The organism is Aeromonas sp. FDAARGOS 1402, from assembly GCF_019046925.1.
GTDB classification, from domain to species: domain Bacteria; phylum Pseudomonadota; class Gammaproteobacteria; order Enterobacterales; family Aeromonadaceae; genus Aeromonas; species Aeromonas caviae.
The window spans coordinates 1880001-1935778 of record NZ_CP077201.1 but is presented as its reverse complement, the minus strand read 5'-3'; the positions used below and the strand labels follow the sequence as shown (position 1 = coordinate 1935778).

General features: G+C 63.3%; 50 protein-coding genes, 2 rRNA genes and 2 pseudogenes (1 of these 54 only partly in view). 26 read left to right on the top strand and 28 right to left on the bottom strand.

Annotation, left to right across the window (positions count from 1 at the left end):
- Positions 1 to 51 precede the first annotated feature (51 nt).
- Positions 52 to 2799, top strand: a complete 2748-nt coding sequence (locus tag I6L32_RS09245; RefSeq protein WP_216945144.1) for a collagenase — start codon at positions 52 to 54, stop codon at positions 2797 to 2799.
- Between the two features lie 156 nt (positions 2800 to 2955).
- On the top strand, positions 2956 to 3876 hold the full coding sequence (locus I6L32_RS09240; protein ID WP_216944985.1) for a vancomycin high temperature exclusion protein: 921 nt from the start codon (positions 2956 to 2958) through the stop codon (positions 3874 to 3876).
- Between the two features lie 48 nt (positions 3877 to 3924).
- Here I6L32_RS09240 and I6L32_RS09235 read toward each other — a convergent pair whose 3' ends face one another.
- The gene (locus I6L32_RS09235; RefSeq protein WP_182936360.1) at positions 3925 to 4539 is read right to left on the bottom strand and encodes a superoxide dismutase; all 615 of its coding nucleotides are present in this window, start codon (positions 4537 to 4539) and stop codon (positions 3925 to 3927) included.
- 23 nt (positions 4540 to 4562) lie between these two features.
- Positions 4563 to 4987: pseudogene (locus I6L32_RS09230) on the bottom strand (hypothetical protein).
- A 293-nt stretch (positions 4988 to 5280) separates the two neighbouring features.
- Between I6L32_RS09230 and I6L32_RS09225 the strand changes: the two are divergent.
- Both I6L32_RS09225 and I6L32_RS09220 read left to right on the top strand, forming a co-directional pair.
- The gene (locus tag I6L32_RS09225; protein WP_216944984.1) at positions 5281 to 6192 is read left to right on the top strand and encodes a triacylglycerol lipase; all 912 of its coding nucleotides are present in this window, start codon (positions 5281 to 5283) and stop codon (positions 6190 to 6192) included.
- Positions 6189 to 6929: a lipase secretion chaperone gene (locus I6L32_RS09220; protein WP_128313193.1), complete on the top strand. Its 741-nt coding sequence runs from the start codon at positions 6189 to 6191 to the stop codon at positions 6927 to 6929. Before I6L32_RS09225 ends, I6L32_RS09220 begins: the two co-directional genes overlap by 4 nt.
- 54 nt (positions 6930 to 6983) lie before the next feature.
- Here I6L32_RS09220 and I6L32_RS09215 read toward each other — a convergent pair whose 3' ends face one another.
- The 3 genes from I6L32_RS09215 to sgrR are packed head-to-tail and all read right to left on the bottom strand — an operon-like array spanning position 6984 to position 9913.
- Positions 6984 to 7697 carry a hypothetical protein gene (locus I6L32_RS09215; protein WP_010672732.1) on the bottom strand — a complete coding sequence of 238 codons (714 nt, stop codon included), beginning with the start codon at positions 7695 to 7697 and terminating at the stop codon, positions 6984 to 6986.
- A 30-nt stretch (positions 7698 to 7727) separates the two neighbouring features.
- Positions 7728 to 8123: a thioesterase family protein gene (locus I6L32_RS09210; RefSeq protein WP_052815623.1), complete on the bottom strand. Its 396-nt coding sequence runs from the start codon at positions 8121 to 8123 to the stop codon at positions 7728 to 7730.
- 35 nt (positions 8124 to 8158) lie between these two features.
- Complete coding sequence (gene sgrR, locus I6L32_RS09205; protein ID WP_216944983.1) at positions 8159 to 9913, bottom strand: HTH-type transcriptional regulator SgrR; 1755 nt, start codon at positions 9911 to 9913, stop codon at positions 8159 to 8161.
- A gap of 100 nt (positions 9914 to 10013) precedes the next feature.
- Between sgrR and I6L32_RS09200 the strand changes: the two genes are divergently transcribed.
- The 3 genes from I6L32_RS09200 to I6L32_RS09190 all read left to right on the top strand — a co-directional run bounded on the left by I6L32_RS09200 (position 10014) and on the right by I6L32_RS09190 (position 12336).
- Complete coding sequence (locus I6L32_RS09200; protein ID WP_080944165.1) at positions 10014 to 10190, top strand: hypothetical protein; 177 nt, start codon at positions 10014 to 10016, stop codon at positions 10188 to 10190.
- Positions 10191 to 10329: 139 nt separating this feature from the next.
- Positions 10330 to 11598: an O-acetylhomoserine aminocarboxypropyltransferase/cysteine synthase family protein gene (locus I6L32_RS09195; protein ID WP_045523063.1), complete on the top strand. Its 1269-nt coding sequence runs from the start codon at positions 10330 to 10332 to the stop codon at positions 11596 to 11598.
- A 108-nt stretch (positions 11599 to 11706) separates the two neighbouring features.
- Positions 11707 to 12336 carry a glutathione S-transferase family protein gene (locus I6L32_RS09190; protein ID WP_164882032.1) on the top strand — a complete coding sequence of 210 codons (630 nt, stop codon included), beginning with the start codon at positions 11707 to 11709 and terminating at the stop codon, positions 12334 to 12336.
- A 147-nt stretch (positions 12337 to 12483) separates the two neighbouring features.
- Here the strand turns inward: I6L32_RS09190 and I6L32_RS09185 are convergent, their stop codons facing one another.
- Positions 12484 to 13659 carry an iron-containing alcohol dehydrogenase gene (locus I6L32_RS09185; RefSeq protein ID WP_161646596.1) on the bottom strand — a complete coding sequence of 392 codons (1176 nt, stop codon included), beginning with the start codon at positions 13657 to 13659 and terminating at the stop codon, positions 12484 to 12486.
- 185 nt (positions 13660 to 13844) lie between these two features.
- On the opposite strand from I6L32_RS09185, the gene I6L32_RS09180 reads away from it, so the two are divergent.
- The gene (locus tag I6L32_RS09180) at positions 13845 to 14429 is read left to right on the top strand and encodes a hypothetical protein (RefSeq protein ID WP_216944982.1); all 585 of its coding nucleotides are present in this window, start codon (positions 13845 to 13847) and stop codon (positions 14427 to 14429) included.
- Between the two features lie 100 nt (positions 14430 to 14529).
- Here the strand turns inward: I6L32_RS09180 and I6L32_RS09175 are convergent, their stop codons facing one another.
- From I6L32_RS09175 to I6L32_RS09160, 4 genes are all read right to left on the bottom strand, one after another.
- Complete coding sequence (locus I6L32_RS09175; protein ID WP_216944981.1) at positions 14530 to 14955, bottom strand: hypothetical protein; 426 nt, start codon at positions 14953 to 14955, stop codon at positions 14530 to 14532.
- A gap of 225 nt (positions 14956 to 15180) precedes the next feature.
- Complete coding sequence (locus I6L32_RS09170) at positions 15181 to 15927, bottom strand: SDR family oxidoreductase (protein ID WP_103243819.1); 747 nt, start codon at positions 15925 to 15927, stop codon at positions 15181 to 15183.
- 42 nt (positions 15928 to 15969) lie between these two features.
- Positions 15970 to 16206, bottom strand: coding sequence for a DUF3624 domain-containing protein (locus tag I6L32_RS09165; RefSeq protein ID WP_039039791.1), 237 nt, complete (start codon positions 16204 to 16206; stop codon positions 15970 to 15972).
- Positions 16203 to 16676: a GNAT family N-acetyltransferase gene (locus I6L32_RS09160; RefSeq protein ID WP_042864525.1), complete on the bottom strand. Its 474-nt coding sequence runs from the start codon at positions 16674 to 16676 to the stop codon at positions 16203 to 16205. Before I6L32_RS09160 ends, I6L32_RS09165 begins: the two co-directional genes overlap by 4 nt.
- 187 nt (positions 16677 to 16863) lie before the next feature.
- On the opposite strand from I6L32_RS09160, the gene I6L32_RS09155 reads away from it, so the two are divergent.
- Both I6L32_RS09155 and I6L32_RS09150 read left to right on the top strand, forming a co-directional pair.
- Positions 16864 to 18306, top strand: a complete 1443-nt coding sequence (locus tag I6L32_RS09155) for a RimK family alpha-L-glutamate ligase (protein ID WP_010672720.1) — start codon at positions 16864 to 16866, stop codon at positions 18304 to 18306.
- Positions 18307 to 18330: 24 nt separating this feature from the next.
- Positions 18331 to 18861 carry an MgtC/SapB family protein gene (locus tag I6L32_RS09150; protein ID WP_216944980.1) on the top strand — a complete coding sequence of 177 codons (531 nt, stop codon included), beginning with the start codon at positions 18331 to 18333 and terminating at the stop codon, positions 18859 to 18861.
- Positions 18862 to 18916: 55 nt separating this feature from the next.
- Here I6L32_RS09150 and I6L32_RS09145 read toward each other — a convergent pair whose 3' ends face one another.
- Together I6L32_RS09145 and I6L32_RS09140 are read right to left on the bottom strand one after the other, a co-directional pair.
- Entirely contained in the window at positions 18917 to 20533 is a 1617-nt protein-coding gene (locus I6L32_RS09145) for an alpha-amylase family protein (protein ID WP_216944979.1), read from the bottom strand.
- Between the two features lie 117 nt (positions 20534 to 20650).
- Positions 20651 to 20929: a DUF2442 domain-containing protein gene (locus I6L32_RS09140; RefSeq protein WP_041214353.1), complete on the bottom strand. Its 279-nt coding sequence runs from the start codon at positions 20927 to 20929 to the stop codon at positions 20651 to 20653.
- 258 nt (positions 20930 to 21187) lie between these two features.
- Between I6L32_RS09140 and I6L32_RS09135 the strand changes: the two genes are divergently transcribed.
- Positions 21188 to 23152, top strand: coding sequence for an LTA synthase family protein (locus I6L32_RS09135; RefSeq protein ID WP_216944978.1), 1965 nt, complete (start codon positions 21188 to 21190; stop codon positions 23150 to 23152).
- A 55-nt stretch (positions 23153 to 23207) separates the two neighbouring features.
- Here I6L32_RS09135 and I6L32_RS09130 read toward each other — a convergent pair whose 3' ends face one another.
- Positions 23208 to 23678 carry an Lrp/AsnC family transcriptional regulator gene (locus I6L32_RS09130; protein ID WP_010672715.1) on the bottom strand — a complete coding sequence of 157 codons (471 nt, stop codon included), beginning with the start codon at positions 23676 to 23678 and terminating at the stop codon, positions 23208 to 23210.
- 149 nt (positions 23679 to 23827) lie between these two features.
- On the opposite strand from I6L32_RS09130, the gene I6L32_RS09125 reads away from it, so the two are divergent.
- On the top strand, positions 23828 to 24346 hold the full coding sequence (locus I6L32_RS09125) for a tyrosine-protein phosphatase (RefSeq protein ID WP_216944977.1): 519 nt from the start codon (positions 23828 to 23830) through the stop codon (positions 24344 to 24346).
- A gap of 6 nt (positions 24347 to 24352) precedes the next feature.
- Here the strand turns inward: I6L32_RS09125 and metA are convergent, their stop codons facing one another.
- Entirely contained in the window at positions 24353 to 25300 is a 948-nt protein-coding gene (metA, locus tag I6L32_RS09120; RefSeq protein ID WP_010672713.1) for a homoserine O-succinyltransferase, read from the bottom strand.
- 144 nt (positions 25301 to 25444) lie between these two features.
- On the opposite strand from metA, the gene I6L32_RS09115 reads away from it, so the two are divergent.
- Both I6L32_RS09115 and I6L32_RS09110 read left to right on the top strand, forming a co-directional pair.
- Positions 25445 to 26689, top strand: a complete 1245-nt coding sequence (locus I6L32_RS09115; protein ID WP_029313584.1) for an HD-GYP domain-containing protein — start codon at positions 25445 to 25447, stop codon at positions 26687 to 26689.
- A gap of 28 nt (positions 26690 to 26717) precedes the next feature.
- Entirely contained in the window at positions 26718 to 27893 is a 1176-nt protein-coding gene (locus I6L32_RS09110) for a CinA family nicotinamide mononucleotide deamidase-related protein (protein WP_216944976.1), read from the top strand.
- On the opposite strand, the gene I6L32_RS09105 is transcribed toward I6L32_RS09110, so the two are convergent.
- Complete coding sequence (locus I6L32_RS09105) at positions 27890 to 28405, bottom strand: metal-dependent hydrolase (RefSeq protein WP_010672710.1); 516 nt, start codon at positions 28403 to 28405, stop codon at positions 27890 to 27892. The genes I6L32_RS09110 and I6L32_RS09105 overlap by 4 nt on opposite strands.
- A gap of 394 nt (positions 28406 to 28799) precedes the next feature.
- On the opposite strand from I6L32_RS09105, the gene I6L32_RS09100 reads away from it, so the two are divergent.
- From I6L32_RS09100 to I6L32_RS09090, 3 genes are all read left to right on the top strand, one after another.
- On the top strand, positions 28800 to 30464 hold the full coding sequence (locus I6L32_RS09100) for a DUF342 domain-containing protein (protein ID WP_042864529.1): 1665 nt from the start codon (positions 28800 to 28802) through the stop codon (positions 30462 to 30464).
- Positions 30465 to 30577: 113 nt separating this feature from the next.
- Positions 30578 to 31387 (top strand): sugar-phosphatase, encoded by an 810-nt coding sequence (yidA, locus tag I6L32_RS09095; RefSeq protein WP_182956485.1) that lies wholly within the window; start codon positions 30578 to 30580, stop codon positions 31385 to 31387.
- Positions 31388 to 31750: 363 nt separating this feature from the next.
- Positions 31751 to 32521, top strand: coding sequence for a gamma-glutamyl-gamma-aminobutyrate hydrolase family protein (locus I6L32_RS09090; protein WP_216944975.1), 771 nt, complete (start codon positions 31751 to 31753; stop codon positions 32519 to 32521).
- A gap of 151 nt (positions 32522 to 32672) precedes the next feature.
- Here the strand turns inward: I6L32_RS09090 and I6L32_RS09085 are convergent, their stop codons facing one another.
- The 7 genes from I6L32_RS09085 to I6L32_RS09055 form a co-directional block, all read right to left on the bottom strand.
- Positions 32673 to 33077: a hypothetical protein gene (locus tag I6L32_RS09085; protein WP_010672705.1), complete on the bottom strand. Its 405-nt coding sequence runs from the start codon at positions 33075 to 33077 to the stop codon at positions 32673 to 32675.
- A gap of 71 nt (positions 33078 to 33148) precedes the next feature.
- A complete protein-coding gene (locus tag I6L32_RS09080) occupies positions 33149 to 33859 on the bottom strand; it encodes an HAD-IA family hydrolase (protein ID WP_043154052.1) in 711 nt (236 codons plus the stop codon).
- A 95-nt stretch (positions 33860 to 33954) separates the two neighbouring features.
- Positions 33955 to 34932, bottom strand: coding sequence for a tyrosine recombinase XerC (gene xerC, locus I6L32_RS09075; RefSeq protein ID WP_216944974.1), 978 nt, complete (start codon positions 34930 to 34932; stop codon positions 33955 to 33957).
- A complete protein-coding gene (locus I6L32_RS09070) occupies positions 34925 to 35605 on the bottom strand; it encodes a DUF484 family protein (RefSeq protein WP_010672702.1) in 681 nt (226 codons plus the stop codon). The genes xerC and I6L32_RS09070 overlap by 8 nt, the downstream gene beginning before the upstream one ends.
- A gap of 79 nt (positions 35606 to 35684) precedes the next feature.
- Positions 35685 to 36515, bottom strand: a complete 831-nt coding sequence (gene dapF / locus I6L32_RS09065) for a diaminopimelate epimerase (protein ID WP_029313578.1) — start codon at positions 36513 to 36515, stop codon at positions 35685 to 35687.
- 62 nt (positions 36516 to 36577) lie between these two features.
- Positions 36578 to 37828, bottom strand: coding sequence for a diaminopimelate decarboxylase (gene lysA, locus I6L32_RS09060; protein WP_039039806.1), 1251 nt, complete (start codon positions 37826 to 37828; stop codon positions 36578 to 36580).
- Positions 37829 to 37848: 20 nt separating this feature from the next.
- On the bottom strand, positions 37849 to 38049 hold the full coding sequence (locus I6L32_RS09055; RefSeq protein WP_010672699.1) for a lipoprotein: 201 nt from the start codon (positions 38047 to 38049) through the stop codon (positions 37849 to 37851).
- 73 nt (positions 38050 to 38122) lie between these two features.
- Here I6L32_RS09055 and cyaY point away from each other — a divergent pair, with 73 nt between their 5' ends.
- Both cyaY and I6L32_RS09045 read left to right on the top strand, forming a co-directional pair.
- Positions 38123 to 38437, top strand: a complete 315-nt coding sequence (cyaY, locus tag I6L32_RS09050) for an iron donor protein CyaY (protein ID WP_010672698.1) — start codon at positions 38123 to 38125, stop codon at positions 38435 to 38437.
- Entirely contained in the window at positions 38434 to 39087 is a 654-nt protein-coding gene (locus I6L32_RS09045) for an alpha/beta hydrolase (protein WP_216944973.1), read from the top strand. Before cyaY ends, I6L32_RS09045 begins: the two co-directional genes overlap by 4 nt.
- Positions 39088 to 39210: 123 nt before the next feature.
- On the opposite strand, the gene I6L32_RS09040 is transcribed toward I6L32_RS09045, so the two are convergent.
- Positions 39211 to 41745, bottom strand: coding sequence for a class I adenylate cyclase (locus I6L32_RS09040; protein ID WP_216944972.1), 2535 nt, complete (start codon positions 41743 to 41745; stop codon positions 39211 to 39213).
- 322 nt (positions 41746 to 42067) lie between these two features.
- On the opposite strand from I6L32_RS09040, the gene hemC reads away from it, so the two are divergent.
- The 6 genes and pseudogenes from hemC to I6L32_RS23090 all read left to right on the top strand — a co-directional run.
- Complete coding sequence (gene hemC, locus I6L32_RS09035; protein ID WP_041215809.1) at positions 42068 to 42997, top strand: hydroxymethylbilane synthase; 930 nt, start codon at positions 42068 to 42070, stop codon at positions 42995 to 42997.
- A gap of 46 nt (positions 42998 to 43043) precedes the next feature.
- Positions 43044 to 43778 (top strand): uroporphyrinogen-III synthase, encoded by a 735-nt coding sequence (locus tag I6L32_RS09030; protein WP_041214343.1) that lies wholly within the window; start codon positions 43044 to 43046, stop codon positions 43776 to 43778.
- Positions 43775 to 44851: a uroporphyrinogen-III C-methyltransferase gene (locus tag I6L32_RS09025; RefSeq protein WP_039039811.1), complete on the top strand. Its 1077-nt coding sequence runs from the start codon at positions 43775 to 43777 to the stop codon at positions 44849 to 44851. Before I6L32_RS09030 ends, I6L32_RS09025 begins: the two co-directional genes overlap by 4 nt.
- 10 nt (positions 44852 to 44861) lie before the next feature.
- Positions 44862 to 46025, top strand: a complete 1164-nt coding sequence (locus I6L32_RS09020; protein WP_010672692.1) for a heme biosynthesis HemY N-terminal domain-containing protein — start codon at positions 44862 to 44864, stop codon at positions 46023 to 46025.
- Positions 46026 to 46083: 58 nt separating this feature from the next.
- Positions 46084 to 46218, top strand: a complete 135-nt coding sequence (locus tag I6L32_RS23520; protein ID WP_010672691.1) for a hypothetical protein — start codon at positions 46084 to 46086, stop codon at positions 46216 to 46218.
- Positions 46200 to 46594, top strand: a pseudogene (locus I6L32_RS23090) (DDE-type integrase/transposase/recombinase); the annotation flags it as partial. The gene I6L32_RS23520 and the pseudogene I6L32_RS23090, both read left to right, overlap by 19 nt.
- 74 nt (positions 46595 to 46668) lie before the next feature.
- Here I6L32_RS23090 and pmbA read toward each other — a convergent pair.
- A complete protein-coding gene (pmbA, locus tag I6L32_RS09015; protein ID WP_216944971.1) occupies positions 46669 to 48012 on the bottom strand; it encodes a metalloprotease PmbA in 1344 nt (447 codons plus the stop codon).
- Between the two features lie 114 nt (positions 48013 to 48126).
- Between pmbA and yjgA the strand changes: the two genes are divergently transcribed.
- Complete coding sequence (yjgA, locus tag I6L32_RS09010; RefSeq protein ID WP_010672689.1) at positions 48127 to 48651, top strand: ribosome biogenesis factor YjgA; 525 nt, start codon at positions 48127 to 48129, stop codon at positions 48649 to 48651.
- 86 nt (positions 48652 to 48737) lie between these two features.
- On the opposite strand, the gene I6L32_RS09005 is transcribed toward yjgA, so the two are convergent.
- The 4 genes from I6L32_RS09005 to I6L32_RS08990 form a co-directional block, all read right to left on the bottom strand.
- The gene (locus I6L32_RS09005; protein WP_048208608.1) at positions 48738 to 51821 is read right to left on the bottom strand and encodes a transglycosylase domain-containing protein; all 3084 of its coding nucleotides are present in this window, start codon (positions 51819 to 51821) and stop codon (positions 48738 to 48740) included.
- 213 nt (positions 51822 to 52034) lie between these two features.
- Entirely contained in the window at positions 52035 to 52352 is a 318-nt protein-coding gene (gene tmaR / locus I6L32_RS09000; RefSeq protein WP_010672687.1) for a PTS system regulator TmaR, read from the bottom strand.
- A gap of 373 nt (positions 52353 to 52725) precedes the next feature.
- Positions 52726 to 52840: ribosomal RNA gene (gene rrf, locus I6L32_RS08995) — 5S ribosomal RNA — on the bottom strand.
- Between the two features lie 122 nt (positions 52841 to 52962).
- Positions 52963 to 55778: ribosomal RNA gene (locus tag I6L32_RS08990) — 23S ribosomal RNA — on the bottom strand; it runs 73 nt beyond the window's last position.

Below are 55778 nucleotides of genomic sequence, written 5' to 3'. Positions count from 1 at the left end.
CCCAATACCCTCTCTGGTCCCCACGCCTCTCCATCCACCAAAGGGATCATGATGAAGCACCTCTCTCCCCGGCTGCTGCTCCTGGCAGCCCCTAGCCTGCTCGCCACTTCGGCGCTGGCCAACTACTCCCCCTCCGACTGGCAACAGTATCAACTCAAAGGCGAATCCAGCCGTCAGCTGGGGGATCGTCTCACCGAAGTGACCTTTGAACTGAGCGCCCACAGCAGCGACGCCCCTTATCAGCAGTTGAGGGTGTATCGCCGCTTCGACTGGCGCGATGCCAACCTGGCCGCGCTGGCAGAGCAGCAGTGCGGCGAGCCGCAACTCAAGATCGAGCAGGGCTGGCAGATCCGCTACCTCAGCTGTGAAGAGGTGGTACCGGCCGGCAAGGCCGTCCCGGCCAGCAGCTATGACTATGGCTACGGCATGAAGCAGGGCCGCTGGGAGCCGCTGGCGGGCACCCCGACCGCGCCGCGTCAGGATCGTCTGCCGCTGGCTGAGCGGGTCATCCTGGGTCACAGCGAGCAGGAGCTGGATCGCTGCGAGCTCAACGCCGAAGGTCGTTGCGCCGAGCAGGCATGGCAGTACCAGCCGCAAAACTGGCAGCAATTGAAGGTGTTGGAAGAGACCCCCAATGAACGGGATGGCCGCCTCGAGCAGATCTTCTTCCGCCTGCAGCCCATCGCAGGCAGCCAGGCCGCCAAGCAGGTGAGCGAGCTGCACGTCTGGCGCCAGTACACCTGGTTGCTGGACGAGATCAAGGCCCAGCAGGAGTGCGATGAACCCCAGACCCGTCAGGAAGGGGACAAGACCATCAGCTACCGGGTGTGCCGTCAGACCCTGCCCGCCGGCAGCGAAGTGCAGGTGGTCTTGAAGGACACCGGCTATCAATACCCGGTGGGGGGCAGCGAATGGCAGACCCTGCCGGAAACAACCGAGTGGCAGGAGAGCCGGGTGCTCAACCGCCCCATCGTGCTGGCCAGCAAGGAAGAGCAGCTCGACTGTCGTCGTGCCGACGGTCGCGCCTGTTCCGAGCCGGATCTGCCGGGCACCGAGCTGCTGGACGCCGAAGCGGCCAAGATAGTGCAGGATGCCAGTGGCCAGCCCGCACCGGTCTGGCAGGAGAACTATGGTCACGATGACACCAAGCTGCTGGCCGTGTCGCGCGGCATCCAGAGCCTGCTGGCGGCCAATCAGCCGGCCCATCCGGCCATGAAGCTGCTGCTGGAATACGTGCGTGCCCACAACTACCACAACTACGGCAAGCACAAGGAAGACGGCCCGGCTGCCGCCGAGGCGCTGGCCGAGGCATTGACGGCGCTGGGCGCCCATCCGCTGCTCTTCCCGGAGCAGGCCAGCGACGAGGTAGGTGCCGTCATGGGTGCCTGGAGCATAGCCCTGCACGGTCAGTTCAAGAGCCCGGCAGTGCAGAGCCGCTTTGGCACCCTGCTCGGCGAGTTCAACCAGATGCTGGCCTACAGCACCCGCCATGCCAGCGAGATCAACGGCCAGCACGCCTGGGCGACCGGTCTGTTCGATCTGCTCAACTTCCTCGACTTCGCCAGCGACTACAGCGACCCCTTCGCCAACGACTTCCGAGCGCAGGATGGCGAGCTGCGCAAGCAGCTGCACGCCCTCGGCATGAGCGAACTCGCGTTGTGGCAAGGAAGGAATGGCGCCGATCTGTTCCTGCTCAACAACGTGCTGGATGCCTACACCCGCCTCTACCGGGTCGCCCGCCATATCCGCCCGGACGAGCTCGACGGCTACCGCAAGCTGCTGGATGACTCCGTCATCGCACTGGTTCGCCACCACGACCTGATCCCCGGCGGCCAGCAGAGTCAGGACCTGCTGGAAGACATGTCGCTGACCCTCTCCACCTACTACCTGACCTATACGGATCGCACCAGCGAAGCCTGCATCAGCGGTGACTTCGCCGGGCTCTGCACCCCTGTCCGGGTGGAGGACGTGCTGCCGTTCGAGCACACCTGCTCGCCGACCCTGCGCCTGCGGGCCCAGGATCTGACCATGAGCCAGGCCGAGGGGATCTGCCGTGAACTGGGTGCCGAAGAGCAGCAGTTCCACCAGCAGATGGAGACCGGCTGGCAGCCGGTGGCGGACGATCACAACGAGGCGCTGGAACTGGTGGTCTTCAACTCCTCCGCCGACTGGAAACGCTACGGCAGTGCCCTGTTCGGCGGCGTCTCCACCGACAACGGCGGTATCTACCTCGAAGGGGATCCGGCTCGCCCCGGTAACCAGGCCCGCTTCTTCGCCTACGAGGCGGAGTGGAAGCGCCCTGCATTCCAGGTGTGGAACCTGCGCCACGAGTACGTGCACTACCTGGACGGTCGCTTCAACCAGTACGGCAGCTTCGGCCACTACCCGCTCAACCGCACCACCTGGTGGTCGGAAGGGCTGGCGGAGTTCGTCGCCCACGGCCAGTGCTTCGCCCGCGGTCTGGACAACGTCGCCGGCCGTCCAGCCAGCGATCGTCCGACCCTGGCCGACATCCTGCACCTGGATTACGACAAGGGCGGCGAGATGGTCTACTCCTGGTCCTACACGGTGCACCGCTTCCTGAACGAGACCGGTCGCGGCGCCAGCTGGCTGGCCATGGCCCGGGCCCTGCGAGGCCCGGATCGAGAGCAGGCCATGAGTGCCTTCGAAGCCGAGCTGGACCAGCTGATTGCCAATGACAGCGAGGCCTACCAGCAGTGGCTCGGCCGCGAGCTGCTGCCCTGGTGGGAAGCCAACAAGGACTCCGACAAGTGCAAGGCCAACGACTCCTCCCACTGAGGACGAGACGGCGATGACAAGGGGCGGCCATGGCCGCCCCTTGTTTATGGCGCCGTTTGATAAGCCCGGGATCCTGGCGCGCGCTGCGACAACCTCTGCCCGAGTGAGCCCCTGCGCCGCCATCAAACCTGACGCGCCACAACAACTTGTAATAGAATGGCCCCCTGTCTTCTCTTACTTCAGACCCGAACCGCACCGCGCATGAAGAAGTTTGCCAAGATCCTGCTCGCCTGCCTCTGCCTGTTGCTGGCCTCCATCGCCGCCCTGCTTGGCTACAGCGAGTGGACCGTCTCGGACGCCCGTCACTACACCTACGACGACGTCAACGCGGTGCCCTACAACCGGGTCGCCCTGGTGCTCGGCACCTCCAAATACCTGATTGGCGGCAGCCCGAACCACTACTTCAAATACCGGATCAAGGCCGCCGCCGAGCTCTACAACAACGGCAAGGTGGACTACATCCTGGTCTCCGGCGACAACGCCACCGTGCAGTACAACGAACCGCGCCAGATGCGGCGGGCCCTGATCCAGGCCGGCATTCCGGCCAGCGCCATCTACAGCGACTACGCCGGCTTTCGGACCCTGGACTCCATCGTGCGGGCAAAGGAGGTGTTCGGTCAGGCCCACTTCACCGTGGTCTCCCAGGCCTTTCACAACGAGCGAGCCATCTTCATCGCCCGCCATTTCGGCATCGAGGCGGTCGGCTTCAACGCCGTGGATCCCAGCGCCTATCAGGGCATCAAGACCCGGGTGCGCGAGGTGTTTGCCCGCCTGATGGGGCTGCTCGACCTCTACGTGCTGGACAAGGGACCCAAGTTCCTCGGCGAGCCCATCGTCATCGGCGCTCCCGTTCCCTGCCAGGCGTTGAGCACCATAGGGGCTAGCCAACCCTGCCTGCCCATTGCACCGCCCCCTCATCAGCCGAAGGCCAAGCAGGCAACGGCCGTGAGCGCGGCAACAGCCACCAGTGCAGCGGCTGCAACCAGCGGTGCCGTGCCGAGCGAAGTCACGCCTGTGGATAATCCGGCTGCCGCCAGCGCGGCAACGCCAACCGGCAGCACACTGACCCCTCAATGAAAGAGACCCGCCAACAGGCGGGTCTCTTTCATCAGGTGAAATGGGTCGTCAGGCCAGCGCCGCCACATAACGCCGTGCCACCTCGTCCCAGTCGATCACGTTGTAAAACGCGGCTATGTAGTCGGGACGCTTGTTCTGATACTTGAGGTAGTAGGCATGCTCCCACACATCCAGCCCGAGTATGGGGGTGAGCCCCTCCATCAGGGGGCTGTCCTGGTTCGCGCTGCTCACCACCTGCAACTTGCCGCGCCCATCGACCACCAGCCAGGCCCAGCCGCTGCCAAAACGGCTCAGCGCCGCCTGGGTAAAGGCCTGCTTGAAGGCCTCCAGCCCACCCAGATCCCGCTCCATCGCTGTGGCCAGCTCGCCGCCCGGCTCGCCGCCGCCCTGTGGACTCATCACCTGCCAGAACAGGCTGTGGTTGGCGTGGCCGCCGCCGTGATTGCGCACCGCCCCCTGAACCTGGGCCGGCAGGCTGTCGATACGGGCAAGCAATGCCTCCAGCGGCAGGGTAGCCAGCTCCGGCAGATCGGCCAGGGCGGCATTGAGGTTGGTGACATAAGTCTGATGGTGACGGCTGTGATGGATCTCCATGGTCTTTGCATCGATATGGGGTTCCAGCGCGTCATAGGCGTAAGGAAGGGCTGGCAGGGTATGGCTCATGTTCATTGTCTCTCCTGTTGGGCTCAATGCAGTTGATGGGCAGAGCCGGTCTGACACAGACATTGACCCAGGCTGCGCTGGATGCCGTCGTGATGACCGTGTTTGCCCAGAAAGGCGAGCAGCTCGGTACGGGTGCTGCGGGCGTGGCGAACAGCCGCCTCCCGCAGGGCAGCGGAACTGGTGGGGACTGGCTGGTGGCCAGCAGGCAATCATGGATGTGACACAGCAGGTCGGCGGCCCTATCCGGCAGGGTCATGGCCACCAGCAGATCCGCCAGGTTGTGATGGGCCACCACCAGGGCCGCCACCGCTTCGTCGGCATCGTGCCAGTCGGCAAACTGCTGACGGGCAAGCCACAGCGCCTGCTGATAGCAGTCGAGCGCCCTGGCGTACTCCCCCGCATCGAAATGGCGGTTGCCACTCAGGGTCTGCGCCTTCCAGTGCGCCATGCTGCTGTCCGCTCCGGTGGTACCGACCCACCCCTTCACCCAGGTTCCCGTCATGACTCGATCACTCAAATGATAATAATTATTATTTAACTTATTTGATGCGCAGACACAAGGAATAGTTGGTGCCGCCTTTTTTGCCCATATGGGTAGGGTTTTTCTGCAATCCCCGGATTAGTGATCCCATCCACAGATACATTTGAGTTCAGCCACCATGCTGCCGGTACTGGCATGAGGCCGGTGGCTGCCCCGGTGACGACCAGAATGCAGCCGGTTTTTTCACAAGGACGGTGAAGATGAAAAGATGGCTATTGATGCTATTGTGCGCCCTGCCCATGCTGGGTCAGGGGGCCGGTTATACCCAGACCCGCTACCCCATAGTGCTGGTGCACGGTCTGTTCGGTTTCGACAAGCTGCTCGGAGTCGATTACTTCTACGGCATCCCCCAGGCCCTGACCCGGGATGGCGCCAAGGTCTACGTGGCCCAGGTCTCCGCCACCCAGAGCTCGGAGCTGCGCGGTGAACAGCTGCTCAAGCAGGTGCAGCAGGTGCTCGCCATCACGGGGGCGGAGAAGGTGAACCTCATCGGCCACTCTCACGGTGGCCCCACCATTCGCTACGTCGCTTCGGTCGCCCCCGAGCTGGTCGCCTCCGCCACCAGCGTGGGCGGGGTCAACCATGGCTCGGAGATCGCCGATCTGGTGCGCGCCAACGTAGCACCGGGCTCGGCAACCGAACGTCTGGCGGTAGCCGCCGCCTCGGCCCTGTCCGGGGTCATCTCGCTGCTCTCCGGGGGCAGCCAGCTGCCGCAGGATCCCCTCGCCGCCCTCGACGCCCTCACCAGCACCGGCGCCCAGCGCTTCAACCAGCGCTATCCGGAAGGGCTGCCCAGCCAGCATTGCGGCGAAGGGCCCATGCAGGCCGCCAACGGGGTCTACTACTTCTCCTGGAGCGGACGCGGCACCATGACCAACATCCTGGATCCGGTGGATCCGGCGCTGGCGCTGACCGGCAGCTTCTTCAAGGAGCCCAGTGACGGCCTGGTCGGGGTGTGCAGCAGCCACCTCGGCAAGGTGATCGGCACCCACTACCGCATGAACCATCTGGACGAGGTGAACCAGTCGTTCGGCATTCGCGACCTGTTCGAGACCGACCCGGTCAACCTCTATCGCCAGCACGCCAACCGCCTGCAGAGGCTGGGACTATGAACAGGGCATGGCTGATGGCTGCTCCGCTGGCGGCGGCCCTGCTGCTGGGGGGCTGGCAGTATTGGCCCTCCGCTGACGCAACCGCCCCTTCGCCGCAACATGCCGGGCCCGCTTCCCCTCTGGTCAGGCAGGCCGCACCGCCGTCGGATAAGTCCTCGCTGCAGGCCCGCCATGAAGCCTTTCTCGCGGCCGAGGGCAGCCTGACGGTGCCAGCGGATCCGGGCCTCGCCAGCTTGCAGAAGCTGTTCGACGAGCGCGAGCAGTTGCGCAGGCAACGTTTCACTCCGGCAGAGCAGGAGCAGCTGTTTGCCGAGGACAGGCTGATGGAGCAGTGGACCCTACGCCGCAAGGCGCTGGCGGAGTCCAGCGATACCGACAAGCCGCTGCTGGCGAGTGAGCTGGAGCTCTGGCTGGCGGAGCAGCCCCAGTGGTTTCGGGAGGCGGAGGCCAACAGCCGCCTGCTGGGCGATCTGCAGGCTCTGGAGCAACTCCCCGCAGCCGGGCGTGACGCCGCACTGCGCGAACAGTTGGGACCGGAGGCGGCAGACCGGTTGCTCCAGCTGGCAGAGAGCCAGCAGGGGTTCGAGCAGCAGCTGGCCAGCTATCTGGCCGAGATCAGGCCCCTGCCTGCCGAGGCCCGGGTCAGCCAGCAGCCAGAGATCCTGGCACGCTGGTTCGAGCCCGGTCAGTGGCGACGGGTGGAGGCCCTCACCCGGCTCACCCTGGGCGAGCAGTAACCGGCATGAAAAAGGGGCCCGCAAGTGGGCCCCCATTCTTTGACGCTGCCGCCCTTACTGCGGCTTGTTGGCACCCGGCAGCGGCTGCCAGGTGAGGCGAGTCACCCGGTTGCCCTGCACCTCGCAGGTGAGGCAGAGATCCTGCCACCCCTTCTCCTGGCGCAGGGAGACCTCTCCTTTGATGCCCTCTGCACTCCTCTTGAGTTTGGCCGGCTCGAAGGTCACCTTGTCACCTCCGGCGAGCGCCATCAGCTTGCCGTTGCAGAGCCACTGGGCGAGCTCGGCCCCCTTGAGCTTGACGCCCCCCTTGTCAGCCTTCTCCTCGGCGGTGCTCGGTGCAAACAACCCGCCCAGCTCGGCAGCCCGTCTGGTCAGCCAGGCTTCCCGCTGCTGCATGCTCATCTTGCTGACAAACTCCGCAGGCTGCCCCTTGTCGTCCAGCCATTGGGTCAGCTTGCCACTGTCATCGAAGGCGAACTGGGCGGCGGGCTCCTTCACCCCGAACAGCTTGCCGCCCTTGAAGTAGTAACGGCTCTCCCCTTCCTGTTTGCCCTGCTCGTTCAGGATGGGCACGGCGATGATGACGGGCGTGCCGTCGACCCAGGCCTTGATGTCAACGCCATCGTGGCTGAACAAGCGGGTATCGAGGGCGCTGTCGGCCCCCTTCTCCATCAGGGTGAACTGCTCGGCCAGGGAGGCGGCGAATGAAGGCAGGGAGCAGAGTCCCAGTCCCAAGCCGAGGCTCAGGGCGATCGCGGTTGTGCGCATAAGTGTCCTGTGGTGGGCCCGAAGGCCGGATTAACTCTCTACCAGCCAGGTCCTCAGTCCCTCCCGGTGAGCCTCGCTCAAAGGGATGGACTGCCGGGTCCGGTAGTCAAAATGGATCAGGGTCGTCTCGGCGGTCACCGCCAGCTCGCCGCCCTGCCAGGCTTCCTGCCAGAGCGTGAAGGAGCTGGTACCGATACGCCGCACGCCGGTCTTGATCGACACCATCTGGCCATAGAACAGCTCCCGTTTGAATTGCACCGTGTAGCCCGCGATGATCAGATGCCAGTCATGCACATCCAGCTCGGGCGAGAAGAGGCGAAACAGGGGATCACGGGCCGATTCAAACCAGACCGCCGGCACCGTGTTGTTGATGTGGCCGAGGGCGTCCGTCTCTTGAAAACGGGGTTGGATCTGCATTTCCAGCATGGATGTCGACTCCTTGTCGTAGGACCGCGCACAGGCTAGCGCGCCAACCCGTCCGACTCAAGCGTCCCTGCCTGGGGGTGAGAGCCACCGCCGGTTTCCGGCTCCTGCGCCACCTGCTCGGGCTTTAACCAGGCGCTGCGAAAATCGAACCAGCCAAGGGCCGTCATGCGCACACCGTGCACGCCGACCCGGCTCTCCAGCTCTAGCCAGTGGTGAAACAGCGGCACGAACCAGCTCTGGCGCTGCACCTCGGCCAGCAGGGCGCGGGGGCCGGGCTCTTCACCATGGGCGCGCCACTGCGTCAATCCCTGCCACAGGGCCTGCTGGCCGCCCCACACCCGGCGCAGCAAGGGGGTGCCCTGAAGCCAGGCGTAAGGGGCGAAGGCGTGCTCATGCTCCAGGTTGAGGGTGCCGAACCAGAGATCCACATCTTCATCCTCCCCGCTCACCCAGCGCCCGTAGTCCAGGGTACGCACCTCGAGCTGGATCCCCTGCTCTGCCAACAGGCTGCTCATGGCGCTGGCGCACTCGTTGAACTCCAGATGCTGGTTGAAGCAGGCCAGTACCAGCCGCGCTGGCAGGCTGACCGGGCCGGACTCGGGAAGAGGCAGGCTCTCGCGCCAGTGGGGCAGGAGACCCAGCGCGCTGGTCCAGCCCCGCTGCAGCTCGGGCGCCACCCGGGCCATCAGGGCGATGGGGTTGAGCAGCCGGGTCAGCCACTGGCGCAGGGCCGGGTCCTGCAGGGGGGCCGATCTGTCGTCCTGCAGCAGGAAGTAGCAGCCGGATTCCAGTTCTGACTCCCCGCGCATGGAGCCAAGCTCCGGGGTGTCGCTGCCCAGCCTGACGTGGCTCTCCAGCCGCTCCGCCAGCTCCGGCAGCATCCAGATGTCGATCTCGTCGAGCAGGGCCCGCAGCCCGAAATAGTCGTCAAATGCTTCGAGGCACAGGTGCAGCGGGTCGTTGGCGCTCACCCGATAGGGGCCGGTGCCCACCGGCTGCAGGGCGAAATTCGCCTCCTCCTTGAGCTCCCGCGGCAGGATGGCCGCCACCGGCTCGGCCAGCAGGTGCGGCAGCAGAGGATCCGGGCTGTCGAGATGGATGTCCAGGGTGCGCGGCCAGCGGCTCTCCAGCCGTGCCAGATGGGCGAACAGCGGGCGATCCCGCAAGGCCTGCAGGCTCTCCATCACATCCTCCACCACCAGTTCGCGGCCATGGTGAAAGCGCACCACGGGGCGCAGATAGAAGCGCCAGTGACAGGGGGCCAGACACTCCCAGTGGTGGGCGAGATCCCCCTCGATTTCCCCATTTTCCTCGCTTCGCCGGGTCAGACCGTTGAAGATTTGGCGGCTCAGGTGAATTTCGGAGCGGCGCAAGGGCGCGGTGGGCAACAGACCGGGCAGGGGCCGGTAGTAGGGCACCCGCAGGATCTGGCGCCCCTCCCGGGTGGCCTGGCCGAGCTGCTCAATGAGCAGCGGAGTGAGCAGATCCAGGCGATCTTCGGCCAGCCTCACCGCCTGCGCCAGCTGGCCCTGACTCAGCAGAACCCGCAATCGGCGCCGGGTCAGGCTCTCCTGGTTGTCGAGCAGGGTGAGGCGGGAGCGCCGCCCCCGCCCTGCTTCTGCCGTCCAGCACAGCCAGCCCTGCCCTTCCATGCGGCGCAGCAGCAGGCGGGCATTGCGGGGGGTGCAGCAGAGCAGATCCGCCACCTCGGCGAGGCTGATCTCCCGCTCGTCGCAGCCAAGCTGCTGGGCGAGCCGTTGAAATTGCTGATAAAGGCGGGTGGTAGGCATAAAAGAGGAAATCCTGTAGCTGAAAGTCATCAGTTTTTACTTCCGCATTTTAGCTCAATACTGCTGGCGAACGTGAGAACCACAGCACAGGAGCACCATCATGAGCCATGCCACCCCCCTCAAACCGAACCGGATCCAGCAAACCCTCCGTCGCTACTTCCTGAGGATCCTGCCCCGCCCTCTGACGCTGGTCGAAGATCCCATGGCGCAGCTCAACCGCCTCATGCAGTGGGACATGCACCAGATAGACGACAGGGAGTATCGCCGCCGTCTCTGAGGTCGCCGTCACAGACGCCATCCGGTCACCGCCATCCCCCGGCATTGCTTTGCCGGAATGGGTGGTTTACATCGGCGCTGGGCCTGATAGATTGGACGTCTATCCATCCATAATGGTGACATCCAACAAGGAGTGTGTGATGAAAGATGCGACCCTGGCCCTGCACCACGGCTTTTCCAGCGATCCCGCCACCAAGGCGGTGGCCGTGCCCATCTACCAGACGGTGGCCTACGAGTTCGAGAGCGCCCAGCACGGGGCGGACTTGTTCAATCTGGCAGTGCCGGGCAACATCTACACCCGCATCATGAACCCCACCAACGATGTGCTGGAGCAGCGGATGGCCGCGCTGGAAGGGGGCATCGCCGGCCTGGTGGTCTCGGCGGGCTCCGCCGCCATCACCTACGCCATCCAGGCGCTGACCGCCGCCGGTGACAACATCGTCTCCACCCCCCAGCTCTATGGCGGCACCTACACCCTGTTCGCCCACATGCTGCCAAGTTTCGGGGTCGAGGTGCGCTTCGCCAAGGATGACAGCGCCGAGGCCATCGCCGCCCTCATCGATGACAAAACCAAGGCGGTCTACTGCGAGAGCATCGGCAACCCGGCCGGCAACATCGTCGACATCGCCGCCTTGGCCAAGGTGGCCCACGCCCGCGGCGTGCCGCTCATCGTCGACAACACGGTCGCCACTCCGGTCTTGTGCAAACCCATCGAGCACGGCGCCGACATCGTGGTGCACAGCCTGACCAAATATGTCGGCGGCCACGGCAACTCCCTGGGGGGCGTCATCGTCGACTCGGGCAAGTTCCCCTGGGCGGATCACGCCGAGCGCTTCCCCCAGCTGACCCAACCCGAGCCTTCTTATCACGGGGTGGTCTACACCGAGGCCTTCGGCCCGGCGGCCTTCATCGGCCGGGTGCGCACCGTGCCGCTGCGCAACACCGGGGCGGCGCTGGCGCCGATGAACGCCTTCCTGCTGCTGCAAGGGCTGGAAACCCTGAGCCTGCGCATGGAGCGCCACGTGGACAACGCTCTGCGGGTGGCCCACCACCTCAAGCACCACCCCAAGGTGGCCTGGGTCAGCTACGCCGGTCTGCCGGGTCACCCCCACTACCCGCTGGCGGAGAAGTACATGGCCGGTCGCCCCTCGGCCATCCTCTCCTTCGGCCTGAAGGACGGCTACGAGGCGGGTGTGCGCTTCTACGATGCCCTCAAGATCTTCAAGCGGCTGGTCAACATCGGCGACGCCAAGTCCCTGGCCTGCCACCCCGCCTCCACCACCCATCGCCAGTTGAGCGAAGAGGAGCAGGCCAAGGCTGGAGTGAAACCTGAGATGATCCGGCTGTCGGTGGGGATCGAAGCCATCGAGGACATACTGGCGGATCTGGATCAGGCGCTGGAGGCCTGAGTCAATAGACGAAGGAGCGGGCACCACGCCCGCTCTTTTTCATCCATAAGTGAACCTGCTGCCGGGGCGCTGCGTATCACCGCCTTCCGTCACTGCGTCGAGGTTTTCATGATAGTCCTGCACCACCTGAACAAATCCCGCTCCCAGCGCATCATCTGGCTGCTTGAAGAGCTGGGCCTGCCCTACCAGATCAAGGCCTACCAGCGCGATGCCGCCACCTTTCTGGCGCCGCCCGAGCTCAAAGCCGTCCACCCCCTCGGCAAGTCGCCGGTCATCGAGTTTGACGGGCGGGTGCTGACGGAATCCGGTGCCATCACCGAGTACCTGATTGCCCGCCACGCTCCGGAACGGCTGGCACCGGCCACCGACAGCCCGGAGTATCCCGAATACCTGCAGTGGCTCCACTTCGCCGAGAGCTCCGGCATTCTGCCGCTGCTGCTCGATATGTTCGTGCGCAAGGATGGCAGCCCGATGCGCTTCCTGCCGGACTACGCCAAAGCCGAGTGTACCAAGGTGCTGGGCTACCTCGATGAGGTGCTGGCAAGCCGCCGCTATTTGGTGGGGGATCGCCTCACCGGCGCCGACATCCTGAACTCCTTCCTGGTGGATCTGCTGGCCCAGAGCGGCCAGCTGGCCCAGTTCCCGCACCTTGAGGCCTACTGGCAGCGACTCAACACTCACCCGGCCCGCCAGAAGGCGGCAGCCCTGGAGCGCGAGCTGGACCGCAGCGCCGAATAAACAGCGGTGCCCCGGTGACACCCTGCAAAACGCCCCGATGATCGGGGCGTTCTCTTTTCCGGCCGTCAGCCAGATGATCAGAGTGCGTGAGAGAGGATCCTGGCCGCACTTATTGTCCAGATCGCCCCTTGGCCAAGGGCCTCAGGCCTAGAGGGCGTGAGAGAGGATCCGCGCTACCTTGTCGGGGTCGATGTCCTGCTGCTCCCCGAGGGCGGTCAGGCCGAACAGCTTGAGGTTGGAACAGATCCCCGGGATGCAGCGCGCATCCAGGCCATAGTCGGCGAGGCGGGTACCCACCCCCATCTGCTGGAAGAACTGCTCGGTGCGGATGATGGCCTCCTCGATACGCAGCGCCTTGTCCTCGCGGCTGGAGTGCCACACCCGCTCGGCAAACTGGGCCAGCTTCTCCTGCTTCTGGGCCGATTGCTCGCGCAGCAGGGAGGGCAGCACCACCGCCAGACTCTGGGCATGATCCAGCCCATGCAGGGCGGTGAGCTGGTGACCGATGGCGTGGGTGGACCAGTCCTGGGGCACGCCGCGACCGATGAGGCCGTTGAGCGCCAGGCTGGCCGCCCACATCAGGTTGGCGCGCACCTGGTAGTTGGTGGGCTCCGCCAGCGCGCGCGGACCGTTGTCCACCAGCACCTGCAACAGCCCTTCCGCCAGCCGGTCCTGCACCTCGCCCCCCACCGGGAAGGTGAGGTACTGCTCGAGGATGTGGACGAAGGCATCCACCACGCCATTGCCCACCTGGCGCGGCGGAAGGCTGTAGGTGGTGGCGGGATCCAGCACCGCAAACACCGGTTGCACCAGCGGATTGTAGAAGGAGAGCTTGGCCTCCCCCCGGCTCACCACGGCGGCGGGGTTGCTCTCCGAACCGGTGGCCGGCAGGGTCAGCACACAGCCGAGCGGCAGCGCCCCCTTGATGGAGGCCTTGTCCCGCAGGATCTCCCAGGGGTCATCCCCCTCGAAGCAGGCCGCCGCCGCCACGAACTTGGTGCCATCCACCACGGAACCGCCACCCACCGCCAGCAGAAAGTCGATACGCTCGCGCTTGACCAGGGCCACCGCCTCCATCAGCTGATCGTACTGGGGGTTGGCGCCGATACCGGGAAACTCCAGCCACTCCCGGCCCGCCAGCGCCTGGGTCAACTGCTCATAGACCCCGTTCTGCTTGATGCTGCCACCCCCGTAGAGCACCAGCAGACGGCTGCCGGCCGGGATCAGCTCGGGCAGCCTGGCGATCTGGCCTTCACCAAAACAGATGCGGGTGGGATTGGCATATTGGAAGTTGTACACGGCAGAGCCCTCGGTTGATTGCATGCCGGGGAATTGTGCGCCTGCCGTGCCATCAGGTCAAAAACGGGAGCCTGTCGTCAAAAATACGATGCCAGCCTGCCGATGCCGGGCGCTCCTGCCCGGCTTTGCTATGGTGATAGCGGGCAGACGAGTTCGTCGCCCCCTCAAACCCCTCCCGGGGTCCCTTTCCCACTCACAGGGTCTCTATCATGAAACTGAAGCACGCCTGGATTGCGGGTGCCCTCACCCTCTGTGCCCCTCCCCTGCTCTATGCCGCAGAGGTCACCACCCATGTGGCCGTGGCCCCCGGACAAGCCAGTCTGGCCGAAGAACTGACGGCCAGGGCAACTGTCACCACCATCGACCTGACCACCCGCAAGGTCAGCCTGAAAAATGCCGAAGGGCAGACCCTGGATCTGATCGCCGGGGAGGAGGTGACCAACCTTCCCCAGCTCAAGGTGGGAGATGTCGTGGCCTTGAGATATCTGCAACTGCTGGACCTGACCCTGCTTAAGGGCACCGCCGGGGTGAGAAAACGGGTGGTGGAAGTAGAAGGGGGCAAGGCGGCCGCCGGGGAGAAACCCGCAGCCGGCGTCGGCATGCAGGTAACCATCTATGCCGATGTCATCGACGTGGACAAGGCGCACCAGACCATCCGGGTCAAGGGGGTTGACCATACCCTGACCCTCAAGGTGCAGGATCCGGCCCAGTTCGCCCTCATCGCCAAGGGGGATCAGATCAAGGCCGTGCAGACCACCGCCATCGCCATCGGGATCGCCCCCCAGAGTCCCTAAGCCCTGACCACGGCAGGCCGTGCCTCCCACGGCCTGCCGGCCCCGTGGCAAGGGGGCAACCCCTTGCCTTTAACGCCCAAGGATTGCCGTTTGAATCACATCATGCCTGGGAGGCGGATTTGCCGGTGAGGCGATCCATGGCCTCCTTGAGCATGGCATCGCGCTGCGCGGCCAGGTCCTTGCTCTGCGTTTCGCTCTCCTCGGCAGAGAGCGTCTTGTCATCCGCTATCCCCTTGAGCTGACGCTCGAGATCGTCAAATTTTTTGCGATCAAAGCCCAGGGCCTTGTCCACCATCTGCTGCACCCGCGCATCCTTGACGCCACCGGTCAGGACTGTGTTCTTGCCGTTCCTGGCCAGATGCTCGTAGGTCAGCGCCTGCTGCGCCTTGCCGGTCAGCACCTGACTGGAGAGGCTGACCTGCTGAGACCAGCCGCTCTGCTTGTCGTCGCTGTCGCTGAGGGTCGCCAGGGCACGGTTCTGGGACGCGCTCTGGGCAAGTTGATGACCATAGGGTTTGATATCCATGAAGGCTCCACGCTCACTGCCGGCCTCGCCGGCTCCGGGGATGGGTTCCCCGCCATGGGCCGGAGACAGCAAAATGCAGGCCAACTTGAGTACCCCCCTCTTTCGACGGTTCAGCACGGGGTCGCAACACGCCTCCTCCTGCACTCCATGACGAGTGCGACCAGACCCATCAAAAAAAGGCGCCCGAAGGCGCCTCTTGTGGACAGAAGTCGGCTCGTCATGACATCAGCGACGGCTGATGTGGAGCGGACCGAAGGTCTGGGCCACCGGCATGATCTCGATGCTGTTGATGTTGACGTGGGCAGGCTGCTCGCTGATCCAGAGTACGGTATTGGCGATGTCTTCCGGCAGGATGGCCTGCACCCCCTGATAGACGGTGGCCGCCTTGGCGTCGTCGCCGTGGAAGCGCACGTTGGAGAACTCGGTGCCGCCACACAGGCCGGGCTCCACGTTGGTGACACGCACCGCCGTGCCCGCCAGATCCGCACGCAGGTTGAGGCTGAACTGCTTCACGAACGCCTTGGTCGCGCCGTAGACGTTGCCGCCCGGATAGGGGTAGGTCCCTGCGATGGAGCCGATGTTGATGACGTGGCCACGGTTGCGCGCCACCATGCCCGGCAGCAGCAACCGGGTGATCAGGGTCAAGCCGCTGATGTTGGTTGCGATCATCTGCTCCCAGTCTTCCAGATCCGCCTTGTGGGCAGGCTCCAGCCCCAGAGCCAGGCCGGCGTTGTTCACCAGCAGGTCCACCTGTTGCCATTCGGTCGGCAGCCCCTCGATGGCGGCGCGGGTGGCAGCCTTGTCCTGGACGTCGAACACCAGAGGCAGGAACTGCTCGCCCAGCTCCTCGGACAGGGCGGCCAGCCGTTCGGCGCGGCGCCCGGTGCCGATCACCCGGTGGCCAGCGCTCACCAGCAGGCGGCTGATGGCCTCACCAAAGCCGGACGAGGCGCCCGTTACCATTGCAATCATGTGAACCTCCATTGTTATTTGTCTTCTTGAAAAATCAGCACGTTATATGTCGCGTTTGCCCAGCTTTCGCCATGCGAACACCGCCAGATGCAGCAGGAAAAGACCCGAGCCCCCCAGCGCAAACAGCAGGCCGGTCAGGGCGTTGACCGAGGTATCGGCGCCGCACCACCACCAGACCAGCCAGCCGACGGCCCCGATGAGAAAGGTCTGGGCGGCGCAGACCGGGCAGCGCCCGAGCTTGGCCCTGATGGCCGTGGCCAGGCAATCCTCGCAACTCATGATGGCGCCTGCCGCTCATCCTCCAGCGCCAGCACCAGGCGGTGGGCATGCTGGCCGGGCCCGTAATAATCGGGCAGCCGTACCCCGGGGCGAAACCCCAGCCCCTGATAGAGGGTCCTGGCTTCTGGGTTGGCGTCGGCGACCTCGAGGCGAATCGCCCCCCAGCCGGCCTCGCGCCCTTCACGGATCACCTGCTCCAGCAGGCGGCGTGCCCACCCCTGACGGCGGACGGTCCAGCGGATGGCGAGGGTCTGGATGATGAGACGATCCCAGCCTTTGTGCTCCAGCACGCTCAAATAGCCCATCACCTGCGCCTTCTCGTCTTGCAGCAGCAGGGTGCGCCCCTTGGCCTGATTGAGCAGATAGTGCCAGCGGCTGCGGCCGAAGGCGACCTCGGGGGGAAAACAGTAGCGTTCCAGCTTCACGATGGCGCCCAAATCATCGGCTCGGGCGGCGCGCACGGTCAACACGGGGAGTCCTTGTTCGGTTATTTATCCTCAGCACCAGAAATGCGACTTGTATCACAAGTTACCAAGGCAGAATATTAGGCACTGTAACCTCTTGTTTCCCCTCGCGCCATTGTCGTGCTTGTCGGTGCATCGAAGCCCACTGGGGATCCTGCCGTTTCTGGCAGTCCTTTCTGTGGAGCCTGAAAATATGAGTACCTATGTCATCGTCGAGGAGCCGGGCGACTGGCCCTGCCATGCCGACTATCTGCTGACCGCCCGCACCTACCTGCAACACGGTCTGCCCACCACAGGGGGGCGTCCGCGCATCATCAACCTCTGCCGCAGCCTGGAACACCTGGGGGCCGGTTATTACTGCTCCCTGCTGGCCCAGGCCCGCGGCCACCACTGCCTGCCGGGATTGCAGGCCATCAGCCGGCTGCAACCCCAGCAGCCTCCCGCCAAGCTGTGGCGCAAATTGCAGGGCTGGCTGGCCCAGCAGAGCGAAGACAGGATCCGGGTGCGCGCCATCTTCGGCCAGTGCGAACAGAGCGAGCTGGCGGGGCTCGCCCGCTATTACTACGGCCTGAGCCAGTTGCCGCTGCAGGAGCTGACCCTCAAGCGCGGTCGCCACGGCTGGTCGGTGCGCCAGCAGGAGAGCCTGTCACCGCTGGCGCTGAGCCCGAGCGAGAAGGCGCTGATGGTGCAGCACGCCCAGGCGCTGGTGGGCACGGGGGACGAGGAGCAGACGGCGCCACGCTACCAGCTCGCCATCCTGGTCGACCCCAACGACGGCCGCGCCAGCAGCGATGCCCTGGCGCTGGAGCGTTTCATCAAGGCGGCCGCTGCCCAGGGGATCCAGGCCGAGATCCTGCCTCCCTCGGCCATCGAGCGGTTGCCGGAGTTCGACACCCTCTGGCTGCGCGCCGAGACCGCGGTCGGCCACTACACCTTCGAATTTGCCCGCCGTGCCGAGCAGCTCAAGATGCCGGTCATCGACAGCTCCCGTGCCATCCTCGCCTGCAGCAACAAGCTCTATCTCTACGAGCTGATGGTGCGCAGCGGCGTGCCCATGCCCCCCACCACCGTCGTGACCCGCCGCGGCCGCCAGCATGTGGACGAACTGGTGCAGCGCTTGGGTCTGCCGCTGATGGTGAAGATCCCCGACGGCGCCCAGGGGCGCGACCTCGCCATGGCCAGCGATGACATCCAGCTCGCCCGCCTGCTGGACGAGGGGCTGGCCCGCTCCGCCCTGCTGCTGGTCCAGAGCCGGATCCCTGCCGAGTTCGACTGGCGCATCGGCTTTCTCGACGGCTCGCCGCTGTTCGCCTGCCGCCGCTACCGACCCGAACCCGGCAACCGCATCCGTCGCCGCAAACACCCCCTCGACATGAGCCGCATCGAAGCGCTGCCCCTCAGCGACGTGCCGGAGCGGGTGCTGCAAACCGCCCGCCGCGCCGTGCACCAGCTCGGCAACGGCCTGTTCGGGGTGGATCTGCGCCAGCAGGGTCAGGGCTGCGTGTTGCTGGAAATCATCGACAACCCCTGGATACGTGGCGATATTGAAGACAGGGAGGCAAAGGACCTCTACGAGCGCCTCGCCCGGGCCTTCCGCCAGCGGCTGGAGAACCGGGGGCAGAGCGCGACAGGATAACAAGCATCGCGAGCAGAGGTGGATATGATGACAATGCAGTGGTGGGACATCGCGCCCCTTGGCTGGGAGAACATCCTGGTCTGTCTGATGTGTGGCACCCTGGTGGGGCTGGAGCGGCAGCTTCGCGGCAAGCCGGTGGGGATCCGCACCTCTTCCCTCATCGTGCTCGGCACCTACTGTTTTCTCGCCATCGGCGCCGCCGTCAGTCCTCAGGGCGCCGATCAGGCGCGGGTGCTGGGTCAGCTCATCACCGGGGTCGGCTTTCTCGGGGCCGGGGTCATGATGACCCGGGATGGCCAGGTGCTGGGGGTGACCTCCGCCGCCGCCATCTGGATGCTGGCCGCCCTCGGCGCCCTCATCGGCATGGACATGCTGCATCAGGCGCTGCTGCTCACCGTCGTCACCCTCTCCATCCTGGTGGGGGTGGACTACCTGGAAGCCAGCTTCAAGAGCCTGCGCCGCGGGGTGCACAACCGGCTGGAACACTGGCGCCACGGGGCCGAGCCCTCGGTCTCTTCCCGCCGGGACGATCTGGGCAGCGGCATCGAGAAGTAAGCCGCCACCATGAAAAAGGGCTCCATCATGGAGCCCTTTTTGTTGCCCGCCTCCCTCAGCGCACCAGCAGGAAGCGGCCGGTGAGGGGCGGCAAGTCCACCGTCACGCTGCTGCCACCGATGGCCAGATTCTCGCCGCTCTGCAGATCCACCAGGGCGCTGCCGCTGCGCAGCTTGCCGACCGGCACGGCGTAGCTCTGGGGCGTGGTGGAGACGTTGAGCAGGTAGACTACTTGCTCGCCCGCCGTCTGCTTGATGTCGCCATAGACGCTCCCCTCGGCCACCAGCTTGACCCGCTCCCCCTGATAGAGGGCGGGGTGGGCGGCGCGCAAGGCCAGCAGGTCGCTCAGCCACTGCTTGAGCTCGGCCTGCTCGCTGCTCGGCACGAAGCCGGTGACACCGGGGACCTTGCCATCGCTGCGGGCCACGTGATCATCGCAGAGCCCCTGGGCCGCACAGTCGCCCCCCACCTGAGTGGCAAAGCCAGGCACCTCGTCGCCAAACTCCTCGCCATAGTAGAAGGTAATGGGACCGGAGCGGGCGGCCATGAAGCTGAAGGCCGCCTTGTGGCGCTGCCAGTAGTCCGCCCCATTGAAGTTGCCCCGCTCCAGCAGATCGCCGAAGCGCACCAGATCGTGGTTGCCCAGCATCAGGTTGGGCATGGCATGGTCCGGGTAGTTCTCCACCTTGTTCCAGCTGGCGTCGAGCACGCTGGCCCCCTGCCCGCCTTTGCCGGACTCTTCCACCGCCAGCGCCTGTACCAGGCCGTAGCGCAGGGGGAAGTCGAACGCCGAAGAGAGCGCCGGGTTGTCGCTCGGGCCATAGGCCTGGGCGCGGATCTCGTCAGCGCCCTTCCACACTTCCCCCACCATGTAGCCGAGGGTGCCCCACTGCTGGCCGGCGGCCTTGCGCGCCGCGCTGGCCTGGGCCACCTCGCTGCGAATGGCGCGCCAGTCATCCAGCCCCAACTGATAAGCCTGATCGAGGCGCCAGCCGTCGATGCCGTACTGCTCGACCCAGTAACGGGCCACCTCCTTGAAGTAGGCCAGACTCTCGGGCTGGCCGTAATCCACCAGTTGACCCGGGTAGCCTGCGCCGCCGCTCTTGAGTGCTGGCAGCCGCCCCTCTGGTGAAGGCTTGCTCACCCCCACCTTGTTGACGTGGCCGAACACCCCGTCGAGGAAGACATAGAGCCCGCGCTGGTGCGCCCCGTCCACCAGTTGCTTGAGCTGGGCGTTGCTGCCGAAGTTGGGATCCACGTTGAAGAAGTCGCAGGCGAAGTAGCCGGTGGCATCCAGCCGGTCGTCCCCGGCCTGGCCGGCGCAGGAGTCAAACACCGGCGTGAGCCAGATGGCGTTGACGTTGAGGCTCTTGATGTGGTCGAGGCTGTCGATGATCCCCTGCAGATCGCCGTTGTGCCGGGAGGGGCCGTAGCCGACGCCGTAGTTGGCGCTGCCGTCGCCGTCAACGAAGGACTCCACCATCACCTGGTAGGTGCGCAGGTTGCAGGCTGGCTGATCATTGCCGTAGCAGGCGCGGCTGGCCGACGCGGGGGGCGGATTGACCACCGGGGGCTGGGGGTCACTGCTGCCACCGCCTCCCCCGCTGCCGCAAGCCGTCAGTAACAGGGCGGCCCCGATGAGGCCGCCACGACGCAACGTTCCTTGTTTCATTGTTATGTTCCCGCTGTGGTGGATGGGCGCCCAAAGCGCCGCACTGGGGTCATGATATCGACCTGACCGACGCGGGTCTGTGACTGAAAACGTTACCTGACTCAACGAGTTAGCATGTCAGAATCGATGCATGTTGCGATCGGGGAAGGCGGCGCGCTCGTCGATGGGCAGGATCAGGTGGTAGACCTCGTGGGCCGCCAGGGTGAAGCCCGTGGGCCACGCCAGTTGATGGCGATCATCGATGAAGACACGGGCGAAGCGACGCTCGGTCTCCATGGCCGCAAACAGCGGCTGGCCGCGCCAGGGGGTGAGATCCAGCACGCCTGTGGTGCCGTCGGAGAGCACCACGAACAAAGACCAGCCCTGCATATATTCCACATCGATGAAGACCGGCATCCCTTCGGCTCCGATTGAGAAATCCGGCGCCATTATAGGCACGACCATTGTCTCGATGTGCCAGCAGGATCACAGTTTCCCCAGCGTTTTATGCTCTCTTCGAACCCTGCATCCCGTCACAAAAAAATCATAAAACGTGCCAGCTTCTCCATTTATACCTCCCCCCCATGCAACCTTTGCCAGGCGCCACTGTCATACTCCTGCACCATAACAACAATGCGTCCGGGGACTGGGCGCAAACAGGTTTGCAGGAACAATATGACCACCATCAGACAATGGCTGGGACCGGTTTGGCCCATCGCCGTCTTTTCATTGATCGCGCTCATCTCCCTGACCGTCAGCCGCCTTGGCCTGGGGCTCTGGCAACTGGAACGGGTGGATGCCGTCTCTGGCTGGCAGGAGATGCTGCTGCAAGGCATTCGCGTCGACGTCGCCACCCTCTGCTGGGTCTGGGGCGTACCCGCCGTCTTGACCCAGTTGCTGGCCGGACCCCACGCGCCGGGGCGGCTCTGGATGCAGCTTATCCGGATCTGGCTCACCCTGGGGCTCTGGCTGATGCTCTTTCTCGAGATCTCCACTCCCGCCTTCGTCACCGAATACGGGGTGCGCCCCAACCGTCTCTATGTGGAGTACCTCATCTATCCGAAGGAGGTGCTCTCCATGCTGTGGGCTGGCCGCAAGGGCGAGCTGCTGCTGGCCGTGATCTTCAGCGGCGCCGTGCTGGGCGGTGGCTGGTGGCTGAGCGGCCGCCTGGTGCGTGACCTAAGCTTCCCCCGCTGGTACTGGCGCCCCGCCTTCGCCCTGCTGATCCTCGCCGTCGGCTTCCTCGGCGCCCGCTCCAGTCTCGGCCATCGCGCCCTGAATCCGGCCATGGTGGCCTTTGCCGACGATCCCCTGGTCAACGCCCTCACCGTCAACTCCGCCTACTCCCTCTTCTTTGCCATCAAGCAGATGGGGGCCGAGGAGGATGCCAGCCAGTTTTACGGCAAGATGGCTGACCATCAGGTACTCGACATAGTCCGCCAGGAGAGCGGTCGCCCTCTCGGCGATTTTACCTCTGCCGATCTGCCGAGCCAGACCTTCAACACGGCCAGCTACCAGGGCAAGCCCAAAAACCTGGTGATCCTGCTGCAAGAGAGTCTGGGGGCCCAGTTCGTCGGCTCCCTCGGCGGCCTGCCGCTCACCCCGAACATCGATGCCTTGTCGAAAGAGGGTTGGGCGTTCGAGCAGCTCTACGCCACCGGTACCCGTTCGGTACGCGGCATCGAGGCGGTGCTCACCGGCTTCACGCCGACCCCGGCCCAGGCCGTGGTCAAGCTCGGCAAGAGCCAGACCAACTTCTTCACCATCGCCGACCTGCTCAAGCAGCGAGGCTATGACACCAGCTTCATCTATGGTGGCGAGAGCCACTTCGACAACATGCGCAGCTTCTTCCTCGGCAATGGCTTCACCACCATCGTCGAGCAGAAGGACTTCAAGAACCCGGTGTTCGAGGGATCCTGGGGCGCCTCGGATGAAGATCTGATGGCCAAGGCCAACGAGACCTTCGCGGCGCTGCACAAGGAGGGCAAACCCTTCTTCAGCCTGGTGTTCAGCTCCAGCAACCACGATCCCTTCGAATTCCCCGACAACCGCATCGCCCTGTACGAGCAGCCCAAGCAGACCCGCAACAACGCCGCCAAGTACGCGGACTACGCCGTCGGCGAGTTCTTCAAGAAGGCCAGGGCATCGGACTACTGGAAGGACACCCTGTTCCTGGTCATCGCCGATCACGACAGCCGGGTCGGGGGAGCCAGCCTGGTGCCCATCCCCCGCTTCCACATCCCGGGGGTCATCCTGGGGGACGGCATAGCACCGAGAAAGGACCCCCGCATCGTCAGCCAGATCGACATGGCCCCGACCCTGCTCTCCCTCATGGGCATCAGTGCCGACTACCCCATGCTGGGCAAGGATCTCACCCGCATGCCCGCCGACTGGCCGGGACGCGCCATTATGCAGTACGACAAGAACTTCGCCCTGATGCGCGGCAAGGACGTGGTGATCCTGCAGCCCGAGCGGGCGCCGGAAGGCTTCATCTACGAGGATGCGACCGAAACGCTCACCCCGGCGCAGCAGCCAGGCGCCATGAAAGATGCCGCCCTGGGGCTGGTCCTGTGGGGCAGCCTGGCCTATCAGCAGGGGCTCTACCGGACGGCGCAGGACAGCCGGCTGGCTCTCAACTGAGGAACCGCCCACAAAAAAACCGCCCTCGGGCGGTTTTTTCTTGCGGCTAGCCCCGTCAGGGGTGGGGGAAGCAGGGAAGCGAGCGGCTGAACCTGTGCTCGAACACCAGGGAGGTCTCGAGGTGCACCACCTCTTCCCGGGAGGTGAAGTGATCGAAGACGAAATTGCGCAGGTGTTCGGTATCGGAGACGCACAGGTGCACCAGGAAATCATCCTTGCCGCCCATGTGGAACAGGCTGATCACCTCGGGCAGGGCCAGGATGGCGTCGCGAAACGCATCGATGATCTGGCGGCTGTGACGGGCCAGTTGCAGGGAGACCATGGCCTGGATGTGACCGCCCAGGGCCTGGTAATCCACCTCGCAGTGCGCCCCCTTGAGCACGCCATCCTGCTGCAGCTTGCGCACCCGCTCCAGACAGGTGGACGGCGCCACCCCGACCAGGGCCGCCAAATCCTTGTTGGTCATGCCCGCATCGCGAAACAGATGGGCCAGGATGTCCAAGTCCAGTTGATCCAGGTTTCTCATCTTTACTCCTTGCATCGCTCGATTTTTTTAGACTCTGCCCGTAAACCGGGCCGAACACAACGCAGATTGACATCGCCTCCGGCCCCTCTATGCTGTGCCGCACCCGCGGGATGCCGATCCCGTTGACCCCGACCACCACGAGGAACCCCATGCTCAGTGCCCATCCCTTCTGGAGCCTGGACGTTCCACGGCTCGACGGCCAGCTCCTGCTCACCCCCTGCCCCGGCAGCCAGCAGGTCCCCATGGCCGACGCCCTTGCCCAGTTGCAGTTGGCCGGTGCCGGCGGGGTGCTGACCCTGATGACGGTGGAGGAGCTGGCCCTGTGCGGGCCCCTCTCTCTCGGGCAGCTGGTGCAGGCCAGAGGCATGAGCTGGTTCCATCAGCCCATTGCGGATGACGAGGCACCGGATGCCGCCTTCGAACAGGCCTGGCCCGGGGTGCAACCCCGACTGCTCGCCCTGCTACGCGAGGGACGGCACCTTGCCATTCACTGCCACGGAGGAAGCGGGCGTACCGGGCTGGCGGCCGCCCTGCTGCTGATGACCCAGGGGCTGCCCCAGCAGGAGGCCATGACCCTCATCCGGGCCAGACGGCCACGGGCCTTCACCCTGGCCTGCCACCGTCACTGGCTCGATACCCGTGGACGGCTGCTGGCCGGGGCGGACTGATGGGCTCTATCCCTTGGGCTGCTGGTAGGTAAACACCTTGCCGATGTCTTCCACCTTGTAGCTGGTCAACTGGTAGACGTAATAGTTGAGCCAGTTGGAAAACAGCAGGTGACCGTGGCTGCGCCAGGTGGCGCGCGGGGTCTGGCTTGGGTCGTTGTTCGGGTAATAGTTGACCGGAATGACGGGGGTGAGCCCGGCCGCCAGATCCCGCCGGTATTCCCCATCCAGGGTCAGGGCGTCATATTCCGGGTGGCCGGTGACGAACACCTGGCGACAATCCTTGGTGGCGGCCAGATAGACGCCCGCCTCTTCCGACTCGGCGAAGATCTGCAGATCGGTGTGGGCGCGGATGAGATCCCCGTCGAAGGCCGCATAGCGGGAGTGGGGCGCCACGAATTCATCATCGAAGCCGCGCAGCAGCGCCTCGTGCTCGTCGAGGCGGTGGTGGCGATAGACCCCGGAGAGCTTCTCGCCGTGGGTCTGCTTTTCCATGCCGTACAAGGCTTTCAGCGCCGCCTGCACCGCCCAGCAGAGGAAGAGGGTGGAGGTGACATGCTGATGGGACCACTCGATGATCTCGACGATGCGGGGCCAATAGACCACCTCCTCGAACTCCACCAGCCCGAGCGGCGCCCCCGTGATGATCATGCCGTCGTAGTTGTTGCCTCTCACCTGCTCGAAGTCGTGATAGAAGTTCTCCAGGTGCGCCTGGGGCGTGTTTTTCGACTCCCGATCGTCGATGCGCAACAGATCCACGTCCACCTGCAAGGGCGAGTTGGAGAGCATCCGCATCAGCTGGATCTCGGTTTCTATCTTCTTGGGCATCAGATTGAGGATGAGCACCCGCAGCGGGCGGATGTTCTGGGTGACGGCCCGGGATTCCGTCATCACGAAGATGTTCTCCTGCCCCAGCACTTCGGCGGCGGGCAACTGGTCCGGGATCTTGATCGGCATGCTGACTCCCTGTACTGCATCGGTAAATATGTCTGGACATCTAGAAGCCTATAATAAAGCGCTCCCGCTGTCATCAGATACCTTTTGTATTCACCCCGCCCTTTGACTAGCATACGGCTCAGTGTGTCCCTCGTGCCCAACCCCATGACAGGAATCAAGATCTCCGTAGAACGGCTGCAAGTCGGCAATTATGTCTCCCTGCCTTTGGGATGGCGTGAGCACCCGTTTCTGTTCTCCAGCTTCAAGCTCAAGAGCGAGGAGGAGATCGAGCTCATTCGTCGCCTTGGCCTCAAGCTGGTGACCATCATTCCCGACAAGAGCGACACGCCGCCCAAGCCCCTCGGCCAGACCCAGCCCCAGGCAGATGAGGTTGAGGGGGAGGGTCTCGTCGCCCGCCAGGAGGAGATGCAGCAGGAGAAACTGCGGCGCATCGAGCAGTTGCAGCGCTATCGCCGCGACCTGCAGCAGTGCGAGAAACAGTTCCGCCAATCCCTGGCCCAGGTGCGCAACCTGATGGGCAAGATCCAGTCCCGCCCCCTCAACGCCATCAGCGAGGCCCAGGAGCTGATCAACGCCATGACGGAGCAGCTCCTCTCGGTGGACGAGATGGTGCTGCACCTGGTCTCCGACAGCGATGATGGCAACAGCCTGCAGTTTCACTCCCTCAACGTCAGCGTGCTCAGCATGCTGCTCGCCCGGGAGTGCAAGTTGCCGGCCGAGGCGATCCGCCAGGTCGGCATGGGGGCCCTGTTCCACGACATCGGCAAGCTGAGGATCCCGAGCCAGATCCTGCGCAAAACGGAGCCGCTGACCAAGCCGGAGCAGAACCTGATGGCCCAGCATCCCCGCTACGGCCTGGAACTGCTGGGGCTCGTCAGTGATTTTCCGGAAGCAGCCAAGCAGATAGTGCAGAACCACCACGAGTACCTGGACGGCACCGGCCCCCAGGGGCTCAAGGGCGATCAGCTCGATCCCCTCACCCAGATCGTCTCCCTCATCAACGAGTACGACAACCTCTGCCACCTGGAGGCCAAGGTGCCCTACGCGGCCCTCGGCAGCCTCTACAAGCAGCGCAAGTCCCAGTTCAACGCCGATCACCTCGGCATGCTGATCCGGCTGATGGGGGTCTATCCCCCGGGCAGCGTGGTGCAGCTCTCCAACGGCCAGGTGGGGCTGGTGATGTCGGTCAACGCCTCCCGCCTGCTCTACCCCGCCGTGCTGGTATACGACCCCCGCATTCCGCGCCAGGAGGCGGCCATCATCGACCTCGACGCGGCCGGGCTGACCATCGCCAAAGTGATCCAGCCCAAACGCCTGCCCCCGGCGGTGTTCGAATACCTCAACCCCCGCACCCGGATCAGCTACTACTTCGAACACGGCAAGCCCTGAGAGGGCTGGCCCCACCCAAGGAGTCCCCATGCGCATCGAGATCATCAGCACAGGCGACGAGATAGTGACCGGCCTGGTGGTGGACACCAATGCCGCCTGGCTCAGCGCCCTCTTGCTGGAGCAGGGCTGGCAGGTGCGCCGCCGCGCCACCGTGGGGGACAACCTCGCGGATCTGACAGCCGTGCTGCAGGAGAGCGCCAACCGCGCCGAGGTGGTACTGGTGTGCGGGGGGCTCGGCCCCACGGCGGACGACCTCACCGCCCAGGCCGCGGCCGAAGCGTTTGACCAGCCCCTGACCCTGTTCCCGGACTGGCTCGCCACCATGGCCGAACGCTATGCCAGCCGGGGCCGCACCATGGCCCGGAGCAACACCAAGCAGGCCTGGCTGCCCCGGGACTGCGAGATCCTCGACAACCCGGTGGGCACCGCCTGCGGCTTTGTGGTCTGCCACCCGGCCAGCCACGGCCAGAGCCGGCTCTTCTTCACCCCGGGCGTGCCGTTCGAGTTCAAGCAGATGGTGCGCGAACAGATCATGCCCCGCCTCAGGGCGCTGGCCGGGGAAGAGACCGACACCGAGCTGCGCCGTTTCTACACCTTCGGCGTCTCGGAGTCCGCCCTCAGCGACATGCTGGATGCGGCCCCCTGGCCTGCCGGCATCGAGCTGGGCTACCGCTCCTCCATGCCCCTCATCGAGCTCAAGCTCATCGGTCACGGTGCCAGCACCGCCGACATGGACGCCGCCGAGGCGAGGCTGCTTGCGGCCATCGCCCCCTGGCTGGTGGGGCGTGGCAACGAGACGCCTGCCAGCCAGATCCTGGCCCTGCTGGGGGAGCGGTCGCTGCACCTGCAGGAAGGGGAGAGCCGGGGCGCCCTGCTGGCCATGTGTCACGGGCACCCGGCCCTGACCGCCGGTTTCAGCCACACCCTGAGCGACGATCTGACTCAACTGGCGGTGCCCGCCGCCCCCCTGAGCCTCACCATAGGCCGTGCCGGGCCGGACGGCGTGCCGCTGCTGCTCTGCGCCGACGGGCAACTGCACGGCCAGACGCTCAAGGTCAGCCACCCGGATCCCGCGAGCGGTCGCCGGATCCTCGCCTTCGCCGCCCTCGACATGCTGCGCCGCCACCTGCTGGGGCTGCCGGTGCTCGCCGATTACCTCACCCTGACCCGAACGGCCAGATGCCAGAAGGGCGCCCGGGGCTAGAAGTGAGCCAAGCCTGCGCCGCCATGGACCCAGTACCCGGCGAGCGCCAGGGTCAGCAGGCAGAAGGCCCTCTCGTAGCCCCCGCCGCTCTTGAGGGGCAGGCCGGGCAGGCGAAAGCGCCGACGCCAGGGCCAGAGCAGGGGAATGCCCATGGGGGTGAGCCAGTCCCCCAGCAGATGGCTGAGATAGCCCACGATGAGGGCATCCTTCACCGCCCCCGACAGCAACCAGGGGGCTTCCACCTGGGCCAGCCCCCAGACCCCCATCCCCACCGCCAGCAGGCTGTGGGTGAAACCGCGATGGCCGAACAGCCGGGAGAGCGGTCCCGAGATCCAGGGCAGTTGCCGCCCGAGCAGGGAGCGGGGGTGATCGAGATCCGGCAGCAGGGCGCTCGCCAGGGCCATGGGGACGATGTGCCACAGGCTGGCATCGGCCAGGGCCGGAGTCAGTTCGACCTTGTGGGCAAGCAGGACGCAAGTGACGGAAAACAGCAGGTGGCCTTGGGCGGTCATGGGGCTCGTTCGATTGGACAGAAAAAGGGGCTGATCGGTGGCGACCAGGGTCCTCGCCCTGGGGCGGCGGCAGATTAAAATCCTTCTCTTCCTTCCTGGCAAGGTGATTTGCATCGCCAACTTCAACGTGGTTGACACTCTGGATAGAGAAAGCATAAAAAGTCAGCATATTGCGCTAAAAAACTGCAATGGAGCCCATGGCATGGCCGGCTCCGCCCCTCTCCCGTCAGCCGATATTTCCTCAACCCGGCTCACCCATTTGCATTCAGATCGTTGACCCGGAAGGAAAAATACCCGAATACTGCGCGTTGGATCCGCCCCGGCGGCATTGGATGCCGGCAAGGAGAGGCCCCGGCATGGGGCAAACCGGACAGGGACAACGAAGGAGGGCCCGGTGTTAAGCAAAGCGTGGTTTCAGCTCTCGGCCGACATGAGCTATGTCTGCCTGCGCATCACCCCGGGCCTCACCGAGCCCATCCAGGAAAGCGACGTCCTGGCCCTGCTGCGACTCTCCAACTGTCGGCGCTACGAACCCCTCGGCGAGGGGATCCGCGAAGCCGTCACCCTGCTCAACGCCCTCATCGCAGAGCCGGATGCCCCCGCGCATCCACCAGTCCCCATTGCCCGGCGCCAGGATGCCAGGCTGCTCATCCAGGTGGACAAGGACCAGATGAGCGCCAGGGCGCAGATCACCGCAGACTGGGGCGGCCAGCCCCTGACCCTGGCCCGGTTGCAGGAGGCCCTGGCGGCCAGCACGGTCAAGCAGGGGGTGAGTGAGCGACTGCTTGCCGCCGCCATCCAGGCGGCGGGTGAGGCGGCCCCCGGTGCCCAGCTCAATCCCGTCATCGCCCTCGGCAAGGCCGCCAGGCACGGCCTGGATACCCGCCTGGAGCGGCTGGTGGAGACCGCAGCCGAGCGGATCCTCAAACCCCAGGAGCGGGATCACGGCAAGGTGGACATGCGCGACCTCGGCACCCTGCTCACCGTCAAGGCGGGGGCGTTGCTGATGCGCAGGCACCCCGCCACCCAGGGCATCGACGGCTTCACCGTGACGGGCCAGACCCTGACCGCCCGCCACGGCAAGGAGAGCGCCATGACGCCGGGTGACGGCACCTGCCTCTCCCCCGAGGATCCGGACCTGCTGCTGGCGACACGCCCGGGGCTCCCCTGTCAGGAGCGTGCCGGGATGCGGGTCGACGAGGTGCTCAACGTCAAGCAGGTCGACATCCGCCACGGCCACGTCGAGTTCGAGGGATCGCTGCTGGTCACCGGGGACGTCATGCCCGGCATGCGCGTCAAGACCAGCGGGGACGTGGTGATCGGCGGCTTCGTCGAGGGCGGCTACATCGAATCCGGCGGCACCATCACAGTGCGCAACGGCATCATAGGGCGCAAGCTGGCGGACGACGAATACCTCTGCCACCTCAACGCCGGGGGGGAGATCCACGCCAGCTATGCCCAGTACGCCAGGCTGGAGGCCGATGGCGACATCCATATCCTGAGCCAGCTCAGCCACTGCTATTGCCGCAGCGGCCAGGATCTCAAGGTGGGGGACAGCGCCATGCGCAAGGGGCACCTCATCGGCGGCATCAACATCGCCAACCGGCTCATCATGGCCCCGGTGCTCGGAGCCTCGGCGGCCAACCGGACCCGGTTGCAGATCCTCGGTGGCTATTTCAGCCAGAAGGAGCAGGAGCTGGCGCTGCGCCAGCGCAAACAGACCTGCGCCGAGCAGATAGACAAGCTGCAGGATCTCATCCTGCGTCTGCTGCAACTGCCTCGTGACAAGCGCAATCCCGAGACCCTGCAGAAGATCAAGGCGCTGCGCACCCGCCAGTTCGACGAGAGCAAGAGCCTGGACGAGCAGCTCGCCGAGGCGCAGCGGGAGCTGCAGGCGCTCATGGCCAACATGGACATCATCGCCACCCAGCGCCTCTTCCCCGGCGTCGAGGTGGAGATGGCCCACCACCACAACAGGGTCGACATCGAGCACGGCCCCATCCACTTCGCCATCCGGGAAGATCAGCTGCAACTGACCCCCTACCAGGGCCAGCGCTGAGGGGCAACGTGCCCCCGCGTCGGCAGGCGGCGTGATCCCGGCGGCGATTTTCGCTACACTCGGCCTCCCCATGGCCCCATCGGGCGGGCCGGCCAGACTCAGGTAGTGAGAAGATGTACAAGCTGATCGCATTGGATATGGATGGCACCCTGCTGACCCCAGAGGGCCGAATCTCCCCCCGCACCCAGGCCGCCATCGCGGCAGCCCGCGCCAGGGGCGTGACCGTGGTGCTGGCCTCCGGCCGCCCGCTGGAAGGCATGACCGCCGCCCTGACCGAGCTGGGCCTCACCGGCCAGGATGACTACGTCATCTGCTACAACGGCGCCCTGGTGCAGCAGGTATCCGAGCAACGCATCATCCGCAGCCAGTTGCTGACCGGCAGCGATGCCCGTGCCATCGCCCACCTGGCCTGTGAGCTGGGGGTGAACATCCACGGCTTCTCCGTCCGCCAGGGGCTCATCAGCCCCAGGATCAGCCCCTACACCGAGCACGAATCCCGCCTCATCGGTCAACCCATCAACCTGGTGGACTTCGCCACCCTGCCCGACGACGAGCAGATCATGAAGGTGATGATGATTGACCCAGAGCCCCTGCTCTCCCGTGCCATCGCCCAGCTGCCCGCCGAACTCCACGAGCGCTATACCGTGGTGCGCAGCGCCCCCTACTTCCTCGAGTTCATGAACAAGCGCAGCAACAAGGGCACCGGCGTCGCCGCCCTGGCCGAGCACCTGGGGCTGGATGCCTCCCAGGTGATCGCGGTGGGAGATGCGGGCAACGATCACCACATGATCGCCTACGCCGGACTCGGGGTCGCCATGGGCAACGCCACCGACGAGATCAAGACGCTGGCACAGCACACCACGGGGCGCAACGATGAAGACGGGGTCGCCCAGGTGATCGAACGTTTCATCCTGAACGCCTGAGTCGACAAGGGGCCCTGTGGGCCCCTTCTGCTATCCGGCCGCCCGGCCAGATGTTTAATATATCCACCATCAAATCGCTCACCGCACCAGCCCCCCCCCCTCAAGCCCCATTAAATGGGACTCAGAGCCGTATCCAGACATCAACGGTTAACATAATTGCATCATTTTGTTTGACATATTGAACGGCCTTGGCAGACTGGAGGCAGGATCCAGGCTGTCGTTGCCAAGGCTGACCGACGATTCTGGCACGCTGGCGCGACCCTGATCCCACGACCATGCCTTGAGGTATGCCCTTGCGAGCCGAGGCGGCAAGGGCCTTCCCAAGGCGCAGGATGAGACCGCCAAGGATAGCCAAGGTGACCTATGCCCAACCCCAGTGCCCATAACAAACCCGTCGTGCTGATGACCATGGGGGCCCAGGCCCGCAGTGGCCACGCCTACCAGGTCATGACCCACAAATACATCAAGCCTCTGGTGGAGATCAGCGGCTGCGTGCCGCTGCTGGTGCCCACCTGTTGTGGCACCGAGGATCTGGAGCAGTATCTGGACCTCGCCGACGGGGTCTATCTGAGCGGTGCCGGATCCAACATCGATCCTGCCCTCTATGGCCAGGAGAACCTCACCCCGGAGAAGCCCCAGGACAGAGACAGGGATCTGTTCGATATTCCCCTGGTGCGCGCCGCCCTCGACCGTGGCCTGCCGATCCTCGGGATCTGCCGCGGCATGCAGGAGATCAACGTGGCCCTGGGAGGCGACATTCACCAGAAGGTCTATTGCGAGCCGGGCTATGACGATCATCGGGAGGATGCGGATGACCCGGTGGACGAGCAGTATGGCGAGAGCCATCAGGTCGAGCTGGTGCCCGGTACCTGGCTGGCCGAGCTGATGGGGCAGCCGTCGATTCCGGTCAACTCCCTCCACGGGCAGGGGATCAAGACGCTGGCCCAGGGGCTGGCCCCCCTGGCCCATGCCGAAGACGGGCTGATCGAGGCGATCCACGCACCCACCCTCTCCCCCTTCCTGCTGGCGGTGCAGTGGCACCCGGAGTGGAAGGCCAGCGAGAACCCCCACTCCATCAAGCTCTTCACCGCCTTTGGCGACGCCTGTCGCCGGTTCAGGCAGCAGGTCGGCTAGTCGCCGACCCCTTGCCCTTGAGCCTGGGCAGGGCCTCGGACATCGGGGGCTACCCAGAGGCATCCGACGTGACGGGCCTGTGAACCCCCCACGCCATCAAGCTGCCCACTGCCTTCGGCGACGCCTCCTGCCCGCTCAGGCAGCAGACGGGCTAGTCGCCAAATCCCTTGCCCTTGAGCTTGGGCAGAGCCCCGCGATCAGGACGCAGGGTTCGGCAGACATCCAGCCCCTTGAGGCCCCGCTGGATATGGTCCGGGGCCTGCCCGAGCACCATGCCGTTGCCGCGATAGAGACGGGCATCCTCCAGCTCGAACAGCTCGCCGCCGATGAGCAGTTGCTCCCGGCCATTCACCACCTTGCCCCGTTTCAGTGGCAGGGTCATGTCCACCTGGATCTCGCCGGTGGCACACCCCTCGCGCCAGCGCGCCTCGTCGGAAAACGGGGAGATGGCGATCTCCCGCCAGGATCCGTCCCTGAACTCCATCCGGTAACGGTCTTGCACCAGATCGCATCCCGCCAGCATCACGGGGATCGCCAGCCAGATGACACCCTTCATTCCCTTCACGCCCTTGCTCCCTTGTTGTTATTGCCAGATATACATCACGGAATCTGTCCCTCATCCCCAGCTCAGAGCAGCAGGGTGGCCAGATCCTGCAACTGCCCCAGCTCCACATCCGGCAGCAGCGACAGCGACTGCCAGGACTGACCGCTCTCGTTGAGCCAGGCGGCCCGAAAGCCGTGCAGCCTGGCACCCAGCACGTCGGTCACCGGGTGATCCCCCACATGGAGGATGCGGCCGGGGGCCAGCCCCAGGGCCTCTTGCACCTGCACGAACATGTCGGGCGCCGGTTTCATTCTGGCTCCCGCTCCCGCCTTGCAGACCAGGGTGAAGTAGCCAGCCAGACCTGCCTGCTCCAGATCCAGGTTGCCATTGGTGATCACCGCCAGCGGGTAGCGCGCCGCCAGACGAGCCAGCAGGGCGTGAGTCGCCTCGCTCACCTCTATCTTCGAGCGCTCGGCCATGAAGCCGGTGAACACCGCCCGGGCCTGCTGCTCCGCCAGCCCGGGCTCCATGCCCCCCTGCACCAGGGCCTCGCGAATGCCACGCTGGCGCGCCAGGCTGACGTCGTGGCTAAGCGCCGGGTGGTCCAGCAGCAACTGGCGCTTGAGCGCGAGCCAGCGCGGCTTGTCCAGCATGGCGGTAGCCAGGTATTCGCTGCGCAGGTGGTCCAGCATCCACTGTTCCGCCCGCGCGATGGCGGGGCCGTTGTCATAGAGGGTGTCGTCCAGATCGAACGAGATGGCGGCCACCGGCTGCCAGCGACGGTAAAACTGCATGGCTGTTCCTCTTTACTCCTCATCCTCTGGCGTTGCGAGCTCCCGCCTGACCGGGGCGACGTGGAGATTGTCATCCCCGCAGATCGCACACCACATCACTCATCCTCCGGCGTTTCCGGATCCCGCTTCGCCCGCGGGTGGGCACTGTCATATACCTTGGCCAGATGCTGGAAGTCGAGGTGGGTATAGATCTGGGTGGTGGAGAGATCCGCATGCCCCAGCAGCTCCTGCACCGCCCGCAGATCGCCGGAGGATTCCAGCATGTGGGTGGCGAAGCTGTGGCGCAGCTTGTGGGGGTGCACGTGGGCATTGAGAGCCTGCTTGTTGCCCCAGCCGTCGAGCCGCTCCTGTACCGAGCGGGCCGAGAGCCGCTGCCTGCGCTTGGAGACGAACAATGCCTCCCCCTCGTCACCGGCCAGCAGGGGGCGTACCTTGAGCCACTTGTGCAACCACTCCACCGCCATCCGCCCGATGGGCAGCACCCGCTCCCGCGAGCCCTTGCCGATCACCCTGAGCTGGCGCTCCTCGAGCTTCACGTCCGCGAGGTTGAGCCCCACCAGCTCGGCAAGGCGCAGGCCGGAGGAGTACATCAACTCCATGATGGCGCGATCCCGCACCGCCAGCGGATCCTGCTCGTCGGTGATGTTGAGCAGCTGGTACATCTCGTCCACGTCCAGGTTCTTGGGCAGGGGCCGCCCCTGCTTGGGGGTGACGATGCCCCGCGCCGGGTTGGCGGTGAGCAGCCCCTGGCGCACCTGCCAGTCGCAGAAGCTGCGCAGGGCCGACACCTTGGTGGCAAGGGAACGGGGCGCCAGCCCCCCCTTGTGCATCCGGGTCACCAGACTGCGCACCTGGCTCGCCTCGAGCCGGGCCCAGTCGTCGAGCCCGAGCTTCACCAGCTCGGCGGTCATGGCTTCCAGATGGGCCTGATAGTTGCTGCGGGTGTGGGGGCTGAGCTGGCGCTCGACCCTCAGGTATTCGATAAAGGCGTCCAGCTCCCCCACCAGTGCGACCGGCAGAGGGTCGGCGGCAGGGAGCACCTTGGCAGGGGATCGGGTCGTTGCCTTAGCCACGGGCCAGCTCGGGCAGACGCAGCTGCAGCAGACGCCCTAGCTGACCCAGCAGCAGGGTGTCGTTGTGGGGGGTGAAGTGGCTGGGATCCGAGCTCGCGAAGGCCAGCACGCCGAGCTCCCCGAGCCGCATCAGGGCCACCGAGTTGACCAGCACATCATTGCCAAACAGCGCCTGCTTCTCGCTCTGGTTGAGGCGGCCGAAATAGTAGTCCGTGCCGGGCAGGCGCTGCCCCAGCAGTTGTTCGAGCTGTTTGCCCTGCGCCAGGAAACGCTGCTCGGGGCCGCTCAGCTGGAAATGCCTGGGATTGAGCCAGAGCCGCAGGCCGGTGAGTCGCAGCCGCTGGACGAAGGCCTTGCCCATCACGGCGCTCAGCTCGAACAGGGTCTGGCAGCCGTAGATCTCCCCGTAGAGATCCGCATAGACCCGGAAGATCCGCTCGTTCTCGCTGGCGACCCCCATCAGTTCGGTGATCTCCTGCTCCAGCTGCTCGATGCGCTCCCGCTGTCTGTCCAGCTGGCGCTCCACCAGGGAGATGGTGCCCTTTTGCGCATGGGGAATGCGGATCTTGTCCAGCATGGCCCCGTGACGCAGGAAAAACTCGGGATAACGGGCCAGGTACTCCAGCACTGTGGCTTCATCCACCAGTGATTCCTGCCGTTTGAGTTCGCTCATAACTTGGTTGATCCATCCGAAAAAGGGGCCAAGGGCCCCGATATGATCCGTTGATGGAGCGGGATCACCCGCTCCTTGTCTACAACTCTATCTGGCCGTCAAAGACGTGCTCGGCCGGCCCCGTCATGTAGACGGGCTGACCCGGTCCCTTCCAGGCGATGGTCAGCTTGCCACCCGGCAGGGTGACGGTGACCCGCTCCTTGAGCTTGCCCTGGCTGATGCCTATCACCACGGCCGCACAGGCCCCGGTCCCACAGGCCAGGGTCTCCCCCACCCCGCGCTCGAAGACTCGCAGCTTGATCTCGCTGGCGTTGACCATCTCCATGAAGCCGACGTTGACCCGCTCGGGGAAGCGCTCGTGGCGCTCCATGATGGGTCCCAGGGTCTCCACCGGCGCATCGGCCACCGAGGGCACCTCGATGACGCAGTGAGGGTTGCCCATGGAGACGGCACCGCACATCACGGTGTGATCCTGGGCCCGCAGCAGATACGTCTTCTCCGCCTTCTGGGCACGGAACGGGATCTTGCCCGGCTCGAACTGGGGCACCCCCATGTTGACCGTGACCTGGTTCTCCCCTTCCAGCTGCAGAGTGATGCGGCCCCGGGCGGTACTGACCGCGATGCGATCCCGGTTGACCAACCCCTTGAGACGCACGAAACGGGCGAAGCAACGGGCCCCGTTGCCGCACTGTTCCACCTCGCTGCCGTCGGCATTGAAGATGCGGTAGTGGAAGTCGAGCTCGGGGTCATAGGGCGGCTCCACCAGCAACAGCTGGTCGAAGCCGATACCGAAGTGACGATCCGCCAGCTTCTTGATGATGTCGTTGCTGAAGAACACCTTCTGGGTGACGCCATCCACCACCATGAAGTCGTTACCGAGGCCGTGCATTTTGGAAAACTCAATCAACATCGCGCGTTCCTGTCTCACCGTTAATCACGCTCTCACATGGAGGAACGCTGAAAATCCATCCATCACGGCAGCAGGTGCTCGCCACGCCAGAGATCCGCCAACTGCTCCCGCTCACGGATGAGGTGCGCCTGGTCACCGTCCACCAGCACCTCGGCCGCACGGGGTCGGGTGTTGTAGTTGGAGGACATGGTAAAGCCGTAGGCGCCAGCGGAACGCACCGCCAGCAGGGAGCCCTCGGCAATCGCCAGGGTACGCTCCTTGCCGAGGAAGTCGCCGGTCTCGCACACCGGGCCCACCACGTCATAGAGTGCCTTCTCGTGGGTCGCCCGGCTGTCCACCTCGATGATGTTCATCCAGGCGCCGTAGAGGGAGGGGCGCAGCAGATCGTTCATGCCGGCGTCGATCAGGGCGAAGTTGCGGGTCTCGCCGGGTTTGAGGAACTCGACCCGGGTCAGCAGCACACCGGCGTTGGCGACGATGGCGCGGCCCGGTTCGAACAAGAGGGTCAGATCCCGTCCCGCCAGCTTCTGCTTGAGCGCCTCGGCATACTCGGTGGGGTGCGGCGGCTGCTCGGCGCCGTAGTTGACCCCCAGACCGCCGCCCACATCCAGGTGATGGATGTGGATGCCTTCCGCCGCCAGCTCGTCGATGAGCTTGAGCAGCTTGTCCGCCGCCTCCATAAAGGGATTCAATTCAGTGAGTTGCGAGCCGATGTGGCAATCCACCCCCTTGATCTCGATGTGGGCCATGGCCGCTGCCTTGCGGTAGATGGCGGGCGCCTGTTCGATGGGGATGCCGAACTTGTTCTGCTTGAGGCCGGTGGAGATATAGGGGTGCGTGCCTGCGTCGATGTCCGGGTTGACCCGCACCGAGACCCGCGCCTTCTTGCCCATGCTGCCTGCGACCCGGTTCAGGCGCTCCAGCTCGGCTTCGGACTCCAGGTTGAAGCAGAGGATCTCTTTTTCCAGCGCAAGGCGCATCTCGGCTTCGCTCTTGGCGACGCCGGAGAAGACCACCTTGGCCGGATCACCGCCCGCCGCCAGCACCCGGGACAGCTCGCCGCCGGAGACGATGTCAAAGCCCGAACCGAGGCGTGCCAGCAGATTGAGCAGGGCCAGGTTGGAGTTGGCCTTGACCGCATAGCAGATCAGGTGGGGAATGTCGCCAGCCGCCTGGTCGAAGGCATGCCAGTGGCGTTCCAGGGTGGCGCGGGAGTAGACATAGAGCGGAGTGCCGTACTGGTCGGCAAGCTGTTGCAGGGGAAGCTGTTCGGCCTGAAGCTGACCGTCTGCGTCGTAGTTAAAGTGATCCAAGGGGGCGGTTCCTTCCTAGATTATTGCGGCGCGGCCTCTGAGGCCGGTGTAGCGGTCGCAGGCGAGGCGGCTTGCGGTGTACTCTCTGTCTTGGGCTGTGTCTGCTCTGCAGGTGCGGGCTGTTCGGCCGGCGGCATGTAGAGCGGCCCCGTCAGGCCACAGGCGGCCAACCCGAGCGACAGCGACGCGGCAAACAGGCACTTGGTGAACTGGGTAATCATAATGGTTCGCTGCGAAAAAATTTTTGGCCCTCTATAATCGCACTCACATTGTTAAAAGCAACAGGATAAACCGATGAAGGATCACGAGTATCACGCCCTGACCGACGCCTTTTTCCAGTATGTGGAAGACACCATCGACGAGGGGTATCCGGATATCGACTGCGAACGCGCAGGCGGGGTGCTGACCTTGAGCTTCGAGAACAAGACCAAGGTCATCATCAACAAGCAGGAGCCCCTGCACCAGATCTGGGTCGCTACCCGGGAGAACGGCTTCCACTTCGAGCTGCGCGGTGACAGCTGGATCGACAACCGCTTCGGCGACGAGCTCAAGGCCCTGCTGACCCGGGCCTGCACCACCCAGGCCGGCGAGCCCGTGGTCTTCTCATGACGGATCTGCATCCCGAAGGTGCCCGCCATGCGGTGATCTGGCTGCACGGGCTGGGGGACTCCGGCGCAGGCCTCGCCCCCCTGGTGGAGGCGCTGGCCCTGCCCGCCGACCTGCCCGTCCGCCATCTGCTGCCCGATGCGCCCGAGCGCCCCATCACCATCAACATGGGCTACCGGATGCGCGGCTGGTACGACATCAAGAGCTTCGAGGATCCGGCTGATCGCGCCGTGGAGTCCCATGTCAGGGAGTCAGCGGCCCGTATCGCCTCGCTGATCGAACAGTTGGTGGCCGAGGGTTTCGCCCCCGAGCGTATCGTGCTGGCCGGCTTCTCCCAGGGGGGCGTTATCGCCTCCTTCACCGCCCTGCGCCATCCGATGCCACTGGCAGGCCTGCTCTGCATGTCCACCTACCTGGCGGTACCCGATGCCCTGCCCGGCGAGATGAGCGAGGCGGCCCGCGCCCTGCCCATCTGCTACATGCACGGCATCTATGACGACGTGGTGAACCTCTCCATGGGCTGGGACGCCAAGAACCGGCTGGAAGCGGTGGGACTCTGCCCCGAGTGGCACGAATACCCCATGCGCCACGAGATCTGCCGCCCCCAGCTGGGCGACATTCGCAGCTGGTTGCTGGCCCGCCTCGCGGGCTGAGCCGACCGCGGATAGCCAAACGGCCTGCAGATGCAGGCCGTTTTCATTGGATATGAGCGATGATCCTGTGCAGCAGGGGGCCCAGACCAGGGCGCTTGCGCGCACGCCGGATCGGCCCCTGCACTACCCCGCGCCTGCGGCGGAGCCGAGCTCGCGCCCCTGGCCACCGTCGCGCAGCTGACCCTGGCTGCGGTAGGGGATCACTTCCAGCTCGCCATTGATCTGCACTATCTCGTAGTACTGGGGCAGGTTGAAGTTGCTGAACTGACCCGCATTGCTGAATCGCTCGTGACCCGAGGTGTAAAACCGGTTCACCCCCTGTACCAGTTCGTCCTTGTTGCCGGCGAAGTGCTGGTAGATCTCCACCCGGTTCGCCTCGTCCAGGATATAGATGTTGGTGCCTGCATCCCGGGTATCGAAGAAGAACTGCACCAGCCCTTCGCTGGCGTAGGCGTCGACAATGCCGGGCAGGTGCTGGCTGTGAGTCTTGTCGAGGCGCAGCGGCAGGTGATCCAGCTTGTTGTGGGAGATGTGGCGGTAGAAGTCGATGGCGTTTTCCAGCTTCTTGACCGACACCCCGCGCCGCTCGAAGAAGATGCCGTACTTCTCCTTGCCGAGCGCCAGCGTCTTGACCAGCTGCTGCTTGTCCCGGGCCAGACGCAGCTCGATGCATTCAGCCACAAGCTGCTGGAAGCGGGTGCGCACCAGGGAGCGGAAGTGCTGGCTGTAGCAGAACACCTCGATCATCTCGGGGGCCGCGGCATCCTGGTGCATCTTGCCGAGGATGGTGGTGAGGGCGTCCACCACGGCTTCCTCTCCCTCGAAGTGCAGGGTGCGGATCTCGCTCCAGGAGTTGCGATAGACGAGATCCACGGATCCCACCAGACACTCCTGGTTGCGACCGAACGAGAAGACATCGGCGGCGTTGGCATCGAATTCGATCACCTGCCCCACCCAGTGGCTGGACGGGTCCGTCTCCAGGTTCAGGAAGATGGAGAGCTGGCGGATCTCGCACGGCCGGCTCAGGGCCAAGTTGGTCGCGCGGGGATACTTGACCGGGAAGGTCCCGGAGAGATCGCGACAGAACTGATGCAGGTTGTCGATGTGCAGATCCGAGCCCTGGTTGAACAGGTGCACCCGGGACTGGGGCGTCAGCAGGCCGTTGAAATAGGCCCAGGCCACCAGCTTGCTGATGTAGCCGTTATATTCGAGCGGCGCCCGGCCGATGATGTCGGCGGGTTCGAGGGAATGCTTGTAGAGATACCAGCCGGCGCGATTCAGGCGGCCGTGGGGCACCTGTACCAGGCTGAGATCCGGCTCGCCGAGATCCGGTGCAATCTTGAGGTTGATGCGCTGCACCTTGCCCGGCAGGCTCTCGAATGCGGCATAGAGCTTGCGCGACAGGATGCCGATGTCTTCCGGATTGATGGACTCGCTGATGTTGTTGCGCCGGGCGAACTGGATGAGATTGCGGTAGCTCTGCATCAGGGCCTCCAGCAACTCGGCGTAGGCCACCTTGACGTCCTCGACCTTCCACTCCTGGCGGTGATCAAGGTGGTAAAGGCGCTCCGGACTCCAGCCCCAGTAGGCTACCAGCTGGGCCATCTGCTCCCGGCGCCAGTCCGGGGAGTGATCTTCCTTGGGATGGCTCAGCCCGTCGCACACCTTCAGATAGAAGCAGCGACGCACCAGATCGAGGCGCTGCATGTCGCCGATGGACTTGAGGTAGTTGGTCACCTTGTCCAGCATCAGGCAGTAGTTGTCGAGACGGTAGTGCATCCCCTCGTTGTGCTGGAACCAGTCGCGACTGGTCACCGACAGCAGCCGGGTGTTGGGATATTCGTGGGAGTAGGCCTCCATCAGCACCGACTTGAGTACCGCCTTGTAGGGGGAGTCGATCCCCTTGTAGAGCTGCCACAGGGCGGAGCCGAAATACTCCTCGGCAGGAATGCGATCAAAGCCCCCCAGATCGAGCCAGTCATCCTGGCTCAACTTGCCGTGGGCAAACAGGCCGTTGACGTAGTCGTCGTAGTGATCGTCATATTCGGCCGGCACCAGATACCAGAGCAGCCGCTTGCCGGCGATGTGCATGGCGCTGCGGTAGAACTCGTCGAGCAGCAGCAGGTGCTGGGCGCTGCCGCAGCTCTCCCCCTGCATCTGGGCATCGTTGCGCTGACGGAACTTGTCTTCGGGGATCAGGAAGAAGTTGAGATCGACCCCCCGCTGCTCGGCCCACATGGAGAGGTGCTGGCACTTCTGTTCCAGCAGGGCGAGGCGCTCGCTCGACAGACCGGCCACGTGGCAGACCCAGATGTCGAGATCCGAGTGGCAGCACTGACCGATGGAGGAGGTGCTCCCCATGGAGTAGAGGCCCTGGATGGACTTGTCGTGGGTACTGAGACCGCCCTGGCAGTTGGCGTTCTGGCAGAGATCCTGGATGAAGGCCTGCTGGGCCTCGTTGGCGATAAAACTCCAGATACCATGAGGCACATCCCCTGCCACATAACCGGGCAACAGGGGGTGATTGAAGTGCAGCATGACAGGCAGCAAGTGGAAAACCTGCTGCCCGTAGCGACTCATGAGATCCAGCGCTCGTTGCGTCTTGAGACGATTGAGTTCGTCGTAGCGCGCCACCAGCGTGTCGAGTTTAACCAGCAATGCCCTACCTATGGGGAAGAGAAATGACGCACCAAAACGGGGAGACGTCAAAAAAGTGTGATCATGTTAACAATGCAAACAGCAGTGGTAAACAAGCCCGCACACAATCACCGGATTATTTCTGACCCCGTTCGTAACGGTATCAGCAGAAAGCAATAAAATTGCTTATTTTCAATGACTTAAAATCAATTATTGGCTGAATGAAAATAATTTTCAGCCCCCGTTTTTGAGCTTGGCCCCGCTTTTGCGGGCTGCGCCATGAAAGCCCCTGCAAAGGGTGGTAAGATCGTTTTCCTCTCAAAAGATGAAACAACTGATTGATATGGCAGCCCGAACCCTGAGAATTGCCACTCGAAAGAGCCCACTGGCCCTGTGGCAGGCCAATTTTGTGAAAGATCGGCTGGAGGCACTCCATCCGGATCTGCAGGTCGAACTGGTGCCCATGAGCACCCAGGGCGACAAGATCCTCGACACCCCTCTCGCCAAGGTCGGCGGCAAGGGGTTGTTCGTCAAGGAGCTGGAGACTGCCATGCTGGAGGGACGTGCCGACATCGCTGTCCACTCCATGAAAGACGTACCTGTGGAGTTCCCCGACGGACTCGGCCTGCACACCATCTGTGAACGCGAAGACCCGCGTGATGCCTTTGTTTCCAATCATTTCAACCAGATAGGCGAGCTGCCTCAAGGGGCCGTGGTCGGCACCTCCAGCCTGCGCCGTCAGTGCCAGCTGCGCGCTGCCCGCCCTGATCTCGTGATCCGCGACCTGCGGGGCAACGTCAACACCCGCCTCGCCAAGCTGGATGCCGGTGAATATGACGCCATCATCCTGGCCGCCGCCGGCCTGAAACGACTGGAGATGGCCCATCGCATCGCCGCCTTCATCGAGCCCGAGCAGAGCCTGCCCGCCAACGGCCAGGGGGCGGTCGGCATCGAATGCCGCCTCGACGATCACGAGCTGCACGCCCTGCTGGCGCCGCTCGAACACCCCGAGACCCGCATCCGGGTGCTGACCGAGCGCGCCATGAACCGCGCCCTGCAAGGGGGCTGCCAGGTGCCTATCGGGGCCTACGCCCTGGTAGAGGGAGAAGAGGTATGGCTGCGCGGCCTGGTGGGCAGCCCGGACGGTGCCCGCGTCATTCGCGACGAGATCCGCGGCCCCCTGGCAGAGGGCGAGGCACTGGGCCACACCCTGGCCCAGCGCCTGCTGGCCGCTGGCGCCGACGTTATCCTGGCCGAGGTCTACCGGGCATGAGTGCAGCACGGGCCGGTTCGCGGTCATCTGCCCGGAGCGCCCCCTGATGGTCCCCCTGGTGGTGCGCCCGGCCGCCCAGGCCAACCAGCTGGTGCAGATGCTGCGCCAGCTGGGTCATGCACCGCTCTGCTGTCCGTTGCTGGAAACCCGGCCGGGATGCGACCTCCCTCACCTGGGTGACATGCTGCGAGAGGCGGACCTCGTTATCGCCGTCAGCATGCATGCCGTTCATTTTGCACATCATTTTCTGTTGCAAACTGGTCAGACCTGGCCACATATTGATTACTTTGCAGTCGGTCAGGCGAGTGCGGATGCCTTCGCCGAGGCGGGCATCCAGGCCCTGTGCCCGGCCGATCCCCGCAGTGAAGGGCTGCTGGCCCTGCCGGCGCTGCAAGGGGTGAGTGGCCGCCGGGTGCTGATCCTGCGCGGCAACGACGGGCGGGATCTCATCGCCCGGACGCTGGCCTCACGGGGCGCACTGGTGCACTATTGTGCCACCTACGAGCGCCACTACCCCGATCTTGACGGGGACGCATTGACCCGCCACTGGCAGGCAGCCGGGCTCGACAGCCTGCTCATCACCAGTGGCGAATTGTTGCAGCGGTTGCTGGCCCTGGTGCCCGGCCCGCAGCACCCCTGGCTTTATGACCGCCTGCTGGTGGTGCCCAGTCCCCGGGTGGCCGAGATGGCAGAAGGGGCTGGTTTTACCCGTATCGTGATTGCCCAAGGTGCATCCAACCAGGCTCTGGTGGCCGCCCTGGAACTGAGGAAGATGGAATGACTGAACAGCAAGAAGTCCAGCCGAGTGCCGCGGCCACCGTGGCCGACAACAACAAGCCCGCTCCCGGAACGACAGGGAGCAAGAAGGGCAGCTCTGGCACCGTGCTTGGCGGCATCGCCATCCTGCTGGCCCTGGGGCTGGCCGGTGGTCTCTATGTGCACGGACACCAGAACGCCGTTGCCCAGCAGGCCGAACTGGTAGCCCTCAAGCAGCAACTGGCCGACGCCATGACCAGAATTGATCAGGGCAGCAGCAAGGATGCCGAACAGATCGGTGCCCTCGGCAAGAGCCAGCAGCAGTTGCAGGAGGCGCTGGACGCCTTGCAGACCAAAGTTCTGGATCTGGACGACAAGCGCCCCAATGACTGGATGTTGGCCGAATCCGAATACCTGGTGCGCATGGCGGGCCGCAAGCTGTGGCTCGAACACGACATCGTCTCCGCCATCACATTGCTCGGCAACGCCGACGAGCGCATCAAGGCGCTCAACGACCCCAGCCTGATGCCCATCCGCAAGGCGCTGGCGGAAGACATCGCCAAGCTCAAGGGGATGCCGCGAGTCGATCGCGAGGGGTTGACCCTGAAGCTGGCCGCCCTCTCGGACCAGATCGAGCTGCTGCCCCTCTCCACCGTCAGCATGCCGGAAGCCAAGAGCGAGCCCGACCAGACCGTCAGCACCAACCCGGACGAGTGGCAGAGCAACCTGAAGAAGAACTGGGTCAAGTTCACCGAAAACTTCATCACCATCCGTCGCCGCGATGGCGCCGTGGAAGCCCTGCTCTCCCCGCAGCAGGAGATCTTCCTGCGGGAGAATCTCAAGACCAAGCTGCTGCAGGCCCAGCTCGCCGTCTATCGTGAACAGCAGTCCCTCTATGTCGACAGCCTGGAGAAGGCCCAGCGCTGGCTGACCCAGTATTTCGATGCCGACAACAGCGCCACCCAGTACATGCAGTCCGAGCTCGACAAGCTCAAAGGCGAGCAGATCCAGTTTGACTACCCGGATCAGTTCAAGACCCAGACCATGCTGGAACAGGTGCTGACCGAACGCCTGCAACGCATCCTGGCCGGCAACTGAGGAGGAGACCATGATTCGTCTGATCGTCATAGTCGCCGTGATGGTGGCGGGCCTCATCTTCGGTCCCGAAGCCTCCGGCAACAAGGGCTATGTGCTCATCTCGCTGGGCAACTACACGGTGGAATCCTCGGTCACCAGCGCGGTGATCCTGGCGGTGCTGTTCTACGGTGCCCTGCTCATCGTGGAATGGGTGCTGGCCCGCCTGTTCGGCCTGCGCCGCAAGACCCAGGGCTGGTTCGGCTCGCGCCGCCGCCGCAAGGCCAACCTGCAAACCGTCAATGCCACCCTGGCCATGGCAGAGGGGCACTACAACCAGGCCGAGAAGCTCCTCATCAAGGGCGCCGACAACAGCGACACCCCGCTGCTCAACTACCTGAGCGCCGCCCGGGTGGCCCAGGCCCGGGGTGACGACGTGCGCCGGGACCACTACCTGCAGAAAGCCCAGGAAGAGAACCCCAAGGCAGAGCTGGCACTGACCCTGATCCAGACCCAGTTGCAGATTGAGCAGGGCCAGTACGACAGCGCCCTCGGTCGCCTCGAGTCCATCTATGCCCTCAACCCGCGCCACCCCATGGTGCTGGATCAGCTGCGTCAGGTGTATCTGGCCCGTGAAGACTGGGCGGCCCTCATCGATCTCGCCCCTGCCCTGCGCAAGGTGGGCAAGCTGACCGCCCAGCAGGAAGAGACCCTGCTGCACCAGGCGTGGTGCGGTCGTCTGGAGGCCGCCAGCGGCTCCCTCGACACCCTGCGCACGGTCTGGCAGGGTCTGCCCCGCAAACAGCGCCAGGATCCCGTGCTGCTGGCCAGTTACGGGGATCGCCTGCGCCGATTGGGGGCCGATGCCGAAGCCGCTGATCTCTGGCTGGAGGCCCTGCGCAAGGATCCCTCCCCCGAGCTGTTCGCCCGCCTGCCCAAGCTCAAACTGGACGACTACCAGCCCATGCTGACCCTGCTCAGAAAGATCCAGGATCAGCCGGGCGCCGAAGCCGCGCTGGCCCGGGTCTGCCTGCTGGCCGGTCAGCTGGACGAAGCCCAGCGGCTGCTGGAGCAGGAAGTGGCGAAAGCGCCGGATGCCGCCCTCTACCACGCCCTCGGCCAGGTGATGGACAAGCGCCGGCTGACCAACAAGGCCAACGAGTATTACCGCCAGGCATTGCAGCTGGCCGACGTCTGATCGGCGCATCTGCCTGAATATGGTTTGCATCTTCTCCTCCGAATAGATGGAGATCTCGATGGGACAGGGCGTAAACGAACACAACACAATTACTCTGATTTTTAAACTGGCCCTGGTCGAGCAGATTGAAGAAGGCAAGCTCACCTATAAACAGACGCAGACGCGTTATGACACTCAGGGCCGCTCTACCTGAGCTAGGTGACGGACACCTGCTCACGCAAAATAGTGGCAACTAAGAGATGAATGCCGAGTCGATGGTGATCGAGAAAACACTGAAGCAACAACGTGACCACGGAAAGCTTATTCATCATTCGGACCACCAGGTGCAGTATTGTTCGGGGTTGTATCAGTCATTGCATGAACAACACGGGGTCAAATGCTTGATGACAGATACTCATAACTGTCACCAAAATGCACTGAGATCTTGAAAAGAGAGTCACTGCTGCAAAGCCTGCATAGGCTGGCGCAGGCGGGGAAAAGTGCGAAAGGCAGTGGATACTTATAACCTGGAGCAACCGCATCAGGCATTGAAATACAGAACCCCTGATGTGACGCATCGGGGGTTCTGAGTGCTAAAAGCTAGCTGAAAATGTGTAGACCTATCTCAGGACTAGACACCATATTCCAGATCGGACGGAGGGGATCAGTGCCCCGCCAGTTTCATCTGCTCGACCAGTACGGAGCCGGTCTTGAGGCTGGAACGCTCATCCTCATCACTGCCCACCGCCACGATTTGGCTGAACATGTCGGCTAGATTGCCTGCAATGGTGATCTCCTCCACAGGATAGAGGATCTCGCCATTTTCAACCCAGAAACCGGCTGCGCCGCGGGAGTAATCACCATTGACGATGTTGACCCCCTGCCCCATCAGCTCGGTCACCAGCAGGCCGGTACCCATCTCCTTGAGCATGCCCTGGAAGTCCTGGCCGGTATTGGAAACCTGCCAGTTATGGATACCCCCGGCATGGCCCGTGGTGGTCAGGCCCAGTTTGCGGGCGGAGTAGGAGGTGAGCAGCCAGCTCATCAGCTCGCCGTTGCGGATGATGTCCATGTCGCGGGTGCGAACCCCTTCCCCGTCGAACGGGGTGCTGGCAAGTCCTCCCGGCAAGTGGGGGAACTCCTGGATGGTGAGCCACTCGGGCAGGATCTGCTTGCCCAGTTTGTCCAGCAGGAAGCTCGACTTGCGATAGAGGTTGCCCCCGCTGATGGCCATCACCAGATGGCCCCACAGACCGGCAGCGGTATCGGGGTGGAACAGCACAGGGGCATGGCGGGTGCTGATCTTGCGAGCCCCCAGGCGGGAAACAGTGCGCTCCACCGCCTCGTCAGCGATGCGCTGGGGGCTCCACAGCCCGTCCAGGGAGCGGCTGGAGGAGTAGCCGTAGTCGCGCTGCATGTCGCCATCCTGCTCGCCGATCAGTACGCAGCTCAGGGAGTTGCGCGATGCAGCATAGCCTTTGACGAAGCCGTGGCTGTTGCCATAAACCTTGACGCCCAGGTGGCTGGAGAAACTGGCTCCGTCAGAGTGCTTGATGCGGGCATCCCGTCCCAGGGCCAGCCGCTCGCACTCGATGGCCAGCGCGATGCCACGCTGGGGATCCAGCTCGATTTGGTGGCACAGTTGCAGGTCCGGGGCATCCCAGGCCAGCAGATCCGCATCCGCAAGACCGGCGCAGTCATCGGGAGAGGTGTGGCGGGCGATCTCCATGGCCGCTTCCACGGCGGCGCGAATGGCCGGCTTGGTCAGATCCGTGGTGGAGGAGGACCCCTTGCATCCGTCGCGATAGACGGCGATGCCGAGTGCGCCATCCTTGTTGAATTCGATGCTTTCCAGCTCGCAGCCCCGGGTGTTCACCGAGAGGCCGGTCTGTTTGCTGATGGAGACTTCGGCAAGCCCGGCGCCCAGCCCTTTCGCTATCTCAAGGGCCTCGGCGACCACGGCCTCGAGATGGGATTGATCCTGGCGGATTTGATCTTGCTGGTCCATAACTCACATCTGTATGAAGGGAAGGAAAGGGGCTAAGCATATCAGACCCCTGCGCCCAGCGGGAGAAGCTGGTAACATATCCGCCAAACGTGAATGACAGGAATACAGAGACCGATGAGTCAATATCAAGACGACAACGAGTGGGAAGACTGGGGCCCCAGCAAGAGCCAGCTCAAGCGTGATGCCGAAGCCTTGCAGAAGATGGGGGAAGAGATCGTCTCCCTGAGTCACAGCGAGCTGGAGAAGATCCCCCTGGATGAAGAGCTCGCCGAAGCGGTCGAGCTGGGTCGCAAGCTCAAGCCGAAGAAGGATGAGTCCTTCCGTCGCCATCTCCAGTTCATCGGCCGTCTGATGCGTAGCCGCGATGTCGCCCCCATCGAAGAGGCCCTCTCCATCATCAAGATGCGTCACTCCACCGTGAACGCCCGCCTGCATCGCCTCGAACAGTGGCGCGAGCGGCTGATCACCGAAGGCGACAGCGCCCTCAACGAGCTGATGTCCCAGTTCCACGAGCTGGATCGCCAGAAGCTGCGTCAGCTGATCCGCACCGCCAACAAGGAGCGGGAGCTGAACAAGCCGCCGGTAGCCTATCGCGAGATGTACCAGTACCTGCGCGGTGAAATTGAAGATCTGTTGTAAGTGATGACTCACGTCCACCTCATGGCGGCGTGCAGTACACAATCAAACGGGGCCTAAATGGCCCCGTTTTTTCATGCGATGTCCGCTCAGCTGCCCGCCATGCACTGGGTGTGAGTAGCGGGTTGCAGATAGGGGACCAACAGGGGGGCCATCCCCTTGAGCACCTGTACAGGCAGCGCCGACGTGAAGCGGAACTTGTCGGACTGGCTGCCGGGTACATAGGCCGTCAGCGTGCCGAAGTGATCATCCCCGATGTAGAAGACGAAAGTCGCAGTCCGGTTGCGAGCCAGTGAACTGGTCACATTGCCGTAGCGACCGACCGTCTCGATCCGGTTGTCCCCGGTCCCCGTCTTGCCCCCCAGGGCCAGGACAGTACCATCCTGCAAGGCGAAGGCCCCGGCGATGCGCCGCGCCGTCCCCCCTTCCACCACCTTGGAGAGTGCATTGCGCAAGGCGTTGGCCACCTCGGCAGGCATCACCCGTTCCCCCTGGGTGTTCGCCGGCTCAAAGACGGTGGCGAAGGGGGTCCCCTTGGCAAAGGAGAGGTGCTCGATGCGCAGGGTCGGTGCACGAATGCCGCCGTTCTGGATGATCCCCATCAGCTCGGCCAACGCAGCAGGACGATCGCCCGAGCTGCCCAGTGCGGTCGCCAGGGACGGAACCAGGTGATCGAACGGGTAGCCCAGGCGAGCCCAGCGCTGATGGATGTCGAGGAAGGCCTCAACCTCCAGCATGGTGCGGATCCGGCTATCCCGGGCACTGCGATGACGGGTCTTGAACAGCCAGCTGTAGACCTCCTGACGCTCGTCACGGCTGGCGGTTACCGCATCGGTAAAGGTGGCCTTGTCAAACTCCTTGAGATAGGCAAGCAACCACAGCTCGAGTGGATGCACCCGTGCGATATAACCTTGGTCCGGCAGAGAATATTTGCCAGGGCCGTAATTGGTATAGAGCTGCTCTATGCGCTTCTCGGTCAATTTCTCCCGCGGCAGGCGCTTGGCCAGGAAAGCGGCAAAGTCGGCCTGGGAGGCTTCCGGCATCAGATAGCGATGCACGGCGGCGAGACGCACCGCGCTGGGTTTGAGACCATCGAGGAAGGTATCGAGCTGCTCTTCTGCACTCTTGCCACGATATTTGCGCCAGAACCTCAGCAGATAGGTCTGGCCCTCTTTGTCAGCAAACTTGGCCAGGTACTCGGTACGGCGAGGATCCCTGTCATCTTTCAACAACTGGGCACGATTTCCCTCCTTGTAGAGGCTGTAGCGGACGATGTCCCGCATCAAGCGCACGAAGGGCAGGTTGATGGATTCCCGCAGCGCATCGCGAATGGGCGGGATGCGACCGTTGTCTTCCTTGCGGAAGTTGTTGAAGGTGTGCATGCCACCGCCGGTAAAGAAGCCTTCATAGGGACTCGCGGAATACTTGCGGTCCAGTGCGGCCTCCAGCATCACCGGCAGGCTTCTGTCCTTGGCACTCATCAGATAGGCGATGGCCCAGCGGCTGATGTTGTCCTGATCGGACACTTCGATCTTTCGCAGGCTCTCCATCGGCATATTGCCGTAGCTGTCATGCAACTCGGTGACAATCTCGAGATAGGTCGTCAGTACCCGCAACTTGGCGGTGGATCCCAGTTCAAGCTTGCTGCCCTCATTGATGTCGAACGGCTGGTCCGTGTTGTCGGTCTGCACCCTCACCTTGACCCCTTCCGGCGTCTTCTCGAACAGGGTAAAGCTGTACTTCACATCACCCGTCTTCTCCGGCGAGAGCAGGCGCTCACCAAACAGGCCCACCTGGGCTGCGAATGCAGGGTCTGCCAGTTGCTGCAGATACCGTGACACCTCGTTCTGCAGCGGCATATTGAGGGTGGTGTTGGCCGTCAGATCCATGCGGTCCAGATCATAAAGCTGCACCCCGAGCTGACGACTGAGACGAGTGCGAGCCACCTGCAGCCCCTTGTTGTTGTTGACTCGAGTGATGGCAGGTGCCTGCAGGAAATCGCGGAAGACCAGCTTGGCCTTGAGAGCCGACTCCATCAGGGGGGGCGTGATCATTCCCTCCTGCACGAAGAGTCGCAGATAGCTGTCTGTCAGGGTAGACAGTGCTTCTCTACCCTGCGCCAGGTAATAGGAAGGACGGCGGTGGGCGATCATCAGGGAGACAACCTGGCGCAAGGCAAGGCCCTGCTCGGCCAGGGTAGAATCCTGGTTGCGAGCGGGATCCAGCAGTCGATTCACCTCATCGACATTGGCGCCAAACCAGACCCAGAGGCCATCACCGAGACCGTGCACCTCGCCATAACCAGGTGCCGCAGAGAGCGGGACCGAGTTGAGGTAGGCCCAGGCAACCAGCTTGCGGGCCTCCAGGGTCTCGGGCCCCAGCCGATAGGCACGAACGCTGGCCGAGACCATCTGGCGGATCTTCTCGGTCGGCGAAACGGTCAGTCCATCGGGAGAATGACGATACTTCTCCACCTGGGTCGCCAGGGTACTGCCGCCAGCAGATTGATCCTGCATATCCAGCGCCTTGCCCACCTGAGACAGCGCCGCCTTGGCAAAGCGCGGCCAGTCTACGGCCGGGTTGGCCAGCGGTTCCTTGTTGCTCAGGAGTTCACGGTTCTCGATAAACAGCAGAGACTGGATGACCAGGGGCGGTATGGCATTGAAATCCGGATAGTAATGAGTCGGATACTTGTACTGGTAGAAAGGCTCGGCACGGCAGTCATAGAGTGTCAATCCTGCCTGGACCTTCTCGGTATAAGGCACGAAGAAACCGTGGCTGGCGTAGTTGTAGAGCGCATCGGAAAAACGGACCTGTTCGCTCACCTGGTAGCCACGCTGAACGAGACGTTCCTGGATCATGGGCATCAGCACATAACCGAGTCGCTTGTCGAACGGGCCGTCGTCGGGGAAGGCAATTTGCTTGCTGGGGCCGGGCTCGATCTGATAGGTCAGGGTGGCCGCATAGCGGGAGATCTCCTGTGACTGCAGTCGGGAGGTCTTCATTTCATAACCCACCAGGGCGATCGCGGCAGCCAGGCAAAGCAAAAAGATAAAACAGAACAACCAGCGCCACCAGGGTCGGCGTTTACGCTGTTGTTGCCCGTCCGTATTAGGTACGGATGAATCCTGAGATGCCACTTTATTTGAATCCGTCTGTTTTGATGCGCCCATATCAGCCCCACCATGGTTGCGCAATTTATTGTCTTTCAATCAAGCTTAGTCGTTTCAAGTCAAGGGCTTGAAATCTATTGACCGCTTTGCAGCGATGTTAACAGGGCGATTGTGAAAATGGGAGCCGATTGTTGCAATGCGGCAAGAGATCCGAGCTGCGGCATGAAAATGAAACACCGGCCAGAGGCCGGTGTTGACGAGAACGGGGCGGTATTATTTGCTGGTGCTCATACTCTTCAGCTTGGTACTCAGCTCCTTGCGCTCCTTGGAAAGCTCGGCATTTTTAATGATATGGTCATCTACGCGCTCTTCATAATCGGTACGCATGTTGGCGATGATGGCCTGAACCTCGTCAATGCTCATACCGGGCTTGATATAGTCACTCAGGTTGTCGAGCAACAGTACCCGCTTCTGGTTGTCACGGATCTTTTTCTCGTTGTCCGCGATTTCACGCTTGAGCTTGTTCTGACGACGGGACATACGCACATATTCCAGCACATCGTTGAAGGTTGACTTGTTTACTTGTTCCATATAGGTACCACTGAGTGAAGGTGAATAAAAACAGGCGGAGAGTCCCATACCAGAAAAAGAAACCGAAACCATGGCACGGGCAAACCCGGAATGCCCCTTACTCTACCGAGTTATGATTCAGATACAACCCCAATCGCAGCGCGGGCGGCGGGTTTAGACAGAACGGATCCGACTGGGTTATTACGCGAAAAATGATGAAAACGGAGAGAGCCAACATGTGGGTTCAATGCGGACAGAGCAGCCGCAACTTTTTCCGGTACAGGCAACAAGTGAACGACGAACAGCACCATAGTGCCCGTTTGCCCTCCAGTGAGTGCTGAATTTCAGGCAATAAAAAACCCCGCTCGAGTGAGCGGGGTTTCTTGTATTGGGTGCCTGGCAGTGTCCTACTCTCGCATGGCGAATGCCACACTACCATCGGCGCTACAGCGTTTCACTTCTGAGTTCGGCATGGGGTCAGGTGGTTCCACTGCGCTATTGCCGCCAGGCAAATTCTTCAATCTCGGAAAGCTGACGTGAATAACGACTTTGCTAGCTGCTTGTCATTATCACTGAATTTGAGTAGTTCGTTCTATTTGCTACAAGCCTTAGAACACTTCTTGGGTGTTGTATGGTTAAGCCTCACGGGTAATTAGTATGGGTTAGCTCAACGTATCGCTACGCTTACACACCCCACCTATCAACGTTGTGGTCTCCAACGGCCCTTTAGGACCCTCAAGGGGTCAGGGATGACTCATCTCAGGGCTCGCTTCCCGCTTAGATGCTTTCAGCGGTTATCGATTCCGAACTTAGCTACCGGGCAGTGCCACTGGCGTGACAACCCGAACACCAGAGGTTCGTTCACTCCGGTCCTCTCGTACTAGGAGCAACTCCCTTCAATCATCCAACGCCCACGGCAGATAGGGACCGAACTGTCTCACGACGTTCTGAACCCAGCTCGCGTACCACTTTAAATGGCGAACAGCCATACCCTTGGGACCGACTTCAGCCCCAGGATGTGATGAGCCGACATCGAGGTGCCAAACACCGCCGTCGATATGAACTCTTGGGCGGTATCAGCCTGTTATCCCCGGAGTACCTTTTATCCGTTGAGCGATGGCCCTTCCATTCAGAACCACCGGATCACTATGACCTACTTTCGTACCTGCTCGACCTGTCCGTCTCGCAGTTAAGCTGGCTTATGCCATTGCACTAACCTCCTGATGTCCGACCAGGATTAGCCAACCTTCGTGCTCCTCCGTTACTCTTTGGGAGGAGACCGCCCCAGTCAAACTACCCACCAGGCACTGTCCGCGAGCCCGATTCAGGGCCCTGCGTTAGAACATCAAACATACAAGGGTGGTATTTCAAGGACGGCTCCAGCGCAACTGGCGTCACGCCTTCAAAGCCTCCCACCTATCCTACACATGTAGGTTCAATGTTCAGTGCCAAGCTGTAGTAAAGGTTCACGGGGTCTTTCCGTCTAGCCGCGGGTACACCGCATCTTCACGGCGAATTCGATTTCACTGAGTCTCGGGTGGAGACAGCATGGCCATGGTTACACCATTCGTGCAGGTCGGAACTTACCCGACAAGGAATTTCGCTACCTTAGGACCGTTATAGTTACGGCCGCCGTTTACCGGGGCTTCGATCAAGAGCTTCGCTTGCGCTAACCCCATCAATTAACCTTCCGGCACCGGGCAGGTGTCACACCCTATACGTCCACTTTCGTGTTTGCAGAGTGCTGTGTTTTTGATAAACAGTCCCAGCCATCTGGTCACTGCGACTCCCGACAGCTCCATCCGCAAGGGACTTCACCATCAAGAGCGAACCTTCTCCCGAAGTTACGGTTCTATTTTGCCTAGTTCCTTCACCCGAGTTCTCTCAAGCGCCTTGGTATTCTCTACCCGACCACCTGTGTCGGTTTGGGGTACGATGACTTGTAATCTGAAGCTTAGAGGCTTTTCCTGGAAGCAGGGCATCAATGGCTTCCGCACCGTGGTGCGTTCGTCTCGTGTCTCAGTGTTGTGTCTCCGGATTTGCCTAAAAACACCACCTACGCACTTTCACCAGGACAACCGTCGCCTGGCCCACCTAGCCTTCTCCGTCCCCCCATCGCAATTACAAGTCGTGCAGGAATATTAACCTGCTTCCCATCGATTACGCCTTTCGGCCTCACCTTAGGGGTCGACTCACCCTGCCCCGATTAACGTTGGACAGGAACCCTTGGTCTTCCGGCGAGGAGGCTTTTCACCCCCTTTATCGTTACTTACGTCAGCATTCGCACTTCTGATATCTCCAGCATACCTCTCGATACACCTTCGCAGACTTACAGAACGCTCCCCTACCACTCACGCTTAGCGTGAATCCGCGGCTTCGGTGCCTGGTTTGAGCCCCGTTACATCTTCCGCGCAGGCCGACTCGACTAGTGAGCTATTACGCTTTCTTTAAATGATGGCTGCTTCTAAGCCAACATCCTAGCTGTCTGAGCCTTCCCACATCGTTTCCCACTTAACCAGAACTTTGGGACCTTAGCCGGCGGTCTGGGTTGTTTCCCTCTTCACGACGGACGTTAGCACCCGCCGTGTGTCTCCCGGATAGTACTTACTGGTATTCGGAGTTTGCATGGGGTTGGTAAGTCGGGATGACCCCCTAGCCCAAACAGTGCTCTACCCCCAGTAGTATTCGTCCGAGGCGCTACCTAAATAGCTTTCGGGGAGAACCAGCTATCTCCGAGTTTGATTGGCCTTTCACCCCCAGCCACAGGTCATCCCCTAACTTTGCAACGTTAGTGGGTTCGGTCCTCCAGTTGATGTTACTCAACCTTCAACCTGCCCATGGCTAGATCACCCGGTTTCGGGTCTACACCTTGCAACTAGACGCCCAGTTAAGACTCGGTTTCCCTACGGCTCCCCTATACGGTTAACCTCGCTACAAAATGTAAGTCGCTGACCCATTATACAAAAGGTACGCAGTCACCCCGAAGGGCTCCCACTGCTTGTACGTACACGGTTTCAGGTTCTATTTCACTCCCCTCACAGGGGTTCTTTTCGCCTTTCCCTCACGGTACTGGTTCACTATCGGTCAGTCAGGAGTATTTAGCCTTGGAGGATGGTCCCCCCATATTCAGACAGGATGTCACGTGTCCCGCCCTACTCGATTTCACATCAAGGTCGTTTTCGTGTACGGGGCTATCACCCTGTATCGCCGGCCTTTCCAGGACCGTTCCACTAACTTCCAAGATGCTTAAGGGCTAATCCCCGTTCGCTCGCCGCTACTGAGGGAATCTCGGTTGATTTCTTTTCCTCGGGGTACTTAGATGTTTCAGTTCTCCCGGTTCGCCTCGCTACGCTATGTATTCACGCAGCGATACCCAGCTTATGCTGAGTGGGTTTCCCCATTCGGAAATCCGTGAGTCGTAATGTCTCTTACCGACTGCTCACGGCT

What these genes read in the sequence shown, in the direction of transcription:
- I6L32_RS09245 (WP_216945144.1), top strand. Translation starts at nt 52, where the DNA reads ATGAAGCACCTCTCTCCCCGGCTGCTGCTCCTGGCAGCCCCTAGCCTG.
- I6L32_RS09240 (WP_216944985.1), top strand. Translation starts at nt 2,956, where the DNA reads ATGGCCCCCTGTCTTCTCTTACTTCAGACCCGAACCGCACCGCGCATG.
- I6L32_RS09235 (WP_182936360.1), bottom strand. Translation starts at nt 4,539, where the DNA reads ATGAGCCATACCCTGCCAGCCCTTCCTTACGCCTATGACGCGCTGGAA.
- I6L32_RS09225 (WP_216944984.1), top strand. Translation starts at nt 5,281, where the DNA reads ATGAAAAGATGGCTATTGATGCTATTGTGCGCCCTGCCCATGCTGGGT.
- I6L32_RS09220 (WP_128313193.1), top strand. Translation starts at nt 6,189, where the DNA reads ATGAACAGGGCATGGCTGATGGCTGCTCCGCTGGCGGCGGCCCTGCTG.
- I6L32_RS09215 (WP_010672732.1), bottom strand. Translation starts at nt 7,697, where the DNA reads ATGCGCACAACCGCGATCGCCCTGAGCCTCGGCTTGGGACTGGGACTC.
- I6L32_RS09210 (WP_052815623.1), bottom strand. Translation starts at nt 8,123, where the DNA reads ATGCTGGAAATGCAGATCCAACCCCGTTTTCAAGAGACGGACGCCCTC.
- sgrR (WP_216944983.1), bottom strand. Translation starts at nt 9,913, where the DNA reads ATGCCTACCACCCGCCTTTATCAGCAATTTCAACGGCTCGCCCAGCAG.
- I6L32_RS09200 (WP_080944165.1), top strand. Translation starts at nt 10,014, where the DNA reads ATGAGCCATGCCACCCCCCTCAAACCGAACCGGATCCAGCAAACCCTC.
- I6L32_RS09195 (WP_045523063.1), top strand. Translation starts at nt 10,330, where the DNA reads ATGAAAGATGCGACCCTGGCCCTGCACCACGGCTTTTCCAGCGATCCC.
- I6L32_RS09190 (WP_164882032.1), top strand. Translation starts at nt 11,707, where the DNA reads ATGATAGTCCTGCACCACCTGAACAAATCCCGCTCCCAGCGCATCATC.
- I6L32_RS09185 (WP_161646596.1), bottom strand. Translation starts at nt 13,659, where the DNA reads ATGCAATCAACCGAGGGCTCTGCCGTGTACAACTTCCAATATGCCAAT.
- I6L32_RS09180 (WP_216944982.1), top strand. Translation starts at nt 13,845, where the DNA reads ATGAAACTGAAGCACGCCTGGATTGCGGGTGCCCTCACCCTCTGTGCC.
- I6L32_RS09175 (WP_216944981.1), bottom strand. Translation starts at nt 14,955, where the DNA reads ATGGATATCAAACCCTATGGTCATCAACTTGCCCAGAGCGCGTCCCAG.
- I6L32_RS09170 (WP_103243819.1), bottom strand. Translation starts at nt 15,927, where the DNA reads ATGATTGCAATGGTAACGGGCGCCTCGTCCGGCTTTGGTGAGGCCATC.
- I6L32_RS09165 (WP_039039791.1), bottom strand. Translation starts at nt 16,206, where the DNA reads ATGAGTTGCGAGGATTGCCTGGCCACGGCCATCAGGGCCAAGCTCGGG.
- I6L32_RS09155 (WP_010672720.1), top strand. Translation starts at nt 16,864, where the DNA reads ATGAGTACCTATGTCATCGTCGAGGAGCCGGGCGACTGGCCCTGCCAT.
- I6L32_RS09150 (WP_216944980.1), top strand. Translation starts at nt 18,331, where the DNA reads ATGATGACAATGCAGTGGTGGGACATCGCGCCCCTTGGCTGGGAGAAC.
- I6L32_RS09145 (WP_216944979.1), bottom strand. Translation starts at nt 20,533, where the DNA reads ATGAAACAAGGAACGTTGCGTCGTGGCGGCCTCATCGGGGCCGCCCTG.
- I6L32_RS09140 (WP_041214353.1), bottom strand. Translation starts at nt 20,929, where the DNA reads ATGCCGGTCTTCATCGATGTGGAATATATGCAGGGCTGGTCTTTGTTC.
- I6L32_RS09135 (WP_216944978.1), top strand. Translation starts at nt 21,188, where the DNA reads ATGACCACCATCAGACAATGGCTGGGACCGGTTTGGCCCATCGCCGTC.
- I6L32_RS09130 (WP_010672715.1), bottom strand. Translation starts at nt 23,678, where the DNA reads ATGAGAAACCTGGATCAACTGGACTTGGACATCCTGGCCCATCTGTTT.
- I6L32_RS09125 (WP_216944977.1), top strand. Translation starts at nt 23,828, where the DNA reads ATGCTCAGTGCCCATCCCTTCTGGAGCCTGGACGTTCCACGGCTCGAC.
- metA (WP_010672713.1), bottom strand. Translation starts at nt 25,300, where the DNA reads ATGCCGATCAAGATCCCGGACCAGTTGCCCGCCGCCGAAGTGCTGGGG.
- I6L32_RS09115 (WP_029313584.1), top strand. Translation starts at nt 25,445, where the DNA reads ATGACAGGAATCAAGATCTCCGTAGAACGGCTGCAAGTCGGCAATTAT.
- I6L32_RS09110 (WP_216944976.1), top strand. Translation starts at nt 26,718, where the DNA reads ATGCGCATCGAGATCATCAGCACAGGCGACGAGATAGTGACCGGCCTG.
- I6L32_RS09105 (WP_010672710.1), bottom strand. Translation starts at nt 28,405, where the DNA reads ATGACCGCCCAAGGCCACCTGCTGTTTTCCGTCACTTGCGTCCTGCTT.
- yidA (WP_182956485.1), top strand. Translation starts at nt 30,578, where the DNA reads ATGTACAAGCTGATCGCATTGGATATGGATGGCACCCTGCTGACCCCA.
- I6L32_RS09090 (WP_216944975.1), top strand. Translation starts at nt 31,751, where the DNA reads ATGCCCAACCCCAGTGCCCATAACAAACCCGTCGTGCTGATGACCATG.
- I6L32_RS09085 (WP_010672705.1), bottom strand. Translation starts at nt 33,077, where the DNA reads ATGAAGGGTGTCATCTGGCTGGCGATCCCCGTGATGCTGGCGGGATGC.
- I6L32_RS09080 (WP_043154052.1), bottom strand. Translation starts at nt 33,859, where the DNA reads ATGCAGTTTTACCGTCGCTGGCAGCCGGTGGCCGCCATCTCGTTCGAT.
- I6L32_RS09070 (WP_010672702.1), bottom strand. Translation starts at nt 35,605, where the DNA reads ATGAGCGAACTCAAACGGCAGGAATCACTGGTGGATGAAGCCACAGTG.
- dapF (WP_029313578.1), bottom strand. Translation starts at nt 36,515, where the DNA reads ATGTTGATTGAGTTTTCCAAAATGCACGGCCTCGGTAACGACTTCATG.
- I6L32_RS09055 (WP_010672699.1), bottom strand. Translation starts at nt 38,049, where the DNA reads ATGATTACCCAGTTCACCAAGTGCCTGTTTGCCGCGTCGCTGTCGCTC.
- cyaY (WP_010672698.1), top strand. Translation starts at nt 38,123, where the DNA reads ATGAAGGATCACGAGTATCACGCCCTGACCGACGCCTTTTTCCAGTAT.
- I6L32_RS09045 (WP_216944973.1), top strand. Translation starts at nt 38,434, where the DNA reads ATGACGGATCTGCATCCCGAAGGTGCCCGCCATGCGGTGATCTGGCTG.
- hemC (WP_041215809.1), top strand. Translation starts at nt 42,068, where the DNA reads ATGGCAGCCCGAACCCTGAGAATTGCCACTCGAAAGAGCCCACTGGCC.
- I6L32_RS09030 (WP_041214343.1), top strand. Translation starts at nt 43,044, where the DNA reads ATGGTCCCCCTGGTGGTGCGCCCGGCCGCCCAGGCCAACCAGCTGGTG.
- I6L32_RS09025 (WP_039039811.1), top strand. Translation starts at nt 43,775, where the DNA reads ATGACTGAACAGCAAGAAGTCCAGCCGAGTGCCGCGGCCACCGTGGCC.
- I6L32_RS09020 (WP_010672692.1), top strand. Translation starts at nt 44,862, where the DNA reads ATGATTCGTCTGATCGTCATAGTCGCCGTGATGGTGGCGGGCCTCATC.
- I6L32_RS23520 (WP_010672691.1), top strand. Translation starts at nt 46,084, where the DNA reads ATGGGACAGGGCGTAAACGAACACAACACAATTACTCTGATTTTTAAA.
- pmbA (WP_216944971.1), bottom strand. Translation starts at nt 48,012, where the DNA reads ATGGACCAGCAAGATCAAATCCGCCAGGATCAATCCCATCTCGAGGCC.
- yjgA (WP_010672689.1), top strand. Translation starts at nt 48,127, where the DNA reads ATGAGTCAATATCAAGACGACAACGAGTGGGAAGACTGGGGCCCCAGC.
- I6L32_RS09005 (WP_048208608.1), bottom strand. Translation starts at nt 51,821, where the DNA reads ATGGGCGCATCAAAACAGACGGATTCAAATAAAGTGGCATCTCAGGAT.
- tmaR (WP_010672687.1), bottom strand. Translation starts at nt 52,352, where the DNA reads ATGGAACAAGTAAACAAGTCAACCTTCAACGATGTGCTGGAATATGTG.